Raw genomic sequence first — 53,860 nt, forward strand, 5'->3', positions numbered from 1 at the left:
ATTGCCCCGTTCAAGAATATCCTGAACGAGATGTACAGCAAGGATATTTCCAAGAAAGTCCATTCCTCTTATCTTCTGAAAGCGCAGAAAGGACAGTTTACCGGGTGTCTTGCCCCGTTTGGGTATCGGAAAGACCCGGAGGACAAAAACCATCTGCTCATTGACGAGGAAACCGCCCCGATTGTGCGGCTGATTTTCGGATATGCCCTGAACGGTCATGGTCCGAACTATATCCGCAGACGGCTGGAGAAAGAAAAAATCCCCTGCCCTACATGGTGGAACCGGGAACGGGGGCTTCGCAATACCCGCACCAAATGGGAAAAGAAAGACCCAGAAAACGGGCGGTATATGTGGGACTTCTCCGTTATCAAAGACCTTTTGATGAATCCCGTCTACACCGGGGCGATTGCTTCCCAGAAAAAGGACTACCGCTTCAAAATCGGCACGATTGGGGAAAAGAAGCCGGAGGACTGGATTGTGGTGGAGGGACAGCATGAACCGCTGATTGACAGCATGAGCTTTGACATTGTGCAGAACAAGCTGAAATCCCGCCAGCGTCCGGGGCAGACCAATGAAATCAGCCTGTTTGCCGGACTGTTAAAATGCGGCGAGTGTGGGAAGTCGCTGACGGTACGCTACACAAACGCTAAACATCCCCAGCGGATTTACTCCTGCAAGACCTACAATGCCTTTGGAAAGAACCACTGCACCCAGCACCGGATTGATTATGACACCCTTTACAGCCATGTGCTGCGGAAAATCCGGGAATGTGCCAGAGCTGCCCTGATGGACGGGGAAGCGGTTGCCGACCGCCTGACCAATACCTGTGAAGCCGAGCAGCGGGAACAGCGGGAAGCAATGGAACGCTCCCTTACAAGGGACGAGGAACGGATTGAGGTTCTGGACAAAATGGTCATGCGGCTTTATGAGGATATGATTGCAGGGCGTATCAGTGAGCAGAATTTCAACACCATGCTGGAAAAGACACAGACCGAGCAGACGGAGCTTAAAACAAAAGTGTCCGAGGGCAGAAAGCGGCTGTCCGATGAAGTCCAGCTTGCCAATGATGCAAAACAATGGGTGGAAGCCATTCAGGAATACGCCAACATCACAGAGCTGGACGCAGCCACCCTCAACCGCTTAATCAAAGAAATCGTTGTGCATGAGCGCATTGACGAAGATAAAACAAGACACATTTCTATCGAAATTCATTTTAATCTCAAACCCATCCCGGAGGTGGAACAGGTCACTGCCTGACCTGTCCCGCCGGGACGGTTCTCTTAACAACACCATATAGATTTTTTGTACGCCGCCGCCCGCCATCGAGCAGAGTTTTTACACCTAATTGGGGATGAAACAGCTCATGGCGGGCGGCGGCGTTGCCCTTATCGGCACTATCCTTGTACCTCTGCTTTCCGGCTTGTTCGGTTAAGCGCGGGTAGCTGCCTATGCAGAGCATACTTGACGCGATTAACGAATGGATAAAGGAAATCCTTATCGGAGCGATAAACGGTAATCTGTCAACTATGTTCGGGGACGTAAACGAAAAAGTCGGGACTATCGCAAACGAGGTAGGACAGACCCCGCAGGGTTGGAACGCAAACATTTTCAGTATGATACAGACCCTTTCTGAAAATGTAATCGTCCCGATTGCGGGGCTTGTCATTACCTATGTCCTATGCTACGAGCTTATCAGCATGGTAACGGAAAAGAACAATATGCACGACATAGAAACATTCATGTTCTTTAAGTGGATATTCAAAGCCTTTGTTGCGGTGTTTATCGTAACCAACACGTTCAACATCACAATGGCGGTCTTTGATATGGCGCAGCATATCGTTTCCGGCGCAGCGGGGGTTATCGGCGGCGATACGAATATCGACGTTGCCGAAGCCCTTGCCGCCATGCAGGAGGGGCTTGAAGATATGGAAATCCCCGAACTGCTCTTACTTGTGCTTGAAACAAGCCTTGTGAGCCTTTGCATGAAAATCATGTCCGTACTGATAACCGTTATCCTCTACGGCAGAATGATAGAGATTTACCTTTACTGTTCGGTATCGCCTATTCCATTTGCAACCATGACCAACAGAGAATGGGGACAGATTGGAAACAACTACCTAAAAGGGCTGTTCGCTCTTGGTTTTCAAGGCTTCCTCATTATGATATGTGTCGGTATTTACGCCGTACTGGTAAACGACATGATAATTGCAGACAATCTGCACAGCGCGGTATTTTCCCTTGCCGCCTATACGGTTATCCTCTGTTTTTCCCTGTTCAAATCCGGCACACTGGCAAAATCCATATTCAACGCCCACTAAGGGCAGAAAGGAGGTTTTTTCTTGGCGTATGTACCTGTACCCAAAGACCTTTCCAAAGTCAAAACAAAAGTCGCTTTCAATCTGACAAAGCGGCAAATCGTTTGTTTTGCGGCGGCTCTCTTAATCGGACTGCCGCTGTTTTTTTTACTCAAAGGCAGCACAGGGACGAACCTTGCGGCTATGGCGATGATTGTCGTCATGCTCCCCTGCTTCCTGCTTGCCATGTATGAAAAGCATGGACAGCCCCTTGAAGTGGTGGTAAGAAACGTCATTCAGACAAAGTTTACCCGCCCAAAGGAGCGACCTTACAGAACCGAAAACCTATACGCTGTCTTGGAAAAGCAACGAAACTTAGAAAAGGAGGTATCAGCGATTGTCAAAAGGACAAACAAAAAAGACGCGGGAAGCCGCAGGAAACAGGCGTAAGCTGACCCGCGCCGAAAAGAAACAGATTGCCGAAGCTATCCGAAAGGCTAAAGGCGACGGCAAAGCCCGCACCGCACAGCAGACCATTCCCTACCTTGCCATGTACCCGGACGGTATCTGCAAGGTTACGGAAAAGAGATATTCAAAGTGCGTCATGTTCGAGGACATCAATTATCAGCTTGCACAGGCTGACGATAAGACCGCCATTTTTGAAAACTGGTGCGATTTCCTCAATTACTTTGACGCGAGCGTGAGCGTGCAGCTTTCTTTCATCAATCAAGGGACACAGCGGGAACAGGCAGAAAAAGCAATCTCTATCCCCGCACAGGAGGACGCTTTTAACTCTATCCGCACCGAGTATTCGGATATGCTGAAAAATCAGCTTAGTAAAGGCAACAACGGGCTTGTGAAGCACAAATACATTACCTTTACCGTTGAAGCCGATAACAAGGCGGCTGCAAAGTCAAGGCTTTCCCGTATCGAAACCGACGTGCTTAACAATTTCAAGGTGCTTGGCGTAACTGCCCGCCCCTTATCCGGCTATGAACGCTTAAAGGTGCTGCATGGGGTATTCCACCCGGAGGGCGAGCCGTTCTCCTTTTCCTTTGACTGGCTTACCCCGTCGGGGCTGTCTACAAAGGATTTTATCGCCCCGTCCTCTTTCCGTTTTGGCGAGGGCAGATATTTCCGCATGGGGAAGAAAATCGGTGCAGCGAGCTTCCTTGAAATCCTTACGCCGGAACTCAACGACCGTATGCTTGCCGACATACTGGACTTGGAAACAGGTGTAATCGTCAACTTACATATCCGCAGTATCGACCAGTCGGAAGCAATCAAGACCATTAAGCGCAAAATCACAGACCTTGACAAGATGAAGATTGAGGAACAGAAAAAAGCGGTTAGAAGCGGCTATGACATGGATATAATCCCGTCCGACCTTGCCACCTTTGGCAGCGAAGCAAAGAACTTGTTGCAGGACTTACAGAGCCGCAACGAGCGAATGTTTCTCCTTACGTTCCTTGTGGTAAACATGGCAGACACGAAGCGGAAACTGGAAAATGACATTTTCGCTGCGGCGGGTATCGCACAGAAATACAACTGCCGCCTGACACGCCTTGACTATCAGCAGGAAGCGGGGCTTTTATCCAGTGTGCCGATTGGGGAAAACCTTATCCCTATTCAGAGAGGTTTGACAACGAGCAGCACCGCTATTTTCATTCCCTTTATCACGCAGGAGCTTTTTCAGACGGGGCAAGCCCTGTACTATGGCTTGAACGCCCTTTCTAATAACATGATACTCTGCGACCGCAAGCAGCTCAAAACCCCAAACGGGCTTATCTTGGGAACGCCGGGAAGCGGTAAGAGTTTCGCTGCCAAAAGAGAAATGACAAACGCTTTTCTCATTACCGACGACGATATTATCATTTGCGACCCGGAAGCCGAGTATTTTTCCCTTGTGCAGCGTCTTAATGGGCAAGTAATACGCCTTTCCCCTACGGGCAGGGGCATTGACGGCAAGCCCCAGTATGTAAACCCTATGGATATAAACCTTAACTATTCCGAGGACGACAACCCGTTAGCCTTAAAATCTGATTTTATCCTTTCCCTTTGCGAGCTTGTTATCGGCGGCAAGGAGGGGTTGCAGCCTGTTGATAAGACCGTCATTGACAGGGCTGTAAGAAATGTGTACCGCCCGTTCCTTGCAGACCCCGACCCGGCAAAAATGCCTATCTTGGGCGACCTTTACGACGAGCTGTTAAGGCAGCCGGAGCCGGAAGCTGCCCGTATCGCAGCGGCATTGGAGCTGTATGTTTCCGGCAGCCTTAACGTATTCAACCACAGAACCAACGTGGAGCTTTCTAACCGCCTTGTCTGCTTTGATATAAAGCAGCTTGGGAAGCAGCTTAAAAAGTTAGGTATGCTCATTGTGCAAGACCAGACATGGAACAGGGTAACGATAAACCGGGCAGAAAAGAAATCCACCCGCTACTATATGGACGAGTTTCACTTGCTCTTAAAAGAGGAACAGACCGCCGCTTACAGCGTGGAGATTTGGAAGCGTTTTCGTAAATGGGGCGGTATCCCCACAGCCATTACGCAGAACGTCAAAGACCTTTTGGCAAGCCGCGAGGTGGAAAATATCTTTGAGAACAGCGATTTTGTCCTCATGCTCAATCAAGCGCAGGGCGACCGTACTATCCTTGCAAAGCAGCTTAATATTTCCCCGCAACAGATGAAGTATGTTACCCACACCGAAGCGGGCGAGGGGCTTATCTTCTATGGAAATGTGGTGCTGCCTTTTGTAGACCGCTTCCCGAAAGATACCGAGCTTTACCGAGTAATGACGACGAAGCCGGAGGAAGTGAGCAGCCTATGAAAAGATTAACGCATTTCAGCCTGTTTACCGGGATTGGCGGAATTGACCTTGCCGCAGAAGCGGCAGGGTTTTCTACCGTCTGCCAGTGTGAATGGGCAGAATACCCCAACAAAGTGCTTGAAAGGCACTGGCCGTATGTGCCGCGCTTTCAAGATATTACAACCGTAACAAAGGAGGCTTTTATTGAAAAAACAGGACAGGAAACAATCACTCTTATCTCCGGGGGGTTTCCCTGCCAGCCGTTCTCCGCAATCGGCCCGAAACAGGGATTTTCCGACCCCCGTTATCTCTGGCCGGAAATGTGCCGCGTCATTAAAGAACTGCGCCCCCGTTGGGTGCTTGGCGAAAATGTTGCTAACTTCATCAATATGGGGCTCCACAAAACGCTCTTTGACTTGGAACAGGCGGGATATGCAGTTTGGACATTCGTACTTCCTGCTTGCGCCGTCGGCGCGTGGCATGAACGCAAGCGAACTTTTATCGTGGGGGCTGATGTTTCCCACGCCCCTTGCTTCCGACACAGGCTCAAAGGCAAATGTGGAACGGATAAGTATAACGCAGGCAGGAGCATTTCGCAGACAGAAAAAGGACGGGACATACTGGACACCCAAACTGTCGGAAACCATTTATTTTCTCACACCGACCCCGGATTTGACTTTACGCTTCAACCCGGAATGGGTGGAATGGCTGATGGGCTTCCCACAGGGGTGGACGGAAATCTCCTATGGGGCATAGAGCCGGCAGATATTCCCCGCCTTGCCCCGGACAAAAAAGACAGAGCAAAGCGACTGAAAACACTAGGTAATGCCGTTGTTCCGGCACAGGTATATCCGATACTTAGGTATATCGCAGACATAGAGCTTGGACGCTGCCGGGAATGGTGCGTATTTTCAGAGAATGGAGGTGCAGGACTATCAAGCAATTAAAACCACGCGATAAAATCACACAAAAAATGACCCGCGACGGCGTGGTGGAAGTCAACGAAACACAGCAGACCGCCGAGCGTATCAGCAGCCGGGAAGCAGACAGCGACTTTTCACAGCCGGACAGTGCCGCAGCGGAACGCGTCATAGAACATCTTGACGCAGCACATACCCGAAAGGCAAACAAAAAGGCAGTCAAAAAAGAGCAGGAAGCTACTGCTTTGCGTACTTCCACTTCCCGCTTGCAATTTACCGACGAGGAACGGGCAACGCTGGAACTGGAACGCTATATTGAAAAATCAAACAAAGCCGCTGACCGACTGGACGCGGCAAAGGCAGCTATCCCGAAGCAAAAGAAACTGGTTAATGAGCGCACCTTTGATGAAGCCACAGGAAAAGCAAAGACCCGCTTACGCTTTGAAGAACAGGAAAAACCGATACCCGGCAGCAAAAAGGGAAACCCGCTGTCCCGCCCCGCACAGGAAGCGGGGATTTTCGTCCATAACAAGATACATTCGGTTGAAAAGGACAATTCCGGCGTTGAGGGGGCGCATAAATCGGAGGAACTTGCCGAGCGCGGCGCGAAATACGGGGCGCGGAAGTTAAAACAGGGCTACCGCAGCCATAAGCTGAAACCTTACCGGGAAGCAGCAAAGGCAGAAAAGGCAGCATTTAAGGCAAACGTCAACTTCCAGTATCACAAGACCCTGCACGACAACCCGCAGCTTACTTCTAACCCTCTTTCCCGTTTCATGCAGAAACAGCAGATAAAACGCCAGTATGCAAAGGCGGCAAAGAAAGGCGGGGCAAAAGCCGCAGCGGAAGCCACAAGAAAGACGGCAAAGAAAACCGCCGAGGAAACGAGGAAAGCCGCCGCATTTGCGGCAAGACACCCGGCGGGTGTTTTGATTGCAGTTGCCGCGCTGCTTCTCTTTATTATGATTTCCGCAGGGCTGTCCTCTTGCGGGGCTATGTTTTCCGGCTTGACTAATGGCGTGCTTGGCACTTCCTACACGTCCGAGGACAGCGACCTTGTGGCAGTTGAAAACAACTATGCTGCATTGGAAAACGGGCTGCAAAGTGAGATTGACAATATCGAAAGCACCCACCCCGGCTATGATGAATACCGCTACGACCTTGACAGTATCGGGCATAACCCCCACGAATTAGCGTCGTACTTGACCGCCCTCTTGCAGAGCTACACCCCGCAAAGCGCACAGGCAGAGCTTGAACGTATCTTTTCCATGCAGTACACCTTGACATTGACCGAGGAAGTGGAAATACGCTACCGCACCGAAACAAGCACCGACCCGGAAACAGGGGAAACCACCACCGAGGAAGTCCCTTATGAGTATTACATCTTGAATGTGAAACTGACAAACAAGCCGATTTCCTCTTTTGTATCGGAGCTTTTAACGCCACAGCAGCTTGAAATGTTCCATGTCTACTTGGAAACAAGCGGCAACAAACCGCTGATTTTTGGCGGTGGTTCTCCCGACGGAAGCCCATCCGAGGATTTAAGCGGCGTGGAGTTTGTAAACGGTACGCGCCCCGGAAATCAAGAGCTTATGGAGCTTGCAAAGCAGCAAGTCGGAAATGTGGGCGGCTACCCTTACTGGTCTTGGTACGGCTTTAACAGCCGCGTGGAATGGTGCGCCTGTTTTGTATCATGGTGCTACAATCAAGCCGGAAAAAGCGAACCGCGCTTTGCGGGCTGCGAATGGCAGGGTGTCCCTTGGTTTCAGTCAAGGGGACAATGGGGCGCACGCGGCTATGAGAATATCGCACCGGGCGACGCTATCTTTTTCGATTGGGATTTAGACGGCGTTGCCGACCATGTGGGGCTTGTGCTTGGCAGGGACGAAAGCCGCGTCTATACCGTTGAGGGCAATTCCGGCGACGCCTGCAAGATAAAGAGCTATGACCTTAACTATCAATGTATCAAAGGCTACGGGCTGATGAACTGGTAAAGCAGCCCCAAAAAGAAAGGAGAAATGACCTATGGCAAACAATAAAATCGACCGTATCAATAAGGAAATCGCAAAGACCCGCGAGAAAATCACAGAGTATCAGAACAAGTTAAAAGGACTGGAAGCGCAGAAAACCGAAGCGGAAAACCTTGAAATCGTGCAGCTTGTACGAGCTATGCGTCTGACCCCGCAGGAACTTAACGCTATGCTGTCCGGCGGTGGTATTCCCGGCATGACTGCCGCACCCGCAGAAGAAAACGAACAGGAGGAAAATGCAGATGAAGAATAAACTGAAAAAGACCATGACTGCCCTTTGTGCCGCCCTTATCCTTATGGGCGGTTTTTCTGTCCCTGCCTATGCACAGGGCGCAGCCACAGAGCCGCCCGCCGGGGACGCGACTAATGACAGCGGCGTGATTGTGGAGGAAAAAGAGGAAACGCCGCCCCTTACCCCAAAGGGAAACGCAACACTGGTTGACGATTACGGCGGCAATAAGCAGCTTATCACTGTTACCACCAAAGGCGGCAACTATTTCTATATCCTCATTGACCGCGCCGCCGAGGGCGAACAGACCGTACATTTCCTAAATCAAGTAGACGAAGCCGACCTTATGGCACTGACCGAAAACGGCGAAGCTGCCAAAAAGCCGGAAATCTGTAACTGTACGGAAAAATGCGAAGCCGGAAAGGTAAACACGTCCTGCCCGGTATGTGTTACCAGTATGACAGGCTGCACAGGCAAAGAACCCACCCCAACACCAACAGAGCAGTCGGAAGAACCGAAAGAAAAAGGCGGCAATCCCGGTGTGGTGCTTGCCTTAGTCCTCTTTGCCCTGCTTGGTGGCGGCGCAGCGTTCTACTACTTTAAGTTTCTAAAACCGAAGCAGAACGTGAAAGGGAACACTGACCTTGAAGATTTTGAATTTGAGGATTACGACGAGGACGAGCCGGAAACAGATACCGGGGAAACTCCCGAAGATGAAGAAACGGAGGAAGAAACCCTATGACCCTGTTTACCGACAATCCCTTTGAAAAGATGATGATACAGAAACCGGACGGGCGGCGTGATAATGCGCCGCCTGTTCCTTATCCCCCGGCTTGCGCTTCCTGCCCTTACAAGGGACAGTCCACTTGTGTGGGGTACTGTCTGAAACAGGTACAGAAGAAAAAAGAAGCCGAGCCGGAACGCTGAAAGGAGGATTTATCATTGATTTTAGTTATCGCAGAAAAGCCCAGTGTGGCGCAGACAATCGCTGCCGTACTTGGGGCAAAGAAAAAGAAAGACGGATTTCTCACAGGAAGCGGCTATATCGTTTCTTGGTGCGTGGGACATTTGGTAGGGCTTGCGGAAGCTGCCGCCTACGGGGAACAATATAAAAAGTGGAGCTATGACAGCTTACCGATTTTGCCGCAGGAATGGAAATACACCGTTTCCGCTGACAAGGAAAAGCAATTCAAAACCTTAAAGGAGCTTATGCACCGGGCAGACGTTTCCGAAGTCGTCAATGCCTGCGACGCAGGGCGCGAGGGAGAACTCATTTTCCGTTTTGTCTATGAAATGGCAGGCTGCAAGAAACCTATGCGCCGCCTTTGGATTTCTTCTATGGAGGACAGTGCAATCAAAGAGGGCTTTTCCCGTCTGAAGAACGGCGAGGAATATGACGCGCTCTTTGCTTCCGCATTATGCAGGGCAAAGGCTGACTGGTTAATTGGTATCAATGCCACCCGCCTTTTCTCTGTCCTTTACAATCATACCTTGAACGTGGGGCGCGTACAGACCCCGACCTTAAAAATGCTTGTTGACCGGGACGCAGCGATTACCACATTTAAGAAAGAAAAATACTACCATGTACGCCTTGTCTTATCCGACGTGGAAGCTGCAAGTGAAAAACTGTCTGACCGTTCCGAAGCTGACAGGCTGAAAGCTGCTTGCGAAGCGTCGCGGGCAGCCTGCACTTCCCTTGTGAAAGAGAAAAAGACCGCAGCCCCGCCGAAGCTCTTTGACCTTACTTCTTTACAGAGGGAAGCAAACCGCCTGTTCGGTTATACTGCAAAGCAGACCCTTGACCTTGCACAAGCCCTGTATGAAAAAAGACTTCTTACTTATCCGAGAACAGACAGCAGCTATCTGACTGACGACATGGGCAACACAGCGGCGGGCATTATCAAGCTGCTTTGTGGGAAATTTCCTTTTATGGCGGGAAAAGACTTCACGCCGGAGCTTGGAAAGGTGCTGAACAGTAAAAAGGTATCAGACCACCATGCTATTATCCCGACTATGGAGCTTGCAAAGACCGACCTTGCCGCGCTGCCAGAAAGCGAAAGGAATATCCTTACCCTTGCCGGGGCGCGTCTACTCATGGCGACCGCAGCACCGCATACCTTTGAAGCAGTTACGGCAGTTTTTGAGTGTGCCGGACAGTCCTTTACCGCAAGGGGAAAAACTGTATTGTCCGACGGGTGGAAAGAGATTGACCGAAAATACAGGACAGCCTTAAAGAACAAGCCCGAAACGGACGACGCAGACAGCGACACAGAAAAGACCCTACCGCCGTTTACCGAGGGACAGACCTTTGAAAATCCAGCGGCAACGGTAACGGAGCATGACACAACACCGCCAAAACCTCACAACGAAGCGTCGCTGCTCTCTGCTATGGAGCGCGCCGGAAGTGAGGACACCGACCCGGACGCAGAACGCAAAGGGCTTGGAACTCCCGCCACCCGCGCCGCCGTCATTGAAAAACTGGTAAAGGGCGGCTTTGTGGAGCGAAAAGGCAAGCAGCTACTTCCCACAAAGGACGGTATCAACCTTGTGTGCGTCCTGCCGGACACCTTGACAAGCCCGCAGCTTACCGCAGAATGGGAAAACAATCTGACGCAGATTGCAAAAGACAAGGCAGACCCCGCCGCATTTATGGAGGGTATCGAGGATATGGCGCGGGAACTGGTAAAGACCTATCCGTTTCTTTCTGATGATAAAGCGCAGATGTTCAAGCCGGAACGGGAAGCGTTGGGAAGCTGCCCCCGCTGCGGTTCTCCTGTCTATGAGGGAAAGAAAAACTACTATTGCAGCAATAAAGAATGTATCTTTACCATGTGGAAAAATGACCGTTTCTTTGAAGAACGAAAAGTAACCTTTACCCCCAAAATTGCCGCTGCACTCTTACAATCCGGCAAGGTAAATGTGAAAAAGCTCTATTCCCCAAAGACGGGCAAAACCTACGACGGAACTATCGTATTGGCTGATACGGGCGGGAAATATGTCAACTACCGGGTGGAACTTCCAAAGAAAAAATAACTGAATAGCAAGCATAGGAAGCGGGTACCCACTTCCGTAAATCCCCGTTACGACGCTGACGCGCCGGACGGGGATTTTGCTTGTTGGGAAGTTTCCCAAACCCTCTTTTGCGGAGGGCTTCACCCTCTGAAAATCTTCAAAAAACTTTGGCAGAAATGCGGGTGTGCCGTAGTAGGCTATGCAGCCAAAAAATGCAGCTTATGACGCTGCCCCAGAGAAAGGAGGTTTTTCAACTATGGCAAGTTTACGGGACACCGTAAAGGACTATCAGGACGAGCTTAGGGACGGTATCGCATGGGTGGCGTTCTGGAAACAGGGGCGTTCATGGAACGCGGAATATTTTCATCTTGATATGGACGATACGCTCTACCCGGAGGACAGGAGCCGGTTAGAGGAAATCAAAAGCACCGACCCCGCCGCCGTTATCCTTAACGGCTACTATTGCGGGCATTTAGGCGAGGATATGAGCCTTGACGAGCTGACCGCCGGAGTGCGCTACCACTACGAAAACAGCATGAACGATATTGACGGTTTTATCGGGGCGCATGACGACAGGCTTCCCCCGGAGGTTATCGAGGAAGCAAGAGCCACCGCCCATGAAGCGGGGCTTCCCTTTTCCGAAAACCCCTACCGGGACGGGGAGGATTTTAACCCCTATGTATTTGACGGGAGCATGAGCATTGAAGATTTTGAGCTTATGCACCGCATGATGGAACAGGAAAGGAGAGAAAAAATGAGCGAGCAGTTTTCGATTTTGATTGACAGCCGCACCCGCTTTGAAACAGGCGAACCGGGCGGCGTGTGGCTTCCCATGCCGACTACAACGCAGCAGCTTCACGCGGCTATGGAAAGCGTCGGCATTACCGCAGACAACCCACAGGATTTTTTCATCAATGGATTTGCCAACACCGAGCAGCAGCCCTTTGACGTGCCGCTTGCCGTTATCCAGAGCGCGGGGATTGACGAGCTGAACTATCTGGGGAAGCTCTTGGAAATGCAGAGCGACGAGGACAGGGACAAGTTTACGGCGGCGGTGACGCTTGGGGAACGCGCCGGGAACATCAAAGACCTTATCAACCTTGCACAGAACCTTGATTGTTACTGGCTCTATCCTACCGTACAGAGCGAGGAAGATTACGGCTATTACCTTATCGACGAGCTGGACGAATTGGAGCTTCCCGAAGAAGCGAAAAAGTATTTCATGTATGAGGAATACGGGCGGGACGCAGCTATCAATGACGGGGGACGCTTTACCGACCAGGGCTATATCTACAACAACAAGAACACCTTTACGGAGTGGTACAACGGGCGCGAAAGCGATATTCCCAAAGAGTATAAAGTAATGAGCTTCCCACAGGCAGAACGCCCCGACCCGTCAAAGGTAGAAATGGACGCAGCCGCGCCGGGGCAGAGAACGGCACAGTCCGCAGAGCAGCCACAGGAGCCGCGCCCGGTTATCCCTATCGTGCTGACGAGCGAGAAGCCCGCCGAAAAGCTCAAAGAGATTACCGACCGTCTGGAACAGGGCATTACGGAACTCTTTGACAGCGAGCGTTACAAGGAATATCTGCGCGTCATGTCAAAATTCCATAATTACAGCTTCAACAATACGCTGCTTATCGCCATGCAGAAGCCGGACGCTTCCCTTGTGGCGGGCTTTTCCGCTTGGAAGAATAATTTCGGGCGCAACGTGATGAAAGGGCAAAAGGGGATTAAAATCATTGCCCCGTCGCCGTTCAAAATCAGACAGGAAGTGGAGAAGATAGACCCGCACACACAAAAGCCCATTATCGGCAAGGACGGAAAGCCCGTCACCGAGGAAAAGGAAATCAAGATACCCGCCTACAAGGTAGTGTCTGTTTTCGACGTTTCCCAGACCGAGGGAAAGGAGCTGCCGGACATTGCGGTGGACGAGCTGACGGGCGACGTTGACCGCTACAAGGATTTTTTCGCAGCCCTTGAAAAGACTTCCCCCGTCCCTATCGCCTTTGAGAATATCGAGGGCGGCTCTCATGGCTACTACCACTTGGAGGACAAGCGCATTGCTATCAACGAGGGCATGAGCGAATTGCAGACCTTAAAGACCACCATTCACGAAATCGCCCATGCGAAGCTGCACGACATTGACCTCAACGCGCCCAAAGATGAACAGCAGCCCCGCGTTGACCGCCGCACCCGCGAAGTCGAAGCGGAAAGCGTCGCCTATACCGTCTGCCAACATTACGGGCTTGACACGTCGGACTACTCTTTCGGCTACGTCGCCGGGTGGAGCAGCGGGCGGGAGCTGTCCGAACTGAAAAGCTCCCTTGAAACGATACGCAGCGCAGCCGCCGAGATTATCAATTCCATAGACGAAAATCTTGCGGAACTGCAAAAGGCACAGGACAAGGAGCAAACCGCCGGACAGGAGCAGCCCACCAGAGAGGAACAGGCAGCCGCGCCGGAGCAGCCGCAGCCGGAAGCCCCGGAAAAGGCAGATACAGCCGGGAAAGAGAAGCCGGAGCCGGAAGCAGACGCACCGGGGAAATCCGGCGCACAGGAAAAAGCGGACGCAGCCCCGAAAGAAGCCTTTACCCCGGAAACGATTTACAGAGTGCGCCGGAACCCTTACGGCGACAGCCGGGAAAACAGCTACCTCTTGCAAGCCTATGTGACACAGGAGAACGGGCGGGCGAAAATGGGCGACGTTCTTTTCGCCGGAACGCCGGAGAAATGCCGCGAGCTTATGGGGCAGCTCAAAAGCGGGGAGCTGACCGAGGGCGACGTAAAGCAGCTCTACGCAAAGGCACAGGAAACGGCAAAGACCGCCGAGCCGGACAAGGACACCTTTTCCATTTACCAGATAAAAGGCGGGGACGAAACAAGGGACTTGCGCTTTGAGCCTTACGACCGCCTGCAGGCGGCGGGGAATGTGGTTGACAGGGCGAACTATGAGCTTGTCTATTCCGCGCCCCTTGCGCCGGGGACTTCCCTTGAAGATATTTATACCCGTTTCAATATCGACCACCCCAAAGACTTTAAGGGACACAGCCTTTCCGTTTCCGACGTGGTAGTGCTTCATCAGGACGGACAGGACGCGGCGCACTATGTTGACAGCGCGGGTTTCCGGCAAGTGCCGGAGTTTTTACAGGAGCAGAAACAGCTTACCCCGGACGACTTGGAAACGGGCGAAACTGTCAAAACATCGAGAGGGACTTTCCATGTAACCGCCATGAGCCGGGAGCAGATAGAAGCCGCCGGATATGGCTTTCATCATCAATCCGACGACGGAAAGTATCTGATTATGGGGAACGGGACGCGGGCGTTTGCCGTTGCCGCAGAGCAGCCGGAAAAGGCAAACCCTTTGAAGCACGTCGAGGACACCGTAGAGCAGAACGACAACAACTTTGACGGTATCATCAACAACACCCCTACCGTTGACGAACTGGAAGCAAAGGTCAAGGCGGGAGAAACGATTTCCCTTGTTGACCTGGCTAATGCGGTCAAAGCCGACAAGGAGCGCGTCAAGGGAGCGAAGCCGGAAAAGAAGCCCTCTATCCGGGCGCAGCTTAGAGCCGACAAGGAAAAGGCGCAGAAGAAAAACGCAAAGCAGAAGTCACAGGACTTGGAAAGGAGCTGACCCATGCCGGAACAGAGCAGATTTGAAAACGTGGATTTGTTCGCTTCCCTTGAAGCGATTATGAAGCAGAATACAGGCTTTTACCAGAGCGACTTGGAGATTGACAAGGAGATTATCGCAAAGGCGGCGGCAAGCCCCCACAGGGAGGACAAGACCCTTTTGTGGTTCTGCCGCCCGTCCGGGACGCATTGCTTTAGGGAGCGCGACGTTTTCCTAAAGGACACCGCGCCCCACAATACATGGCGTTTCTACATGGAGCAGACAAGCGACCGCGTACTTGCCTATGCAATCGAGCTGACGGGAAAGGAGCGCGGGAAAATCAAGGGCAATCTGTATGAGCTTGACTATTCCCGCCATTATGAGCGCGTCAAGGAAAAGGAGCTGCCCGCCGATACGGTGAAGCTGTTTTATGAGCGTGGGGAAAGGGTACAGAAAGCCGGGAGATATTTTGACGGAACCCCAGACCCGCAGCTTGGGAAGTTTGAACGCTTTGAAGCCGTACCCAACGACCCGGACGCGCTGCAATCGCTCTTACAGGAAGAACGGCGCAGCCGGGAGCAGCTTCCGCCGGGAGATTTCAAGGCGCATATCGCCGCATTGCGGGACGGGCTGATTGAAACGGAAGCGCGGCGCATTGTGTGGGAAATGAAGCGGCACGACACGCCGAACAGCCCAAACAAGACCCATTTCATGGTAGAGCTTTCCCCGGCGTTCATGCAGCTTGCGGCTACAAAGGACACTGACCGTCTTTTCTCCATGCTGCCCTACAAGACCCTTTCCTTTTCCAAAATCGAGGGCAGACATGGGACGTATGCGCTGATTGACAAGAGGGAGAACCGGGACAGGGAGATACGGAAGCCCCGCCCCTCTATCCGGGCGCAGCTTAAAACAGACAAGGCAAAGACCGCCCCGAAAAAGGCGGCGGCAAAGAATAAAAATCACGATTTGGAGGTGTGAACATGACAAAACTGACCGTAGAAGAAACAAACCTTTTGAGCATTTACAAGACCGGGAGCCGACAGGGGCTTATCGTCGCCATGAACGCCGCGCTGCCCTTTATGGACGGGGAAATGCGGGGCTTTGCTGCCCGTACCCTCTCCAAAGTGGAAGCCATGACCGAAGCGGAGTTTGCGGGGCTTCCCATTTACGCCGCTGATGAAGTATGAGCGAGGTCAAGCGGCTGACGCCGCCCCAGAGCCGGAAAGTCAACGCCCTTGTGCGCCGGACGTGCTGCAACTGCGATAATGGAAACTGTATCTTACTGGACGACGGGGACGAGTGCGTATGTCCGCAGCTCATTTCCTATTCGCTTCTCTGCAAGTGGTTTAAGGTTGCGGTGCTTCCCGCTGATAAGCTGCTCTATGCGGAGCTTTACCAAACCGGGGACAGGAAGAAATGTACCGAGTGCGGCACGTCCTTTGCGTCAAGCTCTAACAGCGTCAAATACTGCCCCGACTGCCGGAAGCGTATCACCCGCAGACAGGCCGCCGAGCGCATGAGGAAAAGACGCGCCCCTGTTACGCAGTAGGCGCGGAAAATCCCTTGATTTGCAAGGCTTTCCGGGCGGGAAAATCGGATAGGCGATACTTTATACCTTTTCCCCCGAAAATGGCGTTCTATTGCGTAACATTTACCACAACAGCACCCACAAAAAGACAGGGCGCGGAAGTCATATACTGACTTTCCGCGCCCTGTTCTTTTTATTTCTTTGGCAAACATTTGTATGTATTTGTAATCCAATCATCAAATTTTTGACCCTTTTCAAATTCCATTACATCATACATTTCTGCCGCGATTGTTTTGAACGCTTCCTTGAATAATTGTAAATCTAATTCTTCCATTGATTTTTCACGTTTGATACGTAGAAAAACTTTAGTAAAGTCTTTTGTCTTAAAACCAATATCTTTACGTCCTAAGCGAATAGGATTTCCGCGGTAAGTAATCCCCATAGCTTGTGCTGCTCTAAATGCTTCCTCTTTAACTTTATAAACTTTGTCATGGAGAGCAAGACGAGTAATAACATCTCTTGATTGTTGACAATCATATTGTTTTAGTTCATTCAACGCAGCAAGCCTAATTTTCCATGATGATTTATTGTTTGCGTCTTTGACAAGCTGACTAATATTAGCTGGTGTTCCTTTTGTCATGTACTATCAAATCCTTTCAAAAGTTGTAGATAATTTTATTATACCACATACCGCTTTCTGTTTCTATACGAAAATCATTTTTTGCTTAATCAGTGTTCCATTCCCTTTTCCCGTTCCGGCTGTCTGTCTGCCTGTAAAATGTTGTCAATGTTCTGCTTGATAATGTCATATTCCCGGACTTTCTTTTTCAGCTTCCCATAGTCGGCGTAAAGGGCTTCTTTCTGCACTTGAAGGGCTTCATACTCCGATTGCAGCGCGGCGAGGTTCGGGAGCTTTGCAATGCCCGTTGCTTTCAATGACCTTGCAGCGGCTTCATGTAAGATAATCGCCTGTTCCTGTCCGGCGCGGTATTTCTCCCTGTTCCTTGCCTTGCGGTATGCGTCATAGACGGGCTTTGTCTTTTGGTAGGTGGAAACATTCTTGATAAGCACCGCCATGTCCGCAAGCCGCTTTTCGGCGTTCTTCAATGCGTCTGCCGCCTGTCCGCTTTCCGCTGCCATTTCCTCAATCCGGCTAACTAAATCCGCGTACTGTTCAATCTTGTTTTCGGTGAGAAAGTTCATAGTCTTTGCCGCCTGTTTCAGATTGTGGATTTTCGCCCACTGTTCATAGCCCTTACTCTGCGCCGCCTTGATACTGTTCTCAATGTCGATAAGCAGCGAAACGCCGCGCTGCTCTCTGGGGGCTTTCGCCGCCTTTGTCCGTCTGCCCGCTATCCGTTCCCTTATGGCTTCCTCTGTATAGTCTGCGCCGAGGGTTTTTAGGCGGGTGAAGCGTTCCTGTCCGGGGGCGCGGCATGATACATATTTCCCCGGCTTTATCTCATAGCCCGCCGCCTGTAACCGCGTTAGCAATTCCTCAAAACTGGAAACTTGGGGGATAAGTGCGTCAACGGCGGTTTTCAGTTTGCCTTTCCAACTTGTACCCGTCTTTTCTGCCTGGTACTCTGCATAGCTCTTTCCCTTGCTGCCCTTGCCGGGGACGACGACGGACAAGCCATTTTCCCGGCACAGCTTGTCGCTCATGTTCCGTATACCGTAATAGCTCCTTTTGTTGGAATTGTACTTATGGTAGTCAACAAAATTGACCGCGCAAAAAATGATGTGGTTATGGATATGCCCCTTGTCAATGTGCGTCGTCACAACATACTCATGTTGCCCCTTTGTTACCGCGTCGGCAAGCTGCTTTCCGATTTCATGGGCTTTCTGATAATCCACTTCCCCCGGCTCAAAGGACTGTATCAGATGAAAGGCTAAATTGTTCCCCTTTTGGAGTGCTTGGGACAATGTATATTCAAACTCAATATCTGCCGTTTCATAGGAGCAGCCGAAAGAGGACACAAGCATTTTTCCGTCCGTCTTGTCCGGGTTTTCGATATAGTCAAGGGCTTTGCTTAGAGTGCTTTTAATAGGCTTAATCTTTGTAACCGCCATATCTCCGCAAGCACCCCCTTTATTTCCTCTATGTCCTCTTGGTATGCGTTCCCCGTCGCGTTTACGCGGCGTGCTATCTGGTTGACGTTGACACCGATTTTTTGTATCTCTGCGGTCATAGCCTTTATGTCGGCGTGGTCTATCTGAATGATATATCCGTCAATGGCAATCTTCCGCAGATACGCCGCCATGTTCCGGGTGGGTACGAGCTTCATTTTTTCCAGTATTAAATCCCGTTCCGCTTCCGTCACTCTGAATTTGATTTGTACCGTCCTTTTGCGTCCGTCCATGTATTCGCTCCTTTCCTTTCCGTTCCGAGGGTTTGGGACACTTCCCAACAAGCAATTTTCAACCGACGCGCCGCAGCGCGGGAGGGGGAAAATACGGAAGTGGGTACCCGCTTCCTATGCTTGCTACGAATGTTTTTATCCTTTAGGCTCTTATCCCCTACTACGGAGAAAAAGCGATTTTGCCAAACTTCCGCAAAAGAAAAACGCTGCAATCTCAAAAAAGATTACAACGCTCTCTAAATCCTGTTCAGTTTTAAGCCGGACATTCCTATTCGCCCTCTTTTTCGACTTCGGAAATCTCTTTTGCCGTTGCGGTCACAATCCGTATGCCTGTATCGCTCATACCGTCAAGGAGCGCGTCAAGCTGCCGCCGCTTTGTGTCCTTTGCAGCGGGCGTGTCTAACAGGAATTGGTCTACGGATATATGGTAACGCTGTATCAGCTCAAAGAATATCTGTAAACTTGGGTGCTGCCCCTTGTTCTCAATGTTCGCAAGGTAGCGCGGCGAGATAAACATTTCGTCGCCTACTTTCTTGCGGCTTTCCTTGCGTCCTTCACGCGCTGCCTTTATCGCTGCCCCAAAAGCCTTGAAGTCGTATTTTGGTACTGGTCTTTTTGCCATAGTTATTCATCCTCTTACATTTTACTGTTCCCCTTTCTTCTTGGATATGTCTACATAGTTCTATCAGTTAGCCAAAATAATTCATATATATATGTTGACAACAAGCTGCTTTTGTATATAATATTATATAAAAGGGGGGGAATGTTTATGTTACATAGCATGCGTATTCGATAAGCATTGAAATCAAAAAAGATTTTTCCCATTTTCAATATGGGCTTTTTTGTCATGCTTATTTTGCGTATGCTATACAACAAAACTAACGACGTATAGACATAGTATAAAAACTATGCCTTAATTTTGTTGTAGTATTATATGTATAAATGCAGGTCAATGCTCATGTTGAGAATTGACCTGCATTTTTTTGCGCAAAAGGAGAAATATTATGCTTGAAAAATATTGGATAAAATGTCCAATTTGTAACGGAAAGACGAGGGTTCAAGTATTTTATAATACGGTATTAAGAAATTTTCCTCTTTTCTGCCCTAAATGTAAATTAACGCATATCGTTGATGTTGAAAAACTAGAAATCATAATCAAAAACTCTGAAAAACAAACTTTTTAATTTTGAAAAGGAAGGATATTTAAATGAAACACTTACCTAAAAGTACACCTACGGAAATATTGAATGACCCATACGGATTTACTTACAAAGAAATGTCGGAAGTAATTGGAGAGGATAAAGCAAGAGCCTTATATACGGAATTGTATAAACAGCCATTTCACAAAGAAAATCTATCAATATCAACAAAAAAAGTCTATAAAAGTAGCGATACTGAAAAGTATGTTTATGAATTGAAAGATAACAGGTATATTGAAACGGTTTTTATTAAACGGCGAGATGGTGGGACTGTTTGCGTAAGTACGCAAGTTGGTTGTTCTGTTGGCTGTATTTTTTGTGAGTCCGGACGCAATGGTTTTGTTCGTAATCTAATGAAGATGTTGTTAAGCAAGCATTGTCCTATTCTCAAAACACTTGATTTTACTGACTTTCTTCAATGTAACCTTATTATAACGTCCTCCCCCCACCCGACTTCTTCATTCGGATACGTTTCATACCCCGACAGTGGTCTGGCGCCTCTTCGGAGATAGGCTTTTACTTTTTCCCCATAGAGGTAGGGATCGTTTCCATTTACAATCCCCCATTGCATTAACAATGCTGCGGATCCGCTGACAAAGGGTGCTGCAAAGGAAGTCCCTGTTACTGTTCTGTAACCACCACCAGGTACAGGAGCAACTATGTTCACTCCAGGTGCCACCAGATCCGGTTTCAGATATGGCAGCATCCTGCTGCCCCTTCCGGAAAAGTCCGCATAGGAGTCAACCAGCGAATCATATGCTCCAACTGCAATAATCCGCCGGGCTGTAGCGGGTATGGTCAAAGTCCCATATGCCCTTGGTTCATAAAACCCAGTTCCTCTGTTCAGGGTATTTCCACCTGGCAGCCACAGGTAATATTCCCCGCCTCTGACCTTTTTTCCACTTAGAATGATTTTCCAGTCTCCACTGTCCACATAAGTTTCCACAGGAAGGAAATCTATGTAGATTTCCTGCGTCAGATGATAAGGACCAGGTTTGCCATAATAGATTAAAAGCTCTGTATTTCCCAGTCTGTACCTCTGAGGGCCAAGATTTTCATCTAAGGGACCGATCCGGTTTCCGGATGGATTTTCAATATAAATGCTCATCTCGTCCTCATAGGATTTCCATAACTGCACATTTAATGTTGGTTCCCTGCTGCTCACAGATAATTCTATCTGTCTGGTCTGTCCCTGTCTCAGGGTTCCTCCCTCATGCAGAGGCTGATTGCCATTGTTCCCTGTACCTGTACAGATAACCAGACGTCCTGCGGAAGAAACCATATCTATATATGTTTCAAGAAGGGAATCTCCCTTGTGTGAACCATAGTTATTTCCAAAACTGATATTGATAACCATCGGCCGCCCCAAAGACAATGACTGACGCACCAAATAATCAATTCCCTGTATCAGTTCGGTTGTTCTTGGGAAAGAATTTTCTCTGGGAATCCCCATTTTTACCACTATCAGGTCACTCTCATAAGCTACTCCCTGATTGACTCCATCGGAAGCTCTCCCGTTTCCTGCCGCGATTCCCAGCACTGAGGTTCCATGTCCACTGTAATCCACAGATGGAACAAGGCGCCTGCCCTGGTTTTCTCCAAGTGCAAGCGCCTCATCGATCTGCTCTTTCGTATATTCAGTTCCTGTCACATATCCCTGGGGTGGATTTCCCTGTATGCTCTGATCCCATAAACGTAAAATTCTGCTGTTTCCGTCTACATTTCGAAAATCAGGGTGAAAATAATCCACTCCTGAATCCACAATTCCTGTCAGGATTCCTTTTCCTGTCAGTCCATTCCTGCCGGTCTGCACTGTGCGGATGCAGCTCGCTCCCTTTGCCTGAAACAATTCAAAATATAACCGTTTTGGCTTCTCCATAAATTCCACCTGCGCTCTGTGGGAATACTTATCAATCTCACTTTCCGGCAAAGTTACCACTGCATAGCCGCCTAACAGTGGCACTACCTGAATTCCATTTCCAGCCAGACCACTTTCCGGTCCGCTATACTTTATGATCACATCCCATAACCTGGTTGCAGGATCATATCCTACATTAAGATTTCCCGACTTTCTGCGCTCCTGTGGTGTTGCATCCATCGCAAGATTTAAAAGGTTATCTATTTTCTGGTCCGGCATAAATGATTCCTTTTCATTGTACACTTACTTATATTATATGTATTCTATGAGAATTGCTAATGCAGATAAATGCTCTGAGTGCATCAAACGGAATACAGCTTTTTACAACCTATAAATAAAAATGCCATCAGTTACAAACTTGTTCCGCAACTGACAGCATTTCAGCTTACAAATATTTCTGCATATCATCCCGCAGATTCTCTTCCATTCCAATAAGCTTCTTTGCAATGGAAATACTTTCGGACGACGCATCTTTGCATTGGTGCATGGCTTCTGTGATAGACTGGGTTCCCATGTTGCAGCCATTCATGATGATCTTAACCGCCTGTTTATTCTCATCTTCTCCGGTCATCATTTTTACACCTGTCGTCATCCACGAAAATGTGGATACCATAACACCCGGTTCTTTCTCCGGCTGGCCTGCGCGAAGAAGTATTTTGGAAATTTCCTCTTCCAGTTCCTTGTGTTTTGAACAGGATTTTTCAATCGTTGCTGCGATTTTGGTATTTGTCACATGATGCTGTACCTGTTCCATGCTCTCAATTCCCATCTTGCATCCGACACTGCATTCTTCTAATAGTTTCTTTGTGCTGTTGTCCATGTCTGTCCTCCTGTATAAAAATTTACTTTCTACATGGAAGATAGTATACGTACTTTTTGGCTATTTATGTATCTTTCCCGTTGGTCTCCTTCATAACAACTGATGCCAGATTCCAGTATGCCTTTTGAAGCTGTTGTTTATTATTTGAAATTCTTTCTCTATCTCAGTTATCTTTTTTCCATCGTAAAGGATTTCTCCCTCCCACGGTTCATAGAGCCCCGAAATCAGCTTTGCAATCGTAGACTTTCCGCAGCCAGATGGTCCTACAAAAGCAACTTTATCTCCGGGATGAATGATCAGATTAAAGTCTTTCAGAAGCGGCTCCTCCAATTTCGAGTATCCAAAAGTCACATGCCGAAGTTCTATTGTTCCTTTCAGCTTCTCAAATTCAGTAATATCATCCTCTGAAAACGTCTTTACATAACTGTTGTCAGAAGCATATTTCATAACATCCTGTACACGTTCCATAGAAGTACGTGTTTCCTGAATACTTTGTCCAATATCAAGCAGGCTTTCCACAGGCATCATAAATTGCTGAAGCAAACTCTGAAATGCCACAAGCATACCAACACTAAATTTTCCTTTCATGATCAGCCACACACCAATGGTAAGAATTACCGCATTCGACAATTCCTGAAGCAAAACCGGAATGCTCAGAAAGAAGCTATCATTTCTTAACTGCTTTACTGTCTGGATATTTGCTGAAGCCTGAAATCCAGCCCATCTTTCAAAGAACCCATTTTCTGCACCTGAGCTTTTAATACTCTCTATCATATCAATTCCTGACATAGTTGCAGAATCCACTTTACTTTCATCCCTCATACGAACTCTGGTAGTTTCCACCCGCATATGTGATGCGATCTGAGACGCAAGCAGATTTAACACAATCGCAATACAACCTACAAAAGTCAAAACCACACTGTAACGTATCATGATTATAAAATAGAAAAACAACAGTATAATCTGGATAAATACCGGAGCTATTTTTGCGATCAAAGTCTCTGCAATCTGATCATTCAGTTTTTGTCTGCCAGCAAGGTCTCCCACCATTCGTTGTGCATAAAAATCCATGGGCAGATGAAGCATATGCCACATAAATGAGGCATTTGATACAATAGCAAGCTTTCCTTTAATTCTGTAAAGATATATCTCATTAAGAAAACCAACAATCATTCGGAATATAGCAGTGAAAAGCATTGCCACCAGAAGCATTTCAAGCCAATGCATATTATGTCCGGGCAAAATCTGATCCGTAAATATTCTGGCAAACACGGGAGTAACCAAGCCTACAAAAGCAACAAGGACAGCCGTAATCATTACAAAAATCACAGAAGCCGTTGTATTGGCCAGTCTATCCTTCAAAAACTTAAATACACTTTCCGGCTTTCCACCCTTCTCAAAGTTTTCTCCTGGTGTGAACTCAATACATACTCCTGTAAAAGAATGATCAAATTCTTCCATTGTTACCTTGATCGTTCCACGTGCAGGATCATTAATTACAGCTGCATTTTTGGTAAAACCGCATAACACAACAAAATGATTAAAGTTCCAATGGATAATTGCAGGATAAGTAACATTCTCTTTTACTTCGTCTACCCCATATCGATGCGCTTTTACCTCTAGCCCATAACTTCTTCCAGCTTTTGCAATATTGGAAGCTTTGCTTCCATCTCTTGATACTCCACAATCACTACGAACTTGTTCAAGCGGTAACCACTTGCCGTGATACGCAAGAATCATAGCAAGGCTTGCTGCACCACATTCCAGGGTTTCCATCTGCATAATAACCGGAACTGTGATTCTTTTTTTTCTCTTTTTCATAGCACTCTCCTAGAGCGTGTTTGAAAAATGCTTTTCGCAAGATGTGCGTCACAATTTATGGGAGATTTTGTCCGGATGAGGGCGTCGTAGCGGGCTACGGCAACCGAATTTGGACAAAATATACCGCAAAGTGGGGCGTGCAGATTGCGGGAATGATTTTTCAAACACGCTCTAATTCAAAATAAATTGAATTGGTTTCATTTCGGCTGTTGTAATGATAACTGTTGCCAGCATATTTGAGGGAATGTCTTCTTCAGCTATAACCCGAACTTCATAAGAATAGTTTCCATCAAGCACATTATCCGCAAGCCAGTCTTCTGATATTTCAGCACGAATTTCTTCCTGTGAATAAGGATTCTGACTCACTGCTTCCACTTTGCCACTGATGTTTCTTCCATCAGGCAGTGTAATATTTGCCTTACATCCTATCAGGTTTGTGTTGGCATTTTCTACACATTCATAGCAGTTAATCACATTACCTCCAACAGTAACTCCTTTCACTGTCATCGTCTGTGGAAGACTTCCTACAACGCTCCATACAATCACAGATATTACTGCCACCAGAAGTGCCGCCATAATTAACCAAACCTTCGGATGAGACACCTTAATATATGCATCTAATTGTTCCGGAGATTCAACACGATCAAGACTTTCCCTTCTAAATATACTCTGTTTATCCACTTTTTCATCCTCCAGTATGCAATTTGTTTATCATATCATCTGACTGATGCTGTATTTTTATCATTTGTTTATTGTATCTGGTCTCTGACGCTTTGCATCAAAGATCTCCAGATAAAAATAATTTTTTCTTCATATAATGTGACAAATTCTCTTCTGATGTTTATAAACAGATAGGAAGCATTCGAATTCTTACAGGAAAGGAGAACTATTATGAGCGAAATCAAACAGAACATTACAAACGAATTATCTGAAGAAGAATTAGAAAATGTTGCCGGTGGTTTTGGCCGTCCTACTATGGATGATCCCAGATATAGGGAGCAGATGAGGATAAACAATATGTTAAAACGAGGCATGAATATGGAGGAAATTCAAAAAGCGTTGAAGCGTTGAAGTTCTATTCGTAAATAACTATATCAATCCTTCCGGGCAGCCTTAGGGCTGCCCCTGTTTTTCTCTGGTCACCTTATCACTTCCACGATTAGTCAGAGTTCCTGCCAGTACCACCGCTCCTGGCACCAACACCATGATATATATGATTCCAAGCCCAAATCTGAGGAACTTGCCAAGGCTTCGGCTTATTTCTTCTATTATGTATGGGCACCCTGTATTTATCCACCAGTACAAAGGAATTAATGCAAAAATACTGATAAACAACCTTAGCTTTTGCGAAATTCTGTCAAAATCTAATTGTCTTTTTTCCAGTATCCTGCAGATGACAAAGGATGCAATAAATCCGACTCCTTCATATGCATCTCCCCGCATTTTAGCAGGATCAACCAGAAGTGATCCATCCGGCAGATAATCAAGTGGATATGGTTTGTATTCATAGTACAGCACAGCAGCAATACAGATCAAAAGCCCTGCCACAAGAATCATGAGGTCTCTTTTTTTGTCTTTTTCACTCCACAATTCCAACCACCCGGTCAGATACATCATAACTGCTGTTGATATAAATCCCACCAGAACATCCTGCGGAGTATGCACTCCCAGATAATTTCGTGAAAACATAGTCAGGAATACCAGCACAAACAACAGACCAGCAACGACACTGTGCCTTTTTTTCATGAACCAAAGTCCACTTCCACCGAACATAGCCGTCGCCCGCGTTGTATGCCCACTTGGAAATGAATATCCGGTAGCTGCTGTTTTAGAATCACCATAGGGTAAAATCCGTGTATCCCGTATCCATGGGCGATAGACACAGAAAGTAAGCTTTAAAAATCCGTTGATAAACAGACCACCCCCAAGTCCTGCCAGGATTTTTCGTCCCGCCTTCCGATCAAATGCCCAGTAAATCATACACATCATTGCAATAGGTAAAAATCCTGCGGACAGCTTTGTTACTGCATTCATAAGCGGTGTCAGGATACTGCCGACTGTTTCGCGAAATTGTTGCAGGTACAATAAATACTCAATATCCATAGCTTTCCTCTTTCTGCTGTTCTTTCAGGCGAAAATAAAGCTGTGACTGTGTTAAATACTGATATGGTCCGGCAAAGAATATATTAACCAACCCGAATGTTATAATTCCCAAAAGGCTCCATCCTATAAAAGACAGATCTAATACAAATGCAGCCCACTTATTTCCCTTCATCATCTGACGACTCTTTTCAAAAGCTTCTTTTCGATTCATCTGTGGATTCTCTGCCAACAAAAACGGAATCATCATATACTCATACTGTTTTATAATTCCCGGAATTATAAACAAAAGACTCCATAAGCTTACAAACAATGTCCGTAAAAACATAATCCAGCCAACATTCTTTCCATCTCTCCTGTTGATCACCGACCAGATACTTCTCGTCTCTGCTGTTCCGTATTCACATTGAATAAACAGCTTTTTACATCCCACCTCCAGAGGATTCCAAATCAAAATCGTCACAATAAAGTTAACAAGCAACGCCACTGCCACAATTCCAAGTGCAATTCCTAAAACAAGGCCAAAATCATCAGTTCCTACTGTGCCTATCACTTCATCAAAACTTCCGGAAGAAGACCTTTCTACTACCGAGGCCACTCCCGAACCTCCAATCAGGGATAATATAACTCCTGTCAGAACTGCTTTCCAATAATTTATCTTTAAAAGCTGTTTGGCACACTCTTTCAATTCTCTCCTTGTCCACATATACAATTCCCTCCTCATCAAACTGCCCATATGCAAATATCTCATATCTGAAATATGTCATCTGGCTTTCATAATCTATTACAATGCATTATCCCCAGTCAGTTCAGGCAGAGTCTCTGTAGCCTGAACGCCTATTCCCCCTGTTTTTCCATAATCATTCGCAACTTCTCCAGAGCACGTTTCTGTATCATCCTTACATTTCCCGGTGATAAATTCATCTGCCTGCCAAGCTCTGTGGAACTTTTCTGATAATAAAATCTTCCCAGAAGAATTTCCCGTTCTCTGTCAGAAAGCTGCTCCAGACTTTTTCTTAATGTCTCTTCTCTCATAATCTTTGCCACAATCTCCTCCGGCATTTTTTCCCGGGGAATTGTCTGCTGCTTCAGGATTTCCAGAGAATAATGAGTCTTTTTATCCCTATAATAGTTTTTCAGGCGGTTTGCTGTGATTGCATACAACCAGGTAGCTATACTACCTTTTTCTTCATCATAACTGTCCATATTCCTGTAAAAAGACAGAAATACATCTCCAGTCAGTTCTTCCGCTTCATACAGATCAGGAACTCTTTTATGTATAAATGTCAAAATTTTCAGATAATATTCCTGATAAATACACTCAAATTCCTCATACTTCATCCTCCGCCTCTTCATAAGACTCAATCTCTGCATAGAGATGTGTATCTTCTTTCACATCTTCCTCTGGCTCGTACAGTTCTTTACACTCCTTATCTGTATACATAATATAATAAGAATTATCGTCATGAAGCATGATCCATACATAATTATCTGCTGGAACCGTGATTGCATAATCCTTTTCCTGCTCTGTACCAGGAGCTGCAGTAACCGTCACATTACGTACATCACCTTCTGCTTTTTCTGCTTCTTCGTACTTTTCACAGAGATCTGCTACATCCTCAGGTCTGTCCACGCCGTAGGAGAATTCCATCTTCGAAGCTTCTTCTGAAGTGCCGTCCTTATGATTCAGAATCTGAGTATGTTTCAGTGGTCTGTAATCATCCGAAGCAACCACATATTCCATAGAAATCCAGTCTCCCTCTGTGTAGGATTCTCCATCTCCCTGAGAATTCAATGCGCTCTGAGTAAGTTCTTCAGGTACCTTTGTCTGTATAATGATCGTATCACCATCTTCCTTCATATCCGTCACTTCTTCCTCTATGGTTTCATCTGTGTAAAAGCTTATAAGATCATCTGCATTTCCATCTGCTTCATCAATATACAGACAGGAGAGATACTCATCTCCTTCTTTTCCGTATTTTAATTCGCCCTCTTTATAGAGCATCTGGGTAGTACCATACATATCTACATACATCACTTCAGAATCTTCATAGTCATATACCTTTGTATTCTGCAGTATATATTCACAGGTAGCTTCATAGCTTTTATGATTGCTTACAAGACTGTCTGTTTCTCCTGCTTTCATCATCTGTTCCAGTGCATTGTCTTTTGTCAGTTCAGGTAACGTATCCGATGCCTGAACACTCACACATCCTGCTCCCAGAGTTCCCATAATCAGTGCCGTCACAATAATCATTCTTTTCTTCATTTTTTAGTCTCCTTTCTTTTGAATGTTTCTGTGGCTATATTATTTATATTATTTGAATTTAATTCCCTTGTCTATGTTTTTGCGTGAATAGTCAAAATATGGCGTAAAAAGACCTCTGTCTGGTTTGATTTTACCATCTGCCAATGGTATACTTATTTTTAATAAGTAACCTGGCCATTATCTATCTTTATGACGGGAGGGTTTTATGATAGCATTGCGTTATTTCTGCGGATTTTCTCTTCAGATTTTTCCTTATGCATTTTTCTGTTTGTATCCATTCCGGGATTGTTTCCGCCTAAGCACAAAAAAGACAATGCTCATGGCACTGTCCATTTTTATTGTAATGGTCATTCCGTTTTCTCTTATCGCACAGTTCAACATTGGCGGTGATTACAAAGAGCTGATCTCGAATGCTATTTTTTATATTGCCCTGTTACTGTTCGGAATGTTGTACTGCTTTATCATCCAGGCAAAAATAGCAGAAAAACTGTTTGTATTTTTTGTTGTAATGAGCTACGGATTCTTTGTTACAAGCACTGTTACCTTTTTGCACCGTACTTTCCGGTTCCCATCCGATTATTTTATGTATCCGCCCTTTGCACTGGCTCTCACACTTATCATAAATCTGGTTCTTGCGAAACCATTTCTCATGCTGATGGAGCGAATCCGTACTATGATCAATGCAGATCTGGAATCACGGATCTGGAAGATTCTCTGCTCCCTCCCTGCTTTGTTTATTCTGATTGCCAGCATTGCACAGTTCTCAAGCATAATAAATCTTTCCAATAATATAGTTGTCCATGTTATGTTTGTACTGTTTGCAGTATTTGCTTTCATGGTGTATGCCGTATTCTTCAGTGTCATGGGATACATCCGCAGTAAACAGGAAGAACAGCGGATTTCTGAGCGCATACTGGAAAACTACCGGAATCAGGCAGAAAACAACGAACATATTCTGGAAATACACCATGAGATCCGACATCATATGAATGCCCTGTCCTCCTATCTTAAACAGGAGGACTATGCAGGTGCCAGACAGTATACACAGAAATTTACTGAAGAAGCCGAACAGCTTCCTTTTGTCACCTACACAGCCAATGCTCTGGTCAATTCCATCCTTTCGGAATTTGCAGAACGTGCCAGCCGTTATAAAGCCATCGTGGAGTACAGTATTATCATTGGTAGAAGACTCAACATGGAAGACATTGATTTGTGCCGGATGTTGACAAATATATTGGAAAATGCAGTAGAAGGGTGTCAGAATGTTTCTGAAGGACAGCGGATCATCCGGCTGAATCTCCATTCAAAGGGAAATTTTCTGTTTATTAAATGTGAAAACTCCTGCAATGAGGATAACTTGAGAATCACGAATGGAAACTATAAATCCAGTAAAAAGAACAGTGACAGACACGGTTACGGCCTTAAGATCATCAATGGAATCGCCGAAAAATACAATGGTATACTGAGCGTACGGGTACATGATGGCTTTTTTGCTGTAACAACAACGCTTTGTCTTGACGAAAATAACGAATAATAGGAGGCTTTCACTATGTACCATATTGTCATCTGTGATGATGAACCGATTTTTTTAACACAGATATCAGAAATGATCAGCGATATTTTAGCATCCATGGGAGAATCCTGCGAGATTCGAAAATATACTTCTATTGCAGAATTAAAAAATACATTGCAGAATACTCCCAAAAACTGTGACATTCTGATTCTTGATATTATGCTGGGTGAAAACAATGGGATCAGCTTTGCAGAATGTCTCCGTGACACTGAAAACCAAATTCCCGTTATCTTCATTTCCAGCAGTAAGGAATTTGTATTCGATGCATATTCTGCTGAACCTGTAGGTTATATCCTCAAGCCGGTCAGCCGTCAAAAACTTGCAGAAGCACTAACCCGTGCAATCCGACATCTGATCCCGAAATCCATTATAATCGACACTCCGTCCAGAACTGTATCCCTTCATATCAGGGATATTACCTATATTGAAATAATCAATAAAGAACTGCAGATTCACCTTCAGGACGGTACTGTCACAAAGATATATAAGTCCCTTTCTGCAGTCCGTGAAATTTTGCCGAAAGATATCTTCGTGCAATGTCACAGATGCTACATTGTTTCTCTGTATGCTGTCCGTTCAATCAGACGCTTTGAAATCACACTGAATAATCATGAAATAATCCCGGTCAGCAAATACAGCTACCGGGATGTCCAGGAACAATTACAGCAATACGCTGCAAAATGGTTTTAATTTCTCCAAACAACTCAAAAATTATTTCATCTCTGGCAATTATCTTTTATCAGTCAATCAGCTATAAATGCAAACAGCAGAAAACGGCGGTCTTATCGACCGCCGTTTTCTCATTGATATTTTGCAACAAGCTCTCCGGCATTTGCTTTCACATCATCGGAAACAAGCCCCGGGAATTCCTCTTCCAGTTCATTCAGGATATTCAGAATATCTTCTTTTTCCTGATCGGTGCTGATAACAACCTCGCAATAGTTGATCTTCTCCATACCTGCCACCGAGGTTTCCAGCTGCATAATATAATCCACATGCGGATTCCCATATAATCGGATCAGATCCTCCTGCGACCTTGCTTTCATCTTAAAGTTCAATGCATATTTCAGGTTCCGTTTCATACTGTAATTTTTGTCAGTTCCGAGTATGCTGTCCACAAAAATAGATAGTGGATTTCTTCCCTCCATGGCAGCCGTTGTTGTTGTCATTCCGGACCATCTTGGATTAATTTCGATAATATACCATTCTCCTGCCCGGTAAACCAGATCGACTTGCACTGTTCCTTCAAATTTCAAACTCTGTGCCATATTAAGCAGTTCTTCCTGTACCTTTTCAAAATGATAGGAAGGATCCGTCACCGGACCAAATTTTACAGAGCTTAACGGATCTGTAATGCCCTCTTTTGTTACAGAAAAGGCAATCGGCGGAAGGACACTGTAACGTCCCTCTACACCATGAATTTCCGTTCCGAACTGTTCTCCCTGAATCAGTTCTTCCACCATTATATCTGAATTGTTTCGATCGGAATTAAGAAAGCTCTCTACTTCCTCATAGGAGTTCATGACTTCCACTCCGATTGACCCTGCACCTAATGTATCCTTCACAATGACCGGAAAGTTCATTTCCTTAATCCGATAAAAAACATATTCCTTATATACATTTATACTGACACCCGGATTCTTCTTCTCCGCAAGAAACAGCTCATGGTGAATATAGATTCCCTTTGCCGCTTTGACAAAGCTGCGGAACATGATATTACTACGCCACTTATCAAATGCTGCCACTGACACCAGCGTATTATTGGCAATGGTTGCAATTCCTCTTTTCTGTAATTCCTCAGCAATGAGAGCGGTCTTGATCGGTACCCAGTCAAAGGGAACGGCTCCCGATGCAATTGCTACAGCAATATCCGGCTTCTGCTGTGCAATCAACTCTGCCGTATCCTCCGCACTCATTCCACTCTCCAAAAGCACGTATTTCACCTTCTCAGGTTTTTTGCAGATTTCCCCATCTGCCACGTCAAAAATGTAAGAACCATTCAGGGGTCCTGCTACAACAAATTCGCAGTCCGGATAAAGCCGGTCCATTTCATCCCAGGTATCTGCCCGGAACGGCTGGTAGGTTGTTTTTGTTGATGAATTGGAATGTGCTGATGTTGACGCACTATAAAATACAATACGCATAATCTCTTCCTCCGCCTATTTTCTATTATTCAAACTGTGCCTGATATAATCTGGCATAGGCTCCGTTTTGTGCTAATAGCTCTTTGTGGCTGCCCTGCTCCACGATATGCCCGTTCTCCATAACCAGGATCACGTCTGCATTGCGAATTGTGGACAGACGGTGGGCAATGACAAAGCTTGTCCGTCCCTCCCGCAGCTTATCAAGTGCCTGATCAATCATGGCTTCGGTTCTGGTATCTACAGAACTTGTTGCCTCATCCAAAATGAGAATATTCGGTTTCACAAGAAATGCCCTGCAGATCGTCAACAACTGCTTTTCTCCGGCAGAAAGGCTTGACATTTCATTGGAAATTACAGTCTGATAACCATCAGGCAGTGTACTTACAAACTGATCCACGAAGGTCTCCCGGCATGCATTCCGGAATTCTTCTTCCGTGATTTCCCGTTTCAAACCATATTTCAGATTGTCTCCGATCGTTCCTTTATACACCCAGGTGTCCTGCAGAACCATTGCAATGTTCTCCCGCAGGCATGCTCTTGTAAGGTCGTGAATTTCTACTTTGTCATCAAAAATAATTTCTCCAATGTTTACTTCATAAAATCGTTCGATCAGATTTACAAGTGTTGTCTTGCCGGCACCAGTTCCTCCAACAATAGCGACCATCTGGCCCGGTTCTACAACAAGGTTCATATGTTCGATCAGCTTCCTCTCAGGTACATAAGAAAAGCTCACATCCCGGAAATCGATCTTTCCCTGCAACCGGTAACTCTCTCTGGCTTCCGGTTTTTCTTCAGCCTGATCTTCACTGTCTAACAGCTCATAGATCCGGTCAAGAGACGCTATTCCGGACTGCAGTGAAGAATACGCCTGGGACAGCTTGGAAAAGGGTGTCTGAAACTGTCTGGTATACTGAATAAATGCCTGCACATCTCCGACCGTCATCTGTCCGGATATTACCCGTAAAGCACCTCCCAATGCCACAATCACATAATTCAGATTCGTAAAGAACCGGGACAATGGCTGAATCAAGTTCGATACGGCCATAGCTTTGAAGGAAGATTCATACAACAGACGATTCTGCTTCCTGAAAGCTTCCACGAACTTCTCTTCCTGACCATAAAGCTTCACAATATTGTGTCCGTTCACACTCTCTTCCACATTACTGTTAATCATTCCGGTATAATACCACTGCTTCTGATATTCCTTACGCACAAACCTGGAAATCAGGGTCACAATCCAGCCCGAGACCGGAATAATGATCACAGTGATCAATGCCAGCCTCCAGTTAATTGCAGTCATCATGACAATCATCCCGACCAGCTGGAAAATACTGTAAATCGTATCTGCACCGGAAGAATTCAGAGTCGTGACCACATTATCAATATCATTTGTGGTCCGGCTCATGATATCTCCGTGACTGTTTGTATCAAAATAATTTAATGGCAGCGACCATAGCTTTGTCTCTACCTGACTGCGCAATTCTTTCGCCGTATCAGAGATGATCCGTGTGGAAAACCATGCGGATAGCCATTTCGATACGAACTGGATCAGAAAAATCACACTCGATATCCCTGCCCAGAAGAAAAAACGGTCCCAGTGAATGTTACTGCTTACCGGGTTTGACATATCCTGTACAATGGAATCCGTTGCATACCCCAGATACTGCGGTCCCAGCGCTGTAGCAACCGCTGAAATAATAATACTGAACAGCATAAGAGCGGTCAGCATCTTATTTTTAAAGAAGAAGAGCTTTAACAGCCGCTTGAAAGACCCCTTTTGTATGGTCTTTTTCTGCTTTGTACTCATGATGCCACCTCCTTATCTGTGGGCTGGGAAGCCACAATTTCCTGATAAGTCCGGCTGCTTTGCATGAGTTCTTCATGTGTTCCAACCGCTTCAATACGTCCCTGATTCATCACAAGGATCTGGTCAGCATCCTTAATGGTACTGATTCTCTGTGCAACAATAATCACAGCCGCATTCTGTGTAACCGGCTTCAGTGCTCTTCGCAGCTTCTGGTCTGTCCGGTAATCCAGTGCAGAGAACGAATCATCAAACAAATAGATGGAGGGTCTGCGGACAATTGCTCTTGCGATTGCAAGCCGCTGCCGCTGCCCGCCCGAAAAGTTTGTTCCCCCTTCGGAAACCTTCATCTTAAGACCACGTTCGTTTTTCTCCACGAACTCCTTTGCCTGCGCAATCGAAAGAGCCTCCCAGAGTTCTTCCTGTGTTGCATCCGGTTTTCCATCCCGCAGATTGTCCTCCAGTGTCCCCGAAAACAGGAAAGCCTTCTGCGGAACCATGCCGATTGCCTGATCAAGCTCATGCCTTAACAGCTTCCGGACATCCATGCCATCTACGAAGACCGTCCCCTCTGTCACATCTGCAAGACGTGGAATCATATCAAGCAAGGTAGTCTTACCACATCCGGTAGATCCGATAATCGCCGTCGTTTTACCCGGCTGTGCGCAGAAGGAAATGTCCTTCAATACAGGCTCCACCTGCTCATTATCCGGTGCATAGGAATACGCCACATGTTCAAAACATATTTCTCCCCGGAACTGCTCTGGCAAAAAAGCATCCTCTCTGTCCTGAATTTCACTTTCACTGTTTAAAATCTCTTCAATACGTGTAACCGATACCTCGGCTCTTGGCAGCATAATAAAAATCATGGAAGCCATCAGGGTTGCTGTCAGAATAAAGGATATGTAGGTTACGAAGCCGATCACCTGTCCAATCTGTACCTGACCGTTTCCCGCCATACGGCCGCCAAGCCAGATCAGCGAAATATTGGCAAAGCTCATTGTCAGGGTAAAGATTGGCTGCATCAGCCCTGTAATCTTACCGATGCTGGTATTAATCCTTGAAAGATCTCCGTTAATCCGTTCAAAGCGTTCCTTCTCGCCTTGTTCCTTCGTAAAGGCCTTTACCACACGGACACCGGAAATCTGATCCCTGAGTACGGTATTCATCTCATCTATTTTCGTCTGCTGTTCTCTATAATAAGGAAGGATCAGCTTTAAAAATACCACAGAAACCCCAAGCAGCAGGGGTATCGTCACAAGCAATACCACCGAAAGCTTCACGCTTTGGGACAAGGCAAGCACAAGACCTCCGATAAACATCATCGGTGCTGCAATAATCGCGGTAAATAAGAACGTAATAAACTGGGTTACCTGCTGTACATCGTTTGTTGCCCTGGTAATCAGCGTAGGAGCTCCCATGCTTCCGATCATCCTGCGTGAAAAATGCATCAGCTTCTCATAAACCTGCTCCCTCAAATCCCGTCCGGTCATCAGTGCCACCTTTGCTCCGAAAATACCAGCCAAGGTTGATAGCAGAAACTGGATAAAGGCTATTCCCAGCATGAGAATTCCCTGATGCATGATATATGCAGCATCCGCATTCGCCACACCATAATCGATCACTCTGGAATTGATTGTTGGCAGATACATGGTTAAAAAGGACTGACCAAGCTGCAGTAAAATGACCAGTATCAAAAGTCCCCTGTATGGGCTTAATACTCTTCGCAAAAATCCGGTCATGCCTGTCCCTCCATAAAATCATCAATAACGGAAGCATATGCATCCATCATCTTACGCCCCGGCATACCCGGAAATGCATTTACCTCTGCCAGCACATACTCTCCATCACCAATCATAAGATCCAGTCCGATAATCGGAAGATCAAATATGGACGCCACCTTTTCACAGAATACCTTTTCTTCTTCGGTAAGAGTCTTCTCCTGTGTAGTTCCACCCACATGTACATTCGAACGGAATTCATCAGGATTCGATGCATGGCGCTCCATCGAAAAATAATATCTGCCATGGAGAACAACAACACGGATGTCTCTTCCTTTGGAAGTAGCAATATATTCCTGTGCCACATAAGCCTGTCCATAGGAAAGAGTTGCAAAGTAATCCTTAAGCTCCTGGCCGTTATGGATCAGTTCTACACCAATCCCGCCAAATCCACTGTCCGGCTTCACAACAAATGGATAACCAAAACGACCAGACAGTGTTTCGGGATCAGAATCTTTGAAAAACACCATCGTATCAGGCACCCGTATTCCATTCTGTGCAAGTCTCTGATAAGTTGCAATCTTACTTCTTGCGACCTGAAGCTCACGCAGATTTAAAATAGATGGAATTCCCGCATCCTGAAGCATATTCTCCAGAATAAATCCATCCGTGGATCCAAGCAGTGGCCAGAAATAATCCGGCTTTTCCATTTTTTCGCCCAGACAGATGATCGCAAGCTCCCCGTTCCTGCAAATTTCAATCGTGGAATATTCGCAGAAAAGTACTTCCTTATCTTTACCTATCAGTGCCTGCATCTGCCTTCTTCCATTTGTCTTAACATCTTCCACAGTACTGTCCTGGCTTGCTACTAAAGCTAAAATTTTCATAGACTCCTCCTTTTACTTATTTTACAAGCTCCACCCCGTATTCTGTCTGACTGAAAAAAAATTTCCGCTGCAGTTCATTCCGAATGATGTGCACAGGCTTCAGCTGTGCCGGCGCAATTCCCTTCATTATCATCAGATCACGATATAAGCTATATGTCTCCGGCTCTAAGATATTTAACTTAGTTGGCGCACAGATTCCTTTTGCCACCTTATCTCCCATGGACGGATTGGCCTTAGCAAGATTCCTCTCCAGAAAAAAGCGGATTTCCTTTGCTTTCATCCCCTCCGGAAGGCTTTCGATTTCCATAAAATAAGTATAACGTGGAGGAACATGTTCAACATCCGGATATACTGTAAAATCAATCATGTCAAAGCCAAGCTGCTTTGCTGTATCCTCTGCGGCAGTCCTGAGTGCCACTTCTGTTGTCTTCTCCCCCATAACACTGACTGTCTGATCAATACGTCCGATGAATTCCAGAATCGGCAGATTCTTATATTTTCCTGCAATCTTTACCGCATCACGCATACGATACCGGTAAAAACCGGAAAGATTCGTAACAATCACTTCATATTCTTTACCTGTCTCAATCTGATCTATCGTTACTATTTTGGAGAAATCATCATCTGCGTCTGTCGGCAGAAATTCATAGAACATACTGTCCGGAACCGGCACGCTCTTCTCATCATTTAACCGGTACGGGACACTGATCATGCCTTCAGATGCATTAATTCCGGTAAAATAACGGGCTATTTTTTCTCCCATATATTTCTCTTTGATCTTATCAGCATAAACCTTAAATCCACCGGAACCGACACCGGTAAGGAACTGTGCATGAGGCCACAGCTTCGGTACAATCGGTTCCTCAAACCCCTGCATGAAAATTCCCCTCAGTTCCTGCGCTCTCTCCGGCATGGGCTGAATTTTCTTTAAGAGACTGGAACGGACTTCCTCTGACATTTTAATACCCTGATCAATCGTTCCCTGTTCAATATCATTAACCAGAAGCTCCCAATTCTGTTCCATATAACGCAATACTTCCAGTAAAAATCCAAGAAAGTTCGCTGCCATATTCGTAAGATCCTGGTCCATCAGTCCGAAACGTGCATGCAGATATCTGGTGTTGGTTTCCGATTCCGGATAAATTGCTTCATCGGGAGATGTAAAACTCATTCCGAGGTAAGGGCGGAATTCACCGATCATTTTTACTGACAAAGCTCCATAAGTAACACCGCTTTTCACGTGCTGGATCTCTGCAATGGATTCCGCAATGGACATATTCCGTCCGTTGATCCAGTCTTCTCCGAGTTCTTTTGCGACCAGCCCCATACGGTAGGGACCATTATACTTCTGAAAAACCTGAAAAGCCTCTTCCGTCAACGGTATACGCTTGGGATTTCCAACCGTTCCTGAAGACTTGTTATAATGTACAACCTTACCGGAGGTAATCAGATTCTCCTCCCCATCCTCACTCATTCTTAAAATATAGCCTGCATAATCATCGTATACACTGACCGGAACCTTCTTCTGGTATTCTTCTATGGAATGAATATCCGCAAAGCCATATTTCCTTCCATATTCCGTATCCTTATTCTGTTCCAGAATCCTTAAAAGCAGCTTTTCATTTTCCCCCATGGGATCCTCTGCCATCCGATTCAATGCTTCCACTACCGGTATTCCCAATTTGATCTGTTGCAGATTTCCCTGTCCGGCAGGTGTTAATTTTCTCTCTTCAATTGCCATATTCTTTTCCCCATTTTCATCCGTCTTTTATTGTTCGACTGTCAAAATACTGTCAAATCCGGTCGCTTCAAATACTTCCATAATAATTTCATTGACATGCTTTACAACCATACTTCCCTTTGCTGCATTCATTTTCTTCTGACAGGATAAAAGCACTCTTAATCCGGCACTGGAAAGATATGCAAGATCGGTAAAGTCCAGAACAAGCTCGGTAACTCCATCAAGCTTTTGGAAAATCTCCTTCTCAAATTCCGGTGCTGTTGCAGAGTCCATTCTTCCTTCCAAAGCAACCTCCATTTTCTTTCCCTGTGTTTTAACATCAAATTTCATTGATTTAACCCCCTCCATTATCCTTTTATACCATCATAGCCTGAGAACTTTTTACTATATCTGGTAAAAACTTTCTCTATTTTTCTTCCTTCTTTTAACTATTTTTATATCTATATTATATATATTATTTGAATTCAGTTTCTCCGTCTATATTTTTGCGTGAATAGTCAAAATATAGCGCAAAAAGACATCCATCTGATTTGATTTTGCCGTTTCGGCGATAATGGCGGGCGGTACATTTCCAAGGAAGAAATTGAAATCCAAGGGACGTTCGCATTTCCGAAATAAAAAAGTTTCTTTTTAAAATAGAACCAGCATTCGTCAATAGGCTTATTTAAATGCGGTCATTTTTATAAATCTTCTGGTTTCCAACAAAACAGCAACTGTTTTCTGTCATAAACCGATTTATTTTGTAGTTTGCATTGGAGGATATTCACTAATATGCCCTTAAGTTGACGCTAGGTTGACCACATTGAGGTTGTACCTTTTTGAAACTGATTGCTGACGGATTCTTTAAAAGCTTCTTTATATCCATTGATCAGTGAGAAATAACCGATTTTAAGCAACATCCTTCTGGCATATTCTTTGTCAGTAATTATCAGATCTTTCTTTTCTTCCAGAAAAGTAATCTGTTCATCATATGTTGAAAATTGCTTTTTCTCCAAGTTTTTCACCACCTCTCACCAGTTTTAATATTTTGTTCGTATAAATAACGAAAGGCCCCCGAAGGAGCCTTCCGGACTATGGGCTTCTCAAGTTTCCATAGTGCGATCACTAGGTACATCATAGCCTTTCCAAACAGATTTGCCAAGGAGAACATACCCGTTTTAGTTTATGTTCGTCCATGCCAAATAATGCATTTAAGACAGTTCAGCAGAGTGCGAAAGACGCGGTCATAAAAACCATTCCATCTTCTCCCTCACATCCGCATGCTTCAGATAAATAACATTAAATTCTCTGACTATGGGCTCACCCTTCAGTGTAAAGATTCCAAGCTCCGGGTCGCTTTTGGCAAGTATTTCATATACAAATGAGATTCCATACCCGGACTTGATCAGGTCGATGATCATCTTAAAGCTGGAAATACATATATGCCGATGAAAACGCTCCAAAGATTCATTATGCTCAAGAAGCTTTTCCTCCAGGATAGCCAGCGTTCCGGAGCCTTTTTCGCGATGGATCAGAGTTTCTTTCAGAATCTCCTCTACAGATACTTCACGGCCTGCAAAGGGATGATCCTTCGGGCAAATCCCCACAAAAGGTTCCCGTCGATATAACTGGCTTCCGAATCTGTTTTTGTCAAAAAATCCTTCTATGATAGCATAGTCCAGAGTATTTTGTTCCAATAGATGCAAAAGATGCTTTGTATTATCCACGATCAGAGTCAGTGCCGTATCCGGCTGATTTAAAAAATCGTGAATCCTGTCTGTGATCACATAGTCACCAATGGTCTTGGTTGCACCGATACGCAGTTCCCGGAGACCATTGTTTTTTATCTTTTCCCTGAGAAAATTTTCACGCTGCTGAACCGATCGCAGGTAATCCTCCAGCATCTGCGCTGCAGGGGTCTTGGTCAGTTTTCTGTTTTCATAAAGAAAAAGACGGCAGCCATATTCCTTTTCCAAAAACTGGATATGCTGGGTAACTGCCGGCTGGGTAATATGTAACAGCTCTGCCGCCTCCCTGTAATTCATAACATTGCATACTGCCATAAAGGTTTCCGTTCTGTGATCTAACATAATCTTTTTGAACTCTCCCATTCTATTGATATCAGATTTTCATAAGTATTACTTATCTTATAATAAAAACTCATAAATTGATTTTATCATTCATAAAGCCTATAATCAACAAAAGAAACGCCGTATACATCAGAGAACAATAACGGCAGCATAAAGGAGATACTGAATCATGAATGAGGAAAAGCCAGTAACATCTGACAACAAAAAACTGAGTCCCGAGGAAATCAAGCGGGTAAAGGGTCTGGGATGTCTTCAGGACAAACGATATGATGACATCTTTAATATTCGGGTCATCACAGGAAATGGACATATGACCACAGATGAACATCGTGCCATTGCAGACGCTGCAGATAAATTCGGAAATGGCCAAATCGCTATGACAACCCGCCTGAGTATGGAAATCCAGGGAGTTCCTTATGATAATATTGAGAAAACTATTGCCTTCCTTGGAGAACACGGCCTGATGACAGGCGGAACCGGAGCCAAAGTGCGTCCTGTTGTCTCATGCAAGGGAACAACCTGCCAGTATGGTCTGATTGATACCTTTGCACTCAGCAAGAAGATCCATGAGCATTTTTATGTAGGTTATCACGATGTAGTGCTCCCGCACAAATTCAAGATTGCAGTTGGCGGATGTCCTAATAACTGTGTAAAGCCTAATCTGAATGATATGGGAATTATAGGTCAGAGGATCCCAAAACCGGATGTTGAGAAATGCCGGGGATGTAAGAAATGTCAGATTGAAAAAAGTTGTCCTGTCCATGTCCCGAAATTAGTTGACGGTAAACTTTACATTGATCCTGAAGAATGTATCCATTGCGGACGCTGCAAGGGAAAATGTCCTTTCGGCGCAGTACCGGAATATCAAAATGGTTATAAAATCTATATCGGAGGCCGCTGGGGTAAGCGAATCTCACACGGTCAGGCTCTTACCAGAATTTTCACAGAGGAAGAAGAAGTAATGGCAGTCATAGAAAAAGCAATCCTTCTCTTCAAAAATGAAGGCATCGCAGGAGAACGATTTGCAGATACTGTGAAACGTCTCGGATTTGAGTATGTGAATAAGAAATTGATTGGCTAAGCATGATGAATACTTCCGCAGAGCTTCCCCCCGGTGTGATATAGTTTCGTACATCCCACCGGGTAAAAAGTATCTGCCTGGTACAGCACATGAGATTATATATCATGACTCAAGCAAAGTTCTATTTCATAAAAATAGTAATCTGGCCCATGAGCCCATATGGTTTTAACACATAATCTGACGTATAAAACCTTCCCGTAGTTCTAAAATCTTCCCAACTTATACGGCTGCATCCGGTATAAGTCTGGTGAAATGGTCCAAACATATTTCTTGGACTTCCAACCACACACAATTCAATTGTGTTTTCCCTGTCCAGAAGATAATCCGTAATATCAACTTTTCTTGCAGAATCTTTTAAAAGATATGTAACAGACTTTTTATTCACTTTTAATTCTATAAGAGTTGCTTCAAATTCTCCCATATCCAAAATATATCTATGCTCTTCTTTTTCCTTTGGCGGAACTGCGAATTTATAGACAATAGAACCAGGATAATGATAATAACCTTGCGAGGTCCAGTCCCCAAAGTGTAAGGTACTGCGTTCCTTTGTCAGAGCACGGTCTGTATCTACAGCAAAATCACCGATAATAAAAATATCCTCCAGTTCCATTTCATGTGAATACAAGCCATCAATGGTCAGAACATGTTCTCCTGCTGAAAGTTTTGGAAGTTCCCACTTTTTCATAGAATGATCCATAAAAAATTCATTTGTAAGTTTTGCCTTTTCACCGTCCAGGCATACGATAAACTTCTCTGATTTTTCAATAACAGCAAAACAAGTTGTTTCTATATCTTCTTTCACTTGAAACCGAAATCTTAAACCAAAAGGTGTTTGATCCTGTTGATTCTTTTCTCCCAGCCAGAAATATCTTTGTGGAACTCCGTTATAATAAATCTGGCGCATATTCAGTCTCTCTCTGATGTCCTTCTGCGCTTTCCAGACATCCGTTTCCTCACCGTAAATCTTATCTTCCACATAATAAGAACAAGAATCCAAAATAAGAACATTCTCCATAGTTCTTTTTATCTCTGCTTTCGGACCTAATATGGCAAAAACCGGATCAGCAGAATGAGGATGCTTATATGGAAATGTCACATGTTCACCAATTTCCAAGGATACACCAGAGCTTATTTCATTATCTTGTGTCAGGTCAGCTTTCACTTTGTCTGAGTTCCACGTCTTTACCAACAAAATAACTGTCTGAGCCGGTTCCAACTCCAGAAAGAAACGCATTCTTTCTTTTTTACTGATTTCTATATCAAGCTCTTCCATATTATTTGTCCACGGCTGGTAACACCAAACTGTTCCTACTTCCGGAAAATCTACCATGATTGCATGCTCATTTTTTCTGTCATTATTTACCACGATCTGTAAATATCCCTCAGAAGTTTTTTTCGTCATAAGAAGAATATCTTTATCTTCTACTCCCTCTTTCGTTTTTATTTTTATGTTCCAGTCCAAGCTATTCTCAAGTTCCTGCGGAAGTTCTTCATAACTCTCAAGCTGTTTGATATCTGTAAATTTTTCCCACTCTATCTGCTCTGCTTTTTCTCTGGATCCCTCTACCATTTCAGGAAAGTCACCTATCCACAAAACTTTTCCTCCCTGTCTGGAATATTCGTAAAGTAATCTTACTGTACTTTCAAACAAAGATACTACCTTAGGAACAACTACCACCTCATAAGCTGCCTGATTGATCCAAAACCTTCCTTGTTCCACTCTGCCATCTTCTTCTATCAGCATTTCATCTCCAAAATCAAAATCCATATGAAATGCCATAAGTAATTTGGCCAGTCGATTATATTCTTCCCCCCATTTATTGAGATCTGTAATATGTTTATCCATCCATCCCATATTCATCTCAATATGGTTGAAATCCTCATCAAAACTGCTCCTGCTTTTTGTCCAGATGGAAGACATCGGATGAATTACAAGAATTTTTCGCACAACTTCTCCCATACTTTCACACATAGATAAACGTGAAAAATAATCTTCCATCTTTTTATTGTAATCCCACCAGGTAGTTTGATAGCTGAACACCGGTGGATAATCTCTTTTTCTGCAACCCGAAATAGAATACTGCGCAAGATGCTGACAGCGCCTGTCAATTCCCATTACATATTGCCAGTCTCCAAGCCATTTTTGACCATCAAACCCAAAATCCCATCCTGTACATCCATAAGTTTCGGAAATTGTATGCTTTTTCCCATACTGATGCGCCACACTTGTGCACTGCTTCACTGTAAGATACTCTTTTGTCTGTTCTCCCAGCAGATCAATCCCTGGTCTATGAATATATTTATACTGAGGCATTGCCGCACCACATACCCTTGTCTGATATCCCAGATCATTTTCGTACAACATGTGTCCGGTAAGTTCAAGCCCTTCTTTTTCACACCATTCATAAATTTGTTTCATATAGGATTCCTGGAAAAGTTCAGCAATTGTTCTCCAATAATCATGGCGGATTTGTTCACATCCTTCCCCATCGTAAAACAGATAAGGTAACAATTCCCAAAAATCATATCCTCTCTTTTCCCGAAAATACCGCGGTAGATCATCGGTCCAGGTAATCCAGGGGCGTCCTTTTGTAAAAACAGAATAGAAATCGCAGCAGTTCGGTTCATCTGTAAAAAAGCCTTTTATGGTTTTTCCAAATTCATCTTTAAAATGTTTTTTGTAAGACTCATGTGTTAATTGAAGAAATTCCTGTACCGCTTTGGGATTTAAATTATCCGTTGGTGCATAACCGTTATACCATTCGCTGGTCCCGGAAATTTCTCTTCGCAGAATCAGAATTTGGCTTCCGCTATCCTGTAATGATTCCTCACAGATTCCATTTTTCAGCTTTAAAATCTTATATCCGCTTGTCCAGATTGTATAAATCCTCAGAATTTTTCCGTCTTCATATTCTTTTTCAGTGTCAAAAGCTCTGCCTTTTTTAACCGCTTTTTCTATTTCTTCTGATGACATCAACTCCATGGTTAAGCCTTTCGCCGAATATTCCCTTGGATTTGCATGACTAACTAATCCTCCGGCGCATCCTGATGGCCATTTGTCTTCATCATATATCCAGACTTCCATGTCTTTTTCTTTTGCTTCCCAGACAGCCACATCGACCTGTTTCATCCAGTCTTCTGAAAGATAAGGGGTCTCTAATCCTTCCCTGGAATGAATAAAAAATCCACCCATTCCCTTATCAGACATTTCTTGTATCTGAAATTTTGATTCCTGCTCATTTATCTTCTCATTCCATGCCCAAAAAGGCGCACTTCTGTATTCTTTTCCAGGATTTTCAAATACTTTTTTCCAGTCATTTCCCATTAATCAGTCCCCTCTTCTATCCAGTAAACAGGAGTTGCCAGCACTCCCATCTGCTCCAGCTGGTATTCATAGCTCCATTTATTGCCTGTAGTTCTCCACAAATTGGGGCCATACCATGATTCTGTTCGATCTGCATTATGGACAACACCAAAAGTATTACTTCTGTTTCCATAAACTTTTATAGTGATTTCATGTTCTCCCTTTTCGACTTTTCCTAAATTTTTTCTATAGGGTGCCATGAACAAAGAACCTTTGTTTTCACCATCAAGAAATACTTCAAGAAGAGCACCTTTATAATGACTCACTTCAAGATTCATAATGCCCGCCTCTGTACTAACTTTACTCTTATATTCCAGATTTCCGCCATAGAATGCCAGATTTTGTGTGGTAATATTTCCGTAATACAATCTTGCGGGAAGATTGGTTATAATTCCATACTTTCCTATGGTTTTTACTCCAAACTCACCAAGAAGATACATCCATTCCACATTTGTTTTTCTTCCAAAAGGAATTTTCACAAACAGTGTATTCTCGCCTTTTTGAAGCTTTTTCAATTTACAGGTACGGATACTTTCATCTACGTAAAATCCGGAATCTGCATACTCTACTGCCTTCCCATTCCAACATATTTCTGCTGTTTCAGGATGCTCCATTGCAAGCTCCACTTCATTCATTTCAACTTCTGAATATATATGAAAGCGCAATTTCAGTACATGTTCTGGCTTTTGCTCATCTTTTTCAATCCAAGGCTGGGCAAGTGCTTCCATACGAAGGGGATAATGAAGTTTTTCCCTAAACAGATTATCAATACGCAAAAGTTCTTCTCGCTCCTGCCACTCTTCTTCATCAAATGCATATTGAGCCATATCCAAAAGCAAGGAATTATGTTCTTCAAGCCTGTACTGAAAAGGTTCCGGTAAATTTTTTTGGTTCTGCGGAATCTTAAACACTTCCTCTTTTGCCACATTGTCCACTGCATTTACAGGGTCTGCCTTCTTACTGTTTTCTATAGCAATCAATTTCAGTAATAAGCTGTCATGAAGGGATGCAATGTGATGTATGATAGTATTCCCATCCTTGATTGCAACCTTTACCGAATAAATCTTTCCATCCATGGTATCATAACAAACCGCCTGATACTCCCCTTTTATTTTAATATCCCATCTTTCATTCCATGCAATTGCTTCATTTCGCGGCTTGTCCACATGGCAAATAAACAGCCATTTGTTATCTCCATCCTGGCGCATTTGATAAAATAGGTTATCTGCCTGATTCCCGTTTTCTTTATGTTTCATCCTGGCAGGATCTACCCCGTCCAGAGGAAATACATCTATACTGAGTTCTCGTTGAGGCTCCAGTACATTCATAAGGCTTACCCGGTTAAATGGAATATGTATTGATTTTTCTTCCAGATCCTTCACCCTGTCACTTGGCTCAGCATCTACAAACCCGGCAATTTCCCCCATAAACACAACTTTACCACCAGATTGGATGAAATTTTCCAGTTTTTTCACTGTGCTGTTACGTAGGGTAGCGCATTCAGGGACTACTACCACCTCATAATCCATTTTGCCAACAGAGAACTTTCCTGGTTCCTGATCATTATTTTCGCAGTCTTCTTCTGCCAGTAAGGATTCTGATATGAAATCAAAATCAATCAATCCATACAGCATCCATTTAATCAGATTTTCAAAATTTTCTTCTAATACCTGCCGTCTCAGCGAAGTTTGTTCCTTATTCCCCCAATACATCCAATATGATTCCACAGGATGAATCATGCCAACACGCACACAGGGCTTTCCACGTGTCAGTGCAGTATTTAACCTTGCAAAATGATCCTCAATGATGCTGTATTTTTCATACCAGGGAGAATGTCGTCCAATACATGCCGGATAATCCCTTTTCCCTTCTCCTTCCATGGACATCCACGTAAGATGCGGAACACGGAAGGTTACTCCAAGAGCAGCCTGCCAATCCCCTGCAAGTTTATGGTTTCTGAAATCAAATGTCCATCCGGTCACACCATATAACTCACACATTACCCCTTCCCGGCCCTGCTGCCTTGCCACACTCTGTGCCTGCTTCAATGTAGAAAGTTCTCTTCTGTCACAAAGCATATCTACACCCGGCATTCCGAAATTTTTCATAGGACGCATACATTCGCCAATTGCCAATGTCTGAGAATACAGTGTCCACTCATTAAGCATGTGCCCTGTAAGATAAATATTATGTTTCTGGCACCAATCTCCTATCTGATCACCAAATGCTTCTGAAAAACGTTCCAATACATGATCATGATAATGATATCTCACCTGCAGTCCTGTCTGATCTTTCGTTTCCCAGAAAACCTCCGGTAATCTTTCAATCAGAGAATAACCATATTTCTGCTGAAAAGTTATGTCAAAATCATCTGTAAAAGGTGTAATAACCGGCTCCTTGTCAAAAGGCGTTATCAACATTCCTTTATGAGTCGTCTGTGGCTCATCTGTAAAAATACTCTTTATTTCGCTCCCAAAATCATCGCCCAGATGTTCATAATACTGCTCATGTGTAATATCAAGGAATTTACGGATTGCTCTTTTATCCAGTGTATTTACATATGCCTGATTATTAAACCATGGGGTATCGCCTGAAACCTCTAGGTATGCCTCCCATATATTTTTATCATTTTCCGGTATTTTCTCAGAATACTGATAGGACTTTAAAAAACCGTCTTCATTCAATATGATTTCATAATATCCCAAATGAGTACGATTTTTACTGCGAACCGCTTTTGCCGCAGCCATATAGCCCTCTTCCTCCGTCTCTTTATAGCCAAGAGGTGATAATACTAAAAACCGGGTTCTGTTTTCCGGATTTTTTGTTACAAGCCCCCCTGCACTGCCGGACGGCCACCGATCCTCATCATAAAGATAACAAAGAAGCCCTTCTTCCTTTGCTTTTTTTTCACAGGCTTCCACACAGGAAAAAAATTCTGTCCCAAGATATTCCGTATCCAGCCCCACTCTGCAATGAATGTGAAATCCACCCATTCCCATTTTTTTGAACTGTTCCACCTGATCAACAAGTTCTTTTTTATTTAATTTTTTATTCCACGCCCAAAAAGGTGCTCCTCTATATGCTGCACCCGGATTTTCAAACAATTCTTCTCTTAATTCTGGTTCTTCTTTTTCCTTATAAAACATCATTTCTTCCCTCTCTTTTGCGATATTCAATAGGAGTAAACGTAGTTGCCTGTTTAAACATACGGAAAAAATATTTTGGATTTGGATACCCGACTTCTTTTGAGATTTGCTCCACACTCATTTCTGTCTTATCCAGAAGCTCCTTTGCCTTTCTGATTCGTATTTCCATCAGATACACATTCAAACCTTTTTCCATATGTTGCTTTAAAATATTGCTGCACTGAGCTGCAGACAGATAAAATTTTTCTGCCAGAATCTGCAACGTTATTTTTTTATAATAATTTTCCTGTATATATTTGCATATCTGCTCATAAATATAGTCATCACTATGATTTTTACGCTGAATAGAAAGAGAAATCAGGTTTGCATATCCGGAAATCTCTTTTTCCATTTTTGTCAGATCATTGCAAAAACGATATCTTGTATAAAATACACTCATAATATCATCTGTTTCAACCTGATTTTCAACTGCCCACTCATCAATTCTGGACAGAATCTTTTTGCAGGAATCTCCTATTTCCCTTAAGGTATCTGTCTCTATAGAAAATCGTTCAAAAAATTGTTGCATAGCCTTATGGCTTCCTTCTGTTTCATATTTGAACGTCACCATTAAATCCTGGATTTCATCGTCTGTATAAATTTTTCTCTTCTGACCGGAATATTCTGTGTCATAAAAAATTTTCATGCGATCTGCAAGCCTGATATTACGAAGCATTTTCTCATTTGCCTGGTAAGCCCGGTAAATCTGTGAAATCTCATGAATCTTTTCACTTACTGCCCCATAGAATTTCCCTGTATGGTTTCGTATTTTCATTGCAGAAAAGAATTCCGGAATCACATCTATGATCTTTGCAGCCTGCCATTCTTCTTTTACTGTGAAGAGAACAAAATACTGCCCATATATATTTTTATTTTCATAACATATATAGTCGCAATTTTCCCATAACCGTTTTGTGCATTCCCTGAGAATATTCATCTCATCCTGAACATTCGTATAAATAGTAATAAGAACATGCCAGTTGTCCCTGCAAAATCCCTGTTTGCCATTTTCTTCCTCATTCCAAGGCTCTGTAATTACTTTTATAAATTCCATATCTTCCTGGCTTTGTTCCAGATCTGATATTTTTTCGCGCATTCTGGTAAGGTTTTTATTTTGCTCAATGCGAGATACTGCTTTTAATAGCTGTTTTTCTATTTCCTCAGTTGAAAATGGTTTTAAAACATACCCCACTACTCCATGTTCAATGGCCTGACTCATATAATCAAACGCTTTATAACCACTAATTACGATTACCGGAATATCCGGATGGATTTCATGAAGATTTTTCAGAAACTCCACACCATCCATTTTTGCCATTTTCATGTCTGTAATAATAATATCCGGTGTGATTTCTTCAAGAAGCTCTATTCCTTTTTTTCCGTTTTCTGCTTCTCCTATGCATTCAAATTTCTCACTTGAAATCTCTTCAATTTTACTGATCAGACCCAGTCGAATCAGTCTTTCATCGTCAATAATTATATATGTATACATTTATATGGCTCCTTACCCATCACAAATAGTAAATGTAAAATCATACAAGTCCCTATTTCATCCATTTCTCTAATCAGATCCATGGAACATGCAAGGTTACTATGGTCCCTTCTTCAGGAGTACTGTCTATCCACATTCCATATTTCTCTGTAAACAGAAGCTGGATTCGTTCATGAATGTTTTTAAGTCCGATGTTAAAATATTTTTCTTCTTCCTCCTGCGCTGTTTTGTCATATATTCTTTTCCGCACACATTCCAGTGTTTTCTCATCCATTCCAGTCCCATTATCCTTCACAACAATACACATATCGCTGCCTTCATGTTTTGCTGCAATAAGAAGTTTCCAGGGAAATTCTTTGCCCGACATTCCGTGCTCAATTGCATTCTCTACAATAGGCTGAAGCATATATTTCATAACCTTTCTCTTGGAAACTCCCTCTTCCAGGTCCAATTCCAGCTTGATTTCATTTCCAAAACGCACTTCCTGAATATTCAGATATCTCTGCATCTGACCGATCTCTTTTTCCAAAGTAATATAATCTCCATCTATATCCATAGTATAGCGAAGCATATCCCCTAATGATTTAGTCATAATAACAATCTGCTTATTGCCTTCCAGTTGTGCAAGACAGGAAATATTTTCCAACGTATTAAAGAGAAAATGAGAATTAATCTGCGATGTAAGATTTCGAAGTCTGGATTTCAATATGTTTATCTGGCTTTCGTATTTTTCTTTGATCAACATATCAATCTGGTTCAACATCTTTTCGTAATCAGCATAGAGAATTCCTATTTCATCCTGCCTGCCTTTGTACTCATTATTAAATTGAAAATTCTGGTCAGATACATTGTCCATTATTTTTGCCAGATGCACAATGGGACTGATTGCCTGTCTTTCCATCCACAAGGAAATAAAAAGTACAAATATCAGATCCATCCCCAACAGTAAGAACATGATTCGCCTGTTGTGAACATAATTATCATAAAAAGATTTCAGGGATAATACACTGACAACCCTCCAATTATTAAAATCCAGTTCACTATATGCTGCTGCCTGTGTTTTATCATTCAGATTATGGATAATTCCCTGCTTTTTTTCATCCGAAAGCTTTAAGGCAGAAAAATCATATCCTTTTGTATCAGATCCATAGATTACATTTCCTTTTTCGTCTACTATTACGCTGGTTCCCCACGGAAGTGAATTTTCTTCTTTAATATTATCAAAAAATGTATTTTTGCATACAACTGCCAACACGGTATAACCATTATCCTTAATATTTTTAAACTTTCTGGCAGCCAGAAAACACTCCTTTCCTTGTCCATACAGATTCTTCTTCAATTCAACAAATTTTGCAATTTCCACACTGTTTTTACTCTCTGTCAATTCCTGATACCATTGATCTGTCTTATAGGTTCTCTCAATTCCATAATCAAGATTTTTCATATAAGAATAGACATGCCCATTGCTGCAAAACAGATAGACGCCATCTGCATGACTGGCATTCTCCAGGAGATTCGAACAAACATATTTGAACATTCTATAATTTTTCAGTCTGTTACTATATGTAGGTTCTTTTTCTCCCCCTTCCTGCTGCGCAATATTGGTGATACAGTTAATATTGTCATAAGTACTGAAAATCAGAGAACTGATCAAGTCTCTTACATCTTCATAATTTCGGTTAATATCAGCAGAAATTCTGTGAATTTCATTTCGACTGGCACTTTCCACTTGTTTGTTATAAAAAGTATTATTATTAAACTCTGTATAAACTCCAAAAAATAAAACCGGTAAAATGGATACAGACAATAAACACATAATATATTTTAACCGGATACTCTTTACTAATTTCATAAAAAACCTCCTGCGCTTGCATTATCTTACCATTATACCGTATTTTATTTTTAATGACAAAATTGTTTTATTTTTTTAATTTTTATAAAATTAACCTTTCACAGCACCTACTGTCAAACCACCTACAAAATATCTCTGAAGACATGAATATACGATCAGAATCGGAATCGCACTCAAGAAGCAAGCTGCAAATAACATATTCCACTGTGTAGCATTTTCCATATCTCCAATAAAGTTCAGCATCATGAGAGGAAGCGTCTTTTTGGTTGGTGTTGACAAGAACAGCATACCAAAGAAGAAATCATTCCAGATTGGAACTCCCTGTGTAATCACCAATGATGAAAGAGCCGGTTTTGTCAATGGGATGACAATTCTTACAAATGTAAAAGGAATGCTCGCTCCGTCAATACGCGCTGCCTCCTCCAGACTGTAAGGTACACCTGATTTAATAAAATTGGTGTAAAGAAAAATGGAAAAAGGCAATGCTGCTGTTACATAAAGTGCGATTGGTGCTGCAATCGTATTTCCAATTCCAACCTGATTTACTACCTTATACATTGGAATGATGGACATCTGTGCTGATACAATCATACCTGCAAGGAAGAAAATCTGTAAAAAGCTCCCCAGTTTTCCTCTTAATCTTGCGATCGCATATCCGGCCATGGAACAGAATGTAAGTAAAAGAATCACACTGATCACAGTAATAAGGATACTGTTTTTCAGAGAGCGGAAATAACTCATCTTACCAAATGCAGTTTTGTAGCTCTCCAGGCTTGGTGCATGGAATAAGTGCAGATAATTGGAAGTATCTCCCATTTCACGGAAGGAGCCAAAAAGTGCAATGATGATAGGGGACAGGAAAATCAGGAAAAAAACTGCCAATCCAATTGTCACCCAAACTTCTGTACTGGATTTCTTTTTCATTATGCCTCAAGCTCCTTTCTCTTCATAAATGTAAGTGTTATCACCGAAATGATCAGAATAAATACAAATGCCATAGCAGCCAGTGCTTCTGCCTTACCATACTGCATTTCCACAAATGCCATTTTGTAAATTGTATACATCAATGTTGCGGAAGATTTTCCCGGACCACCCTTTGTTAATGCAAATATATAATCGAAAGATTTAAAGCCACCGATGAGACCAAGCATGACATTTACAGTGATCGTATTTGCCAGCATAGGAATCTTCACATAACGGATTGCCTGCCAACCATTACATCCGTCAATTTTAGCTGATTCAATAACTTCCTCTGAAATATTCTGCAGACCTGCAAGATAAATGATTGTCATAGTTCCGGAAGTTTTCCAGGTCTCTACAAATGCAGCTGCAAAAAGTGAAGTTGCTTTAGATCCCAGAAGATTTGGCGCATTAGATGATCCAAACAGATTAAAAATTTCAGAGATCATTCCATAATGCGGGGCGTATACATAGCTCCACAAAAAAGCTACAACAATGGTACTGAAAAGTGCAGGAATATAGAAGATCGTCCTGAAAACACCTCTTGCCTTCAGCTTCATATTCAGGATCATTGCCAAAGCAAGTGCCTGAATGTTTCCCCAGATAACCACGAACAATGTGTATTTTATTGTATTTCCCATGGAATTAAACAATGTTCCCTGTTTGATCAGATTTGCATAGTTTTTCATACCTACAATATCAAAATCACCCATTCCTCTCCAGTTTGTCAATCCATAATAAAATGACATTAACACCGGGGAGATCCAGAATACAACATAGAATAATAATGCCGGAATTATAAATGCTAAAAGAATATTTCTTCTTTTTTTACTCATAATTAGCTCCTTTCGTTTTTTCTATTTCTGATTTTATTTTTTGATGTAACTATGGATTTTGTCTCACGTAATTATGTCTTTGATTAAGTAAGGCATCTGTAATATGATATGATACCTCTAAAGTAGACAGGTTAAATAACCAAAATCTACTTTGGAGGTATTTTTATGGGTAGAAAACCCAAGTGTACAGTTGAAGAAAAAATTGCTGCTGTTGAGGATTACC

The 53,860-nt window shown here is 44.1% G+C and carries 46 protein-coding genes and 2 pseudogenes; 21 read left to right on the forward strand and 27 right to left on the reverse strand.

Annotated features, from left to right (window positions below):
* The 15 genes and pseudogenes from H8Z82_RS13140 to H8Z82_RS13210 form a co-directional block, all read left to right on the forward strand.
* Window positions 1-1,257: recombinase family protein (locus tag H8Z82_RS13140; protein WP_186995370.1), on the forward strand; the 1,257-nt coding region annotated here is incomplete at its 5' end.
* A gap of 91 nt (window positions 1,258-1,348) precedes the next feature.
* Window positions 1,349-1,432, forward strand: a pseudogene (locus H8Z82_RS13145) (Maff2 family mobile element protein); the annotation flags it as partial.
* A gap of 16 nt (window positions 1,433-1,448) precedes the next feature.
* Window positions 1,449-2,318, forward strand: coding sequence for a VirB6/TrbL-like conjugal transfer protein, CD1112 family (locus H8Z82_RS13150; RefSeq protein ID WP_002610323.1), 870 nt, complete (start codon window positions 1,449-1,451; stop codon window positions 2,316-2,318).
* A 21-nt stretch (window positions 2,319-2,339) separates the two neighbouring features.
* Window positions 2,340-2,744 carry a PrgI family protein gene (locus tag H8Z82_RS13155; RefSeq protein ID WP_032510607.1) on the forward strand — a complete coding sequence of 135 codons (405 nt, stop codon included), beginning with the start codon at window positions 2,340-2,342 and terminating at the stop codon, window positions 2,742-2,744.
* Window positions 2,692-5,121, forward strand: coding sequence for a VirB4-like conjugal transfer ATPase, CD1110 family (locus H8Z82_RS13160; RefSeq protein ID WP_118520121.1), 2,430 nt, complete (start codon window positions 2,692-2,694; stop codon window positions 5,119-5,121). Before H8Z82_RS13155 ends, H8Z82_RS13160 begins: the two co-directional genes overlap by 53 nt.
* Window positions 5,118-6,047 (forward strand): DNA (cytosine-5-)-methyltransferase, encoded by a 930-nt coding sequence (gene dcm, locus H8Z82_RS13165; protein ID WP_118520119.1) that lies wholly within the window; start codon window positions 5,118-5,120, stop codon window positions 6,045-6,047. Before H8Z82_RS13160 ends, dcm begins: the two co-directional genes overlap by 4 nt.
* A gap of 26 nt (window positions 6,048-6,073) precedes the next feature.
* Window positions 6,074-8,014: a CHAP domain-containing protein gene (locus tag H8Z82_RS13170; RefSeq protein ID WP_118520117.1), complete on the forward strand. Its 1,941-nt coding sequence runs from the start codon at window positions 6,074-6,076 to the stop codon at window positions 8,012-8,014.
* A 31-nt stretch (window positions 8,015-8,045) separates the two neighbouring features.
* Window positions 8,046-8,303 (forward strand): DUF4315 family protein, encoded by a 258-nt coding sequence (locus tag H8Z82_RS13175; RefSeq protein WP_002610330.1) that lies wholly within the window; start codon window positions 8,046-8,048, stop codon window positions 8,301-8,303.
* Window positions 8,293-9,021 (forward strand): DUF4366 domain-containing protein, encoded by a 729-nt coding sequence (locus H8Z82_RS13180; RefSeq protein WP_173684299.1) that lies wholly within the window; start codon window positions 8,293-8,295, stop codon window positions 9,019-9,021. Before H8Z82_RS13175 ends, H8Z82_RS13180 begins: the two co-directional genes overlap by 11 nt.
* Window positions 9,018-9,206 (forward strand): hypothetical protein, encoded by a 189-nt coding sequence (locus H8Z82_RS13185; RefSeq protein ID WP_118142526.1) that lies wholly within the window; start codon window positions 9,018-9,020, stop codon window positions 9,204-9,206. The genes H8Z82_RS13180 and H8Z82_RS13185 overlap by 4 nt, the downstream gene beginning before the upstream one ends.
* A 15-nt stretch (window positions 9,207-9,221) precedes the next feature.
* Window positions 9,222-11,312: a DNA topoisomerase 3 gene (locus H8Z82_RS13190; protein WP_118520113.1), complete on the forward strand. Its 2,091-nt coding sequence runs from the start codon at window positions 9,222-9,224 to the stop codon at window positions 11,310-11,312.
* Between the two features lie 235 nt (window positions 11,313-11,547).
* Window positions 11,548-14,931: a YodL domain-containing protein gene (locus tag H8Z82_RS13195; RefSeq protein WP_118209245.1), complete on the forward strand. Its 3,384-nt coding sequence runs from the start codon at window positions 11,548-11,550 to the stop codon at window positions 14,929-14,931.
* A 3-nt stretch (window positions 14,932-14,934) separates the two neighbouring features.
* A complete protein-coding gene (locus H8Z82_RS13200; RefSeq protein ID WP_009447125.1) occupies window positions 14,935-15,888 on the forward strand; it encodes a hypothetical protein in 954 nt (317 codons plus the stop codon).
* Window positions 15,889-15,890: 2 nt separating this feature from the next.
* A complete protein-coding gene (locus H8Z82_RS13205; protein WP_009447124.1) occupies window positions 15,891-16,097 on the forward strand; it encodes a transposon-transfer assisting family protein in 207 nt (68 codons plus the stop codon).
* Window positions 16,094-16,459 (forward strand): cysteine-rich VLP domain-containing protein, encoded by a 366-nt coding sequence (locus tag H8Z82_RS13210; protein ID WP_009447123.1) that lies wholly within the window; start codon window positions 16,094-16,096, stop codon window positions 16,457-16,459. Before H8Z82_RS13205 ends, H8Z82_RS13210 begins: the two co-directional genes overlap by 4 nt.
* Window positions 16,460-16,631: 172 nt before the next feature.
* On the opposite strand, the gene H8Z82_RS13215 is transcribed toward H8Z82_RS13210, so the two are convergent.
* From H8Z82_RS13215 to H8Z82_RS13230, 4 genes are all read right to left on the reverse strand, one after another.
* The gene (locus H8Z82_RS13215; RefSeq protein ID WP_009447122.1) at window positions 16,632-17,078 is read right to left on the reverse strand and encodes a HEAT repeat domain-containing protein; all 447 of its coding nucleotides are present in this window, start codon (window positions 17,076-17,078) and stop codon (window positions 16,632-16,634) included.
* 89 nt (window positions 17,079-17,167) lie between these two features.
* Window positions 17,168-18,511 carry a relaxase/mobilization nuclease domain-containing protein gene (locus H8Z82_RS13220; protein WP_118520111.1) on the reverse strand — a complete coding sequence of 448 codons (1,344 nt, stop codon included), beginning with the start codon at window positions 18,509-18,511 and terminating at the stop codon, window positions 17,168-17,170.
* A complete protein-coding gene (locus tag H8Z82_RS13225; RefSeq protein ID WP_002569185.1) occupies window positions 18,472-18,801 on the reverse strand; it encodes a plasmid mobilization protein in 330 nt (109 codons plus the stop codon). Before H8Z82_RS13225 ends, H8Z82_RS13220 begins: the two co-directional genes overlap by 40 nt.
* 268 nt (window positions 18,802-19,069) lie before the next feature.
* A complete protein-coding gene (locus H8Z82_RS13230) occupies window positions 19,070-19,423 on the reverse strand; it encodes a helix-turn-helix transcriptional regulator (protein WP_009447119.1) in 354 nt (117 codons plus the stop codon).
* A 382-nt stretch (window positions 19,424-19,805) separates the two neighbouring features.
* Here H8Z82_RS13230 and H8Z82_RS13235 point away from each other — a divergent pair, with 382 nt between their 5' ends.
* Window positions 19,806-19,985, forward strand: a complete 180-nt coding sequence (locus H8Z82_RS13235; protein WP_002588768.1) for a cysteine-rich KTR domain-containing protein — start codon at window positions 19,806-19,808, stop codon at window positions 19,983-19,985.
* Window positions 19,986-20,415: 430 nt separating this feature from the next.
* On the opposite strand, the gene H8Z82_RS13245 is transcribed toward H8Z82_RS13235, so the two are convergent.
* From H8Z82_RS13245 to H8Z82_RS17930, 4 genes are all read right to left on the reverse strand, one after another.
* Window positions 20,416-22,137 carry a S8 family peptidase gene (locus H8Z82_RS13245; protein WP_118520097.1) on the reverse strand — a complete coding sequence of 574 codons (1,722 nt, stop codon included), beginning with the start codon at window positions 22,135-22,137 and terminating at the stop codon, window positions 20,416-20,418.
* A 166-nt stretch (window positions 22,138-22,303) separates the two neighbouring features.
* On the reverse strand, window positions 22,304-22,738 hold the full coding sequence (locus H8Z82_RS13250) for a DUF2383 domain-containing protein (protein ID WP_118520095.1): 435 nt from the start codon (window positions 22,736-22,738) through the stop codon (window positions 22,304-22,306).
* 90 nt (window positions 22,739-22,828) lie between these two features.
* Window positions 22,829-24,559 (reverse strand): cysteine peptidase family C39 domain-containing protein, encoded by a 1,731-nt coding sequence (locus H8Z82_RS13255; protein ID WP_243176478.1) that lies wholly within the window; start codon window positions 24,557-24,559, stop codon window positions 22,829-22,831.
* Window positions 24,556-24,681 (reverse strand): DUF6783 domain-containing protein, encoded by a 126-nt coding sequence (locus tag H8Z82_RS17930; protein ID WP_319017626.1) that lies wholly within the window; start codon window positions 24,679-24,681, stop codon window positions 24,556-24,558. The genes H8Z82_RS13255 and H8Z82_RS17930 overlap by 4 nt, the downstream gene beginning before the upstream one ends.
* Between H8Z82_RS17930 and H8Z82_RS17935 the strand changes: the two are divergent.
* Window positions 24,640-24,744: pseudogene (locus H8Z82_RS17935) on the forward strand (DUF6783 domain-containing protein); the annotation flags it as partial. The gene H8Z82_RS17930 and the pseudogene H8Z82_RS17935 sit on opposite strands and share 42 nt — an antisense overlap.
* Here the strand turns inward: H8Z82_RS17935 and H8Z82_RS13260 are convergent.
* Window positions 24,731-25,240 carry a hypothetical protein gene (locus H8Z82_RS13260; RefSeq protein ID WP_117676031.1) on the reverse strand — a complete coding sequence of 170 codons (510 nt, stop codon included), beginning with the start codon at window positions 25,238-25,240 and terminating at the stop codon, window positions 24,731-24,733. The pseudogene H8Z82_RS17935 and the gene H8Z82_RS13260 overlap by 14 nt on opposite strands.
* Before the next feature lie 210 nt (window positions 25,241-25,450).
* Between H8Z82_RS13260 and H8Z82_RS13265 the strand changes: the two genes are divergently transcribed.
* Window positions 25,451-25,630 carry a hypothetical protein gene (locus tag H8Z82_RS13265; RefSeq protein WP_019162847.1) on the forward strand — a complete coding sequence of 60 codons (180 nt, stop codon included), beginning with the start codon at window positions 25,451-25,453 and terminating at the stop codon, window positions 25,628-25,630.
* Between the two features lie 42 nt (window positions 25,631-25,672).
* On the opposite strand, the gene H8Z82_RS13270 is transcribed toward H8Z82_RS13265, so the two are convergent.
* The 4 genes from H8Z82_RS13270 to H8Z82_RS13285 form a co-directional block, all read right to left on the reverse strand.
* Window positions 25,673-26,662, reverse strand: a complete 990-nt coding sequence (locus tag H8Z82_RS13270) for a phosphatase PAP2 family protein (RefSeq protein ID WP_186995371.1) — start codon at window positions 26,660-26,662, stop codon at window positions 25,673-25,675.
* Window positions 26,652-27,365 (reverse strand): DUF975 family protein, encoded by a 714-nt coding sequence (locus H8Z82_RS13275; RefSeq protein WP_118246956.1) that lies wholly within the window; start codon window positions 27,363-27,365, stop codon window positions 26,652-26,654. Before H8Z82_RS13275 ends, H8Z82_RS13270 begins: the two co-directional genes overlap by 11 nt.
* A 131-nt stretch (window positions 27,366-27,496) precedes the next feature.
* The gene (locus tag H8Z82_RS13280) at window positions 27,497-28,000 is read right to left on the reverse strand and encodes an RNA polymerase sigma factor (protein WP_243098794.1); all 504 of its coding nucleotides are present in this window, start codon (window positions 27,998-28,000) and stop codon (window positions 27,497-27,499) included.
* Window positions 27,990-28,928 carry a hypothetical protein gene (locus tag H8Z82_RS13285; protein WP_186995372.1) on the reverse strand — a complete coding sequence of 313 codons (939 nt, stop codon included), beginning with the start codon at window positions 28,926-28,928 and terminating at the stop codon, window positions 27,990-27,992. The genes H8Z82_RS13280 and H8Z82_RS13285 overlap by 11 nt, the downstream gene beginning before the upstream one ends.
* 205 nt (window positions 28,929-29,133) lie before the next feature.
* Between H8Z82_RS13285 and H8Z82_RS13290 the strand changes: the two genes are divergently transcribed.
* Complete coding sequence (locus H8Z82_RS13290; RefSeq protein ID WP_186995373.1) at window positions 29,134-30,462, forward strand: ATP-binding protein; 1,329 nt, start codon at window positions 29,134-29,136, stop codon at window positions 30,460-30,462.
* A 15-nt stretch (window positions 30,463-30,477) separates the two neighbouring features.
* On the forward strand, window positions 30,478-31,191 hold the full coding sequence (locus H8Z82_RS13295) for a LytR/AlgR family response regulator transcription factor (RefSeq protein ID WP_186995374.1): 714 nt from the start codon (window positions 30,478-30,480) through the stop codon (window positions 31,189-31,191).
* 110 nt (window positions 31,192-31,301) lie between these two features.
* Here the strand turns inward: H8Z82_RS13295 and H8Z82_RS13300 are convergent, their stop codons facing one another.
* The 8 genes from H8Z82_RS13300 to H8Z82_RS13335 form a co-directional block, all read right to left on the reverse strand.
* Window positions 31,302-32,645 carry an ATP-grasp domain-containing protein gene (locus H8Z82_RS13300; RefSeq protein WP_186995375.1) on the reverse strand — a complete coding sequence of 448 codons (1,344 nt, stop codon included), beginning with the start codon at window positions 32,643-32,645 and terminating at the stop codon, window positions 31,302-31,304.
* 25 nt (window positions 32,646-32,670) lie between these two features.
* Entirely contained in the window at window positions 32,671-34,452 is a 1,782-nt protein-coding gene (locus H8Z82_RS13305; RefSeq protein ID WP_117676019.1) for an ABC transporter ATP-binding protein, read from the reverse strand.
* Window positions 34,449-36,191: an ABC transporter ATP-binding protein gene (locus tag H8Z82_RS13310; RefSeq protein ID WP_186995376.1), complete on the reverse strand. Its 1,743-nt coding sequence runs from the start codon at window positions 36,189-36,191 to the stop codon at window positions 34,449-34,451. Before H8Z82_RS13310 ends, H8Z82_RS13305 begins: the two co-directional genes overlap by 4 nt.
* Window positions 36,188-37,057, reverse strand: coding sequence for an ATP-grasp domain-containing protein (locus H8Z82_RS13315; protein ID WP_119250548.1), 870 nt, complete (start codon window positions 37,055-37,057; stop codon window positions 36,188-36,190). The genes H8Z82_RS13310 and H8Z82_RS13315 overlap by 4 nt, the downstream gene beginning before the upstream one ends.
* A 16-nt stretch (window positions 37,058-37,073) precedes the next feature.
* A complete protein-coding gene (locus tag H8Z82_RS13320) occupies window positions 37,074-38,798 on the reverse strand; it encodes a GH3 auxin-responsive promoter family protein (protein ID WP_186995377.1) in 1,725 nt (574 codons plus the stop codon).
* A 27-nt stretch (window positions 38,799-38,825) separates the two neighbouring features.
* On the reverse strand, window positions 38,826-39,128 hold the full coding sequence (locus H8Z82_RS13325; protein WP_117676011.1) for an STAS domain-containing protein: 303 nt from the start codon (window positions 39,126-39,128) through the stop codon (window positions 38,826-38,828).
* 458 nt (window positions 39,129-39,586) lie between these two features.
* A complete protein-coding gene (locus H8Z82_RS13330) occupies window positions 39,587-39,793 on the reverse strand; it encodes an Abi family protein (protein ID WP_118330795.1) in 207 nt (68 codons plus the stop codon).
* A 228-nt stretch (window positions 39,794-40,021) separates the two neighbouring features.
* Window positions 40,022-40,867, reverse strand: coding sequence for a LysR family transcriptional regulator (locus H8Z82_RS13335; RefSeq protein WP_243176479.1), 846 nt, complete (start codon window positions 40,865-40,867; stop codon window positions 40,022-40,024).
* 169 nt (window positions 40,868-41,036) lie between these two features.
* Here H8Z82_RS13335 and H8Z82_RS13340 point away from each other — a divergent pair, with 169 nt between their 5' ends.
* Window positions 41,037-41,948, forward strand: a complete 912-nt coding sequence (locus H8Z82_RS13340; RefSeq protein WP_186995379.1) for a 4Fe-4S dicluster domain-containing protein — start codon at window positions 41,037-41,039, stop codon at window positions 41,946-41,948.
* Window positions 41,949-42,069: 121 nt separating this feature from the next.
* Here H8Z82_RS13340 and H8Z82_RS13345 read toward each other — a convergent pair whose 3' ends face one another.
* From H8Z82_RS13345 to H8Z82_RS13370, 6 genes are all read right to left on the reverse strand, one after another.
* Window positions 42,070-45,273: a glycosyl hydrolase gene (locus H8Z82_RS13345; protein WP_186995380.1), complete on the reverse strand. Its 3,204-nt coding sequence runs from the start codon at window positions 45,271-45,273 to the stop codon at window positions 42,070-42,072.
* On the reverse strand, window positions 45,273-48,461 hold the full coding sequence (locus H8Z82_RS13350; RefSeq protein WP_186995381.1) for a hypothetical protein: 3,189 nt from the start codon (window positions 48,459-48,461) through the stop codon (window positions 45,273-45,275). The genes H8Z82_RS13345 and H8Z82_RS13350 overlap by 1 nt, the downstream gene beginning before the upstream one ends.
* Window positions 48,448-49,989 carry a response regulator transcription factor gene (locus tag H8Z82_RS13355; protein ID WP_186995382.1) on the reverse strand — a complete coding sequence of 514 codons (1,542 nt, stop codon included), beginning with the start codon at window positions 49,987-49,989 and terminating at the stop codon, window positions 48,448-48,450. Before H8Z82_RS13355 ends, H8Z82_RS13350 begins: the two co-directional genes overlap by 14 nt.
* Before the next feature lie 73 nt (window positions 49,990-50,062).
* Window positions 50,063-51,841, reverse strand: coding sequence for a sensor histidine kinase (locus H8Z82_RS13360; RefSeq protein WP_186995383.1), 1,779 nt, complete (start codon window positions 51,839-51,841; stop codon window positions 50,063-50,065).
* Window positions 51,842-51,931: 90 nt separating this feature from the next.
* Window positions 51,932-52,765 carry a carbohydrate ABC transporter permease gene (locus tag H8Z82_RS13365; RefSeq protein ID WP_019162873.1) on the reverse strand — a complete coding sequence of 278 codons (834 nt, stop codon included), beginning with the start codon at window positions 52,763-52,765 and terminating at the stop codon, window positions 51,932-51,934.
* Complete coding sequence (locus H8Z82_RS13370) at window positions 52,765-53,637, reverse strand: carbohydrate ABC transporter permease (RefSeq protein WP_019162874.1); 873 nt, start codon at window positions 53,635-53,637, stop codon at window positions 52,765-52,767. The genes H8Z82_RS13365 and H8Z82_RS13370 overlap by 1 nt, the downstream gene beginning before the upstream one ends.
* Window positions 53,638-53,860 lie beyond the last annotated feature (223 nt).

It is taken from the genome of Blautia difficilis, from assembly GCF_014297245.1.
In the GTDB taxonomy this organism is placed as follows: Bacteria; Bacillota; Clostridia; order Lachnospirales; family Lachnospiraceae; genus Blautia_A; species Blautia_A difficilis.

What these genes read in the sequence shown, in the direction of transcription:
- H8Z82_RS13150 (WP_002610323.1), top strand. Translation starts at nt 1,449, where the DNA reads ATGCAGAGCATACTTGACGCGATTAACGAATGGATAAAGGAAATCCTT.
- dcm (WP_118520119.1), top strand. Translation starts at nt 5,118, where the DNA reads ATGAAAAGATTAACGCATTTCAGCCTGTTTACCGGGATTGGCGGAATT.
- H8Z82_RS13170 (WP_118520117.1), top strand. Translation starts at nt 6,074, where the DNA reads ATGACCCGCGACGGCGTGGTGGAAGTCAACGAAACACAGCAGACCGCC.
- H8Z82_RS13175 (WP_002610330.1), top strand. Translation starts at nt 8,046, where the DNA reads ATGGCAAACAATAAAATCGACCGTATCAATAAGGAAATCGCAAAGACC.
- H8Z82_RS13180 (WP_173684299.1), top strand. Translation starts at nt 8,293, where the DNA reads ATGAAGAATAAACTGAAAAAGACCATGACTGCCCTTTGTGCCGCCCTT.
- H8Z82_RS13185 (WP_118142526.1), top strand. Translation starts at nt 9,018, where the DNA reads ATGACCCTGTTTACCGACAATCCCTTTGAAAAGATGATGATACAGAAA.
- H8Z82_RS13195 (WP_118209245.1), top strand. Translation starts at nt 11,548, where the DNA reads ATGGCAAGTTTACGGGACACCGTAAAGGACTATCAGGACGAGCTTAGG.
- H8Z82_RS13200 (WP_009447125.1), top strand. Translation starts at nt 14,935, where the DNA reads ATGCCGGAACAGAGCAGATTTGAAAACGTGGATTTGTTCGCTTCCCTT.
- H8Z82_RS13205 (WP_009447124.1), top strand. Translation starts at nt 15,891, where the DNA reads ATGACAAAACTGACCGTAGAAGAAACAAACCTTTTGAGCATTTACAAG.
- H8Z82_RS13210 (WP_009447123.1), top strand. Translation starts at nt 16,094, where the DNA reads ATGAGCGAGGTCAAGCGGCTGACGCCGCCCCAGAGCCGGAAAGTCAAC.
- H8Z82_RS13215 (WP_009447122.1), bottom strand. Translation starts at nt 17,078, where the DNA reads ATGACAAAAGGAACACCAGCTAATATTAGTCAGCTTGTCAAAGACGCA.
- H8Z82_RS13220 (WP_118520111.1), bottom strand. Translation starts at nt 18,511, where the DNA reads ATGGCGGTTACAAAGATTAAGCCTATTAAAAGCACTCTAAGCAAAGCC.
- H8Z82_RS13225 (WP_002569185.1), bottom strand. Translation starts at nt 18,801, where the DNA reads ATGGACGGACGCAAAAGGACGGTACAAATCAAATTCAGAGTGACGGAA.
- H8Z82_RS13230 (WP_009447119.1), bottom strand. Translation starts at nt 19,423, where the DNA reads ATGGCAAAAAGACCAGTACCAAAATACGACTTCAAGGCTTTTGGGGCA.
- H8Z82_RS13235 (WP_002588768.1), top strand. Translation starts at nt 19,806, where the DNA reads ATGCTTGAAAAATATTGGATAAAATGTCCAATTTGTAACGGAAAGACG.
- H8Z82_RS13245 (WP_118520097.1), bottom strand. Translation starts at nt 22,137, where the DNA reads ATGCCGGACCAGAAAATAGATAACCTTTTAAATCTTGCGATGGATGCA.
- H8Z82_RS13250 (WP_118520095.1), bottom strand. Translation starts at nt 22,738, where the DNA reads ATGGACAACAGCACAAAGAAACTATTAGAAGAATGCAGTGTCGGATGC.
- H8Z82_RS13255 (WP_243176478.1), bottom strand. Translation starts at nt 24,559, where the DNA reads ATGAAAAAGAGAAAAAAAAGAATCACAGTTCCGGTTATTATGCAGATG.
- H8Z82_RS13265 (WP_019162847.1), top strand. Translation starts at nt 25,451, where the DNA reads ATGAGCGAAATCAAACAGAACATTACAAACGAATTATCTGAAGAAGAA.
- H8Z82_RS13270 (WP_186995371.1), bottom strand. Translation starts at nt 26,662, where the DNA reads ATGGATATTGAGTATTTATTGTACCTGCAACAATTTCGCGAAACAGTC.
- H8Z82_RS13275 (WP_118246956.1), bottom strand. Translation starts at nt 27,365, where the DNA reads ATGTGGACAAGGAGAGAATTGAAAGAGTGTGCCAAACAGCTTTTAAAG.
- H8Z82_RS13280 (WP_243098794.1), bottom strand. Translation starts at nt 28,000, where the DNA reads ATGAAGTATGAGGAATTTGAGTGTATTTATCAGGAATATTATCTGAAA.
- H8Z82_RS13285 (WP_186995372.1), bottom strand. Translation starts at nt 28,928, where the DNA reads ATGAAGAAAAGAATGATTATTGTGACGGCACTGATTATGGGAACTCTG.
- H8Z82_RS13290 (WP_186995373.1), top strand. Translation starts at nt 29,134, where the DNA reads ATGATAGCATTGCGTTATTTCTGCGGATTTTCTCTTCAGATTTTTCCT.
- H8Z82_RS13295 (WP_186995374.1), top strand. Translation starts at nt 30,478, where the DNA reads ATGTACCATATTGTCATCTGTGATGATGAACCGATTTTTTTAACACAG.
- H8Z82_RS13300 (WP_186995375.1), bottom strand. Translation starts at nt 32,645, where the DNA reads ATGCGTATTGTATTTTATAGTGCGTCAACATCAGCACATTCCAATTCA.
- H8Z82_RS13305 (WP_117676019.1), bottom strand. Translation starts at nt 34,452, where the DNA reads ATGAGTACAAAGCAGAAAAAGACCATACAAAAGGGGTCTTTCAAGCGG.
- H8Z82_RS13310 (WP_186995376.1), bottom strand. Translation starts at nt 36,191, where the DNA reads ATGACCGGATTTTTGCGAAGAGTATTAAGCCCATACAGGGGACTTTTG.
- H8Z82_RS13315 (WP_119250548.1), bottom strand. Translation starts at nt 37,057, where the DNA reads ATGAAAATTTTAGCTTTAGTAGCAAGCCAGGACAGTACTGTGGAAGAT.
- H8Z82_RS13320 (WP_186995377.1), bottom strand. Translation starts at nt 38,798, where the DNA reads ATGGCAATTGAAGAGAGAAAATTAACACCTGCCGGACAGGGAAATCTG.
- H8Z82_RS13325 (WP_117676011.1), bottom strand. Translation starts at nt 39,128, where the DNA reads ATGAAATTTGATGTTAAAACACAGGGAAAGAAAATGGAGGTTGCTTTG.
- H8Z82_RS13335 (WP_243176479.1), bottom strand. Translation starts at nt 40,867, where the DNA reads ATGTTAGATCACAGAACGGAAACCTTTATGGCAGTATGCAATGTTATG.
- H8Z82_RS13340 (WP_186995379.1), top strand. Translation starts at nt 41,037, where the DNA reads ATGAATGAGGAAAAGCCAGTAACATCTGACAACAAAAAACTGAGTCCC.
- H8Z82_RS13345 (WP_186995380.1), bottom strand. Translation starts at nt 45,273, where the DNA reads ATGGGAAATGACTGGAAAAAAGTATTTGAAAATCCTGGAAAAGAATAC.
- H8Z82_RS13350 (WP_186995381.1), bottom strand. Translation starts at nt 48,461, where the DNA reads ATGATGTTTTATAAGGAAAAAGAAGAACCAGAATTAAGAGAAGAATTG.
- H8Z82_RS13355 (WP_186995382.1), bottom strand. Translation starts at nt 49,989, where the DNA reads ATGTATACATATATAATTATTGACGATGAAAGACTGATTCGACTGGGT.
- H8Z82_RS13360 (WP_186995383.1), bottom strand. Translation starts at nt 51,841, where the DNA reads ATGAAATTAGTAAAGAGTATCCGGTTAAAATATATTATGTGTTTATTG.
- H8Z82_RS13365 (WP_019162873.1), bottom strand. Translation starts at nt 52,765, where the DNA reads ATGAAAAAGAAATCCAGTACAGAAGTTTGGGTGACAATTGGATTGGCA.
- H8Z82_RS13370 (WP_019162874.1), bottom strand. Translation starts at nt 53,637, where the DNA reads ATGAGTAAAAAAAGAAGAAATATTCTTTTAGCATTTATAATTCCGGCA.